59 protein-coding genes, 2 tRNA genes and 1 riboswitch are annotated in these 54679 nt (G+C 72.0%); of the genes, 37 read left to right on the top strand and 24 right to left on the bottom strand.

Annotated features, from left to right (window positions below; all coding sequences use genetic code 11):
- Nucleotides 1-11: 11 nt before the first annotated feature.
- Together SM452_RS24650 and SM452_RS24645 are read left to right on the top strand one after the other, a co-directional pair.
- Nucleotides 12-683, top strand: coding sequence for a PASTA domain-containing protein (locus SM452_RS24650; RefSeq protein WP_463840794.1), 672 nt, complete (start codon nucleotides 12-14; stop codon nucleotides 681-683).
- A gap of 97 nt (nucleotides 684-780) precedes the next feature.
- On the top strand, nucleotides 781-1707 hold the full coding sequence (locus SM452_RS24645; protein ID WP_463840793.1) for a PASTA domain-containing protein: 927 nt from the start codon (nucleotides 781-783) through the stop codon (nucleotides 1705-1707).
- A gap of 61 nt (nucleotides 1708-1768) precedes the next feature.
- Here the strand turns inward: SM452_RS24645 and SM452_RS24640 are convergent, their stop codons facing one another.
- Together SM452_RS24640 and SM452_RS24635 are read right to left on the bottom strand one after the other, a co-directional pair.
- A complete protein-coding gene (locus tag SM452_RS24640; RefSeq protein ID WP_262013020.1) occupies nucleotides 1769-2248 on the bottom strand; it encodes a hypothetical protein in 480 nt (159 codons plus the stop codon).
- Between the two features lie 98 nt (nucleotides 2249-2346).
- Entirely contained in the window at nucleotides 2347-2634 is a 288-nt protein-coding gene (locus SM452_RS24635) for a hypothetical protein (RefSeq protein WP_018785581.1), read from the bottom strand.
- A 673-nt stretch (nucleotides 2635-3307) separates the two neighbouring features.
- Here SM452_RS24635 and SM452_RS24630 point away from each other — a divergent pair.
- From SM452_RS24630 to SM452_RS24620, 3 genes are all read left to right on the top strand, one after another.
- The gene (locus SM452_RS24630; RefSeq protein ID WP_262012858.1) at nucleotides 3308-4189 is read left to right on the top strand and encodes a helix-turn-helix domain-containing protein; all 882 of its coding nucleotides are present in this window, start codon (nucleotides 3308-3310) and stop codon (nucleotides 4187-4189) included.
- On the top strand, nucleotides 4159-4380 hold the full coding sequence (locus SM452_RS24625) for a DUF397 domain-containing protein (RefSeq protein ID WP_013283299.1): 222 nt from the start codon (nucleotides 4159-4161) through the stop codon (nucleotides 4378-4380). Before SM452_RS24630 ends, SM452_RS24625 begins: the two co-directional genes overlap by 31 nt.
- Before the next feature lie 149 nt (nucleotides 4381-4529).
- A complete protein-coding gene (locus SM452_RS24620) occupies nucleotides 4530-4928 on the top strand; it encodes a hypothetical protein (protein ID WP_262012857.1) in 399 nt (132 codons plus the stop codon).
- On the opposite strand, the gene SM452_RS24615 is transcribed toward SM452_RS24620, so the two are convergent.
- From SM452_RS24615 to SM452_RS24600, 4 genes are all read right to left on the bottom strand, one after another.
- Nucleotides 4896-5498 carry a hypothetical protein gene (locus tag SM452_RS24615; protein WP_463840792.1) on the bottom strand — a complete coding sequence of 201 codons (603 nt, stop codon included), beginning with the start codon at nucleotides 5496-5498 and terminating at the stop codon, nucleotides 4896-4898. The genes SM452_RS24620 and SM452_RS24615 overlap by 33 nt on opposite strands.
- A gap of 87 nt (nucleotides 5499-5585) precedes the next feature.
- Nucleotides 5586-6392, bottom strand: coding sequence for a WecB/TagA/CpsF family glycosyltransferase (locus tag SM452_RS24610; RefSeq protein WP_120574068.1), 807 nt, complete (start codon nucleotides 6390-6392; stop codon nucleotides 5586-5588).
- The gene (locus SM452_RS24605) at nucleotides 6389-7498 is read right to left on the bottom strand and encodes an NAD-dependent epimerase/dehydratase family protein (RefSeq protein ID WP_366618830.1); all 1110 of its coding nucleotides are present in this window, start codon (nucleotides 7496-7498) and stop codon (nucleotides 6389-6391) included. Before SM452_RS24605 ends, SM452_RS24610 begins: the two co-directional genes overlap by 4 nt.
- 70 nt (nucleotides 7499-7568) lie before the next feature.
- Nucleotides 7569-7654 (bottom strand) — tRNA-Leu (locus SM452_RS24600).
- A gap of 209 nt (nucleotides 7655-7863) precedes the next feature.
- Between SM452_RS24600 and SM452_RS24595 the strand changes: the two genes are divergently transcribed.
- Genes SM452_RS24595 through pknB form a run of 7 tightly spaced genes read left to right on the top strand, consistent with a single transcriptional unit; the run spans nucleotide 7864 to nucleotide 16817 of the window.
- Complete coding sequence (locus SM452_RS24595; protein WP_026267912.1) at nucleotides 7864-8652, top strand: FhaA domain-containing protein; 789 nt, start codon at nucleotides 7864-7866, stop codon at nucleotides 8650-8652.
- 6 nt (nucleotides 8653-8658) lie between these two features.
- The gene (locus tag SM452_RS24590) at nucleotides 8659-9144 is read left to right on the top strand and encodes an FHA domain-containing protein FhaB/FipA (protein WP_128138039.1); all 486 of its coding nucleotides are present in this window, start codon (nucleotides 8659-8661) and stop codon (nucleotides 9142-9144) included.
- On the top strand, nucleotides 9141-10577 hold the full coding sequence (locus SM452_RS24585) for a PP2C family protein-serine/threonine phosphatase (protein WP_463840791.1): 1437 nt from the start codon (nucleotides 9141-9143) through the stop codon (nucleotides 10575-10577). The genes SM452_RS24590 and SM452_RS24585 overlap by 4 nt, the downstream gene beginning before the upstream one ends.
- Before the next feature lie 28 nt (nucleotides 10578-10605).
- On the top strand, nucleotides 10606-12096 hold the full coding sequence (locus SM452_RS24580) for an FtsW/RodA/SpoVE family cell cycle protein (RefSeq protein ID WP_436798893.1): 1491 nt from the start codon (nucleotides 10606-10608) through the stop codon (nucleotides 12094-12096).
- Nucleotides 12093-13601: a peptidoglycan D,D-transpeptidase FtsI family protein gene (locus SM452_RS24575; protein WP_262012852.1), complete on the top strand. Its 1509-nt coding sequence runs from the start codon at nucleotides 12093-12095 to the stop codon at nucleotides 13599-13601. Before SM452_RS24580 ends, SM452_RS24575 begins: the two co-directional genes overlap by 4 nt.
- Nucleotide 13602: 1 nt before the next feature.
- Nucleotides 13603-14985, top strand: coding sequence for a serine/threonine-protein kinase (locus SM452_RS24570; RefSeq protein WP_262012851.1), 1383 nt, complete (start codon nucleotides 13603-13605; stop codon nucleotides 14983-14985).
- Nucleotides 14982-16817: a Stk1 family PASTA domain-containing Ser/Thr kinase gene (gene pknB, locus SM452_RS24565; protein ID WP_463840790.1), complete on the top strand. Its 1836-nt coding sequence runs from the start codon at nucleotides 14982-14984 to the stop codon at nucleotides 16815-16817. Before SM452_RS24570 ends, pknB begins: the two co-directional genes overlap by 4 nt.
- A gap of 201 nt (nucleotides 16818-17018) precedes the next feature.
- On the opposite strand, the gene SM452_RS24560 is transcribed toward pknB, so the two are convergent.
- The 4 genes from SM452_RS24560 to SM452_RS24545 are packed head-to-tail and all read right to left on the bottom strand — an operon-like array spanning nucleotide 17019 to nucleotide 20271.
- Nucleotides 17019-17669, bottom strand: coding sequence for an aminodeoxychorismate/anthranilate synthase component II (locus SM452_RS24560; protein WP_114919202.1), 651 nt, complete (start codon nucleotides 17667-17669; stop codon nucleotides 17019-17021).
- 5 nt (nucleotides 17670-17674) lie between these two features.
- The gene (locus tag SM452_RS24555; protein ID WP_013473364.1) at nucleotides 17675-17947 is read right to left on the bottom strand and encodes a hypothetical protein; all 273 of its coding nucleotides are present in this window, start codon (nucleotides 17945-17947) and stop codon (nucleotides 17675-17677) included.
- Between the two features lie 3 nt (nucleotides 17948-17950).
- Nucleotides 17951-19468: a class E sortase gene (locus SM452_RS24550; protein WP_463840789.1), complete on the bottom strand. Its 1518-nt coding sequence runs from the start codon at nucleotides 19466-19468 to the stop codon at nucleotides 17951-17953.
- Nucleotides 19465-20271 carry a DUF881 domain-containing protein gene (locus tag SM452_RS24545; protein WP_013283315.1) on the bottom strand — a complete coding sequence of 269 codons (807 nt, stop codon included), beginning with the start codon at nucleotides 20269-20271 and terminating at the stop codon, nucleotides 19465-19467. The genes SM452_RS24550 and SM452_RS24545 overlap by 4 nt, the downstream gene beginning before the upstream one ends.
- Before the next feature lie 230 nt (nucleotides 20272-20501).
- On the opposite strand from SM452_RS24545, the gene SM452_RS24540 reads away from it, so the two are divergent.
- The gene (locus tag SM452_RS24540; RefSeq protein ID WP_135242661.1) at nucleotides 20502-20765 is read left to right on the top strand and encodes a cell division protein CrgA; all 264 of its coding nucleotides are present in this window, start codon (nucleotides 20502-20504) and stop codon (nucleotides 20763-20765) included.
- Nucleotides 20766-20944: 179 nt separating this feature from the next.
- The gene (locus tag SM452_RS24535) at nucleotides 20945-23143 is read left to right on the top strand and encodes a (Fe-S)-binding protein (protein WP_355513592.1); all 2199 of its coding nucleotides are present in this window, start codon (nucleotides 20945-20947) and stop codon (nucleotides 23141-23143) included.
- Between the two features lie 66 nt (nucleotides 23144-23209).
- Here the strand turns inward: SM452_RS24535 and SM452_RS24530 are convergent, their stop codons facing one another.
- A complete protein-coding gene (locus SM452_RS24530; RefSeq protein ID WP_463840788.1) occupies nucleotides 23210-23887 on the bottom strand; it encodes a GOLPH3/VPS74 family protein in 678 nt (225 codons plus the stop codon).
- An 82-nt stretch (nucleotides 23888-23969) separates the two neighbouring features.
- Here SM452_RS24530 and SM452_RS24525 point away from each other — a divergent pair, with 82 nt between their 5' ends.
- From SM452_RS24525 to SM452_RS24515, 3 genes are all read left to right on the top strand, one after another.
- Nucleotides 23970-25277 (top strand): hemolysin family protein, encoded by a 1308-nt coding sequence (locus SM452_RS24525; RefSeq protein ID WP_396881743.1) that lies wholly within the window; start codon nucleotides 23970-23972, stop codon nucleotides 25275-25277.
- Complete coding sequence (locus tag SM452_RS24520; RefSeq protein WP_013283320.1) at nucleotides 25270-26274, top strand: hemolysin family protein; 1005 nt, start codon at nucleotides 25270-25272, stop codon at nucleotides 26272-26274. The genes SM452_RS24525 and SM452_RS24520 overlap by 8 nt, the downstream gene beginning before the upstream one ends.
- A 170-nt stretch (nucleotides 26275-26444) precedes the next feature.
- Nucleotides 26445-27455, top strand: coding sequence for a C40 family peptidase (locus SM452_RS24515; protein WP_135242665.1), 1011 nt, complete (start codon nucleotides 26445-26447; stop codon nucleotides 27453-27455).
- A 70-nt stretch (nucleotides 27456-27525) separates the two neighbouring features.
- On the opposite strand, the gene SM452_RS24510 is transcribed toward SM452_RS24515, so the two are convergent.
- Nucleotides 27526-29559 (bottom strand): N-acetylmuramoyl-L-alanine amidase, encoded by a 2034-nt coding sequence (locus tag SM452_RS24510; RefSeq protein ID WP_463840787.1) that lies wholly within the window; start codon nucleotides 29557-29559, stop codon nucleotides 27526-27528.
- A 238-nt stretch (nucleotides 29560-29797) separates the two neighbouring features.
- A riboswitch (cyclic di-AMP (ydaO/yuaA leader) is annotated at nucleotides 29798-29932 on the top strand.
- Between the two features lie 13 nt (nucleotides 29933-29945).
- Between SM452_RS24510 and SM452_RS24505 the strand changes: the two genes are divergently transcribed.
- Complete coding sequence (locus SM452_RS24505) at nucleotides 29946-30980, top strand: C40 family peptidase (RefSeq protein WP_262012844.1); 1035 nt, start codon at nucleotides 29946-29948, stop codon at nucleotides 30978-30980.
- A gap of 72 nt (nucleotides 30981-31052) precedes the next feature.
- On the opposite strand, the gene dcd is transcribed toward SM452_RS24505, so the two are convergent.
- Nucleotides 31053-31631: a dCTP deaminase gene (gene dcd / locus SM452_RS24500; protein ID WP_043327610.1), complete on the bottom strand. Its 579-nt coding sequence runs from the start codon at nucleotides 31629-31631 to the stop codon at nucleotides 31053-31055.
- Nucleotides 31632-31709: 78 nt separating this feature from the next.
- Between dcd and SM452_RS24495 the strand changes: the two genes are divergently transcribed.
- Nucleotides 31710-32255: a pyridoxamine 5'-phosphate oxidase family protein gene (locus tag SM452_RS24495; protein ID WP_355513577.1), complete on the top strand. Its 546-nt coding sequence runs from the start codon at nucleotides 31710-31712 to the stop codon at nucleotides 32253-32255.
- A gap of 68 nt (nucleotides 32256-32323) precedes the next feature.
- On the opposite strand, the gene SM452_RS24490 is transcribed toward SM452_RS24495, so the two are convergent.
- Nucleotides 32324-33316 (bottom strand): zinc metalloprotease, encoded by a 993-nt coding sequence (locus tag SM452_RS24490; RefSeq protein ID WP_355513574.1) that lies wholly within the window; start codon nucleotides 33314-33316, stop codon nucleotides 32324-32326.
- Nucleotides 33317-33583: 267 nt separating this feature from the next.
- Here SM452_RS24490 and SM452_RS24485 point away from each other — a divergent pair.
- The 3 genes from SM452_RS24485 (at nucleotide 33584) to SM452_RS24475 (ending at nucleotide 34782) form a co-directional block, all read left to right on the top strand.
- A tRNA-Gly gene (locus tag SM452_RS24485) sits at nucleotides 33584-33657 on the top strand.
- A 256-nt stretch (nucleotides 33658-33913) separates the two neighbouring features.
- On the top strand, nucleotides 33914-34513 hold the full coding sequence (locus SM452_RS24480; protein ID WP_315985917.1) for a CPCC family cysteine-rich protein: 600 nt from the start codon (nucleotides 33914-33916) through the stop codon (nucleotides 34511-34513).
- The gene (locus SM452_RS24475) at nucleotides 34510-34782 is read left to right on the top strand and encodes an e9imm peptide (RefSeq protein ID WP_262012835.1); all 273 of its coding nucleotides are present in this window, start codon (nucleotides 34510-34512) and stop codon (nucleotides 34780-34782) included. Before SM452_RS24480 ends, SM452_RS24475 begins: the two co-directional genes overlap by 4 nt.
- Before the next feature lie 184 nt (nucleotides 34783-34966).
- Here the strand turns inward: SM452_RS24475 and SM452_RS24470 are convergent, their stop codons facing one another.
- Nucleotides 34967-35599 carry a hypothetical protein gene (locus tag SM452_RS24470; RefSeq protein WP_355513571.1) on the bottom strand — a complete coding sequence of 211 codons (633 nt, stop codon included), beginning with the start codon at nucleotides 35597-35599 and terminating at the stop codon, nucleotides 34967-34969.
- Between the two features lie 113 nt (nucleotides 35600-35712).
- Between SM452_RS24470 and SM452_RS24465 the strand changes: the two genes are divergently transcribed.
- Entirely contained in the window at nucleotides 35713-36258 is a 546-nt protein-coding gene (locus SM452_RS24465; protein ID WP_355513568.1) for a hypothetical protein, read from the top strand.
- Between the two features lie 79 nt (nucleotides 36259-36337).
- Nucleotides 36338-36949: a dihydrofolate reductase family protein gene (locus tag SM452_RS24460; RefSeq protein WP_355513565.1), complete on the top strand. Its 612-nt coding sequence runs from the start codon at nucleotides 36338-36340 to the stop codon at nucleotides 36947-36949.
- On the opposite strand, the gene SM452_RS24455 is transcribed toward SM452_RS24460, so the two are convergent.
- Both SM452_RS24455 and SM452_RS24450 read right to left on the bottom strand, forming a co-directional pair.
- Entirely contained in the window at nucleotides 36928-37434 is a 507-nt protein-coding gene (locus SM452_RS24455; protein WP_262012831.1) for a GNAT family N-acetyltransferase, read from the bottom strand. The two genes, SM452_RS24460 and SM452_RS24455, sit on opposite strands and share 22 nt — an antisense overlap.
- A 9-nt stretch (nucleotides 37435-37443) precedes the next feature.
- A complete protein-coding gene (locus tag SM452_RS24450; protein ID WP_355513559.1) occupies nucleotides 37444-37839 on the bottom strand; it encodes a VOC family protein in 396 nt (131 codons plus the stop codon).
- Nucleotides 37840-37927: 88 nt separating this feature from the next.
- Between SM452_RS24450 and SM452_RS24445 the strand changes: the two genes are divergently transcribed.
- From SM452_RS24445 to SM452_RS24430, 4 genes are all read left to right on the top strand, one after another.
- Entirely contained in the window at nucleotides 37928-38821 is an 894-nt protein-coding gene (locus SM452_RS24445) for a LysR family transcriptional regulator (RefSeq protein WP_463840786.1), read from the top strand.
- Nucleotides 38822-38853: 32 nt separating this feature from the next.
- The gene (locus SM452_RS24440; RefSeq protein WP_463840785.1) at nucleotides 38854-39420 is read left to right on the top strand and encodes an NUDIX hydrolase; all 567 of its coding nucleotides are present in this window, start codon (nucleotides 38854-38856) and stop codon (nucleotides 39418-39420) included.
- Between the two features lie 76 nt (nucleotides 39421-39496).
- Nucleotides 39497-40549 carry a MerR family transcriptional regulator gene (locus SM452_RS24435; protein ID WP_463840820.1) on the top strand — a complete coding sequence of 351 codons (1053 nt, stop codon included), beginning with the start codon at nucleotides 39497-39499 and terminating at the stop codon, nucleotides 40547-40549.
- A 21-nt stretch (nucleotides 40550-40570) separates the two neighbouring features.
- Nucleotides 40571-41482 carry an LLM class flavin-dependent oxidoreductase gene (locus SM452_RS24430; RefSeq protein WP_463840784.1) on the top strand — a complete coding sequence of 304 codons (912 nt, stop codon included), beginning with the start codon at nucleotides 40571-40573 and terminating at the stop codon, nucleotides 41480-41482.
- Here SM452_RS24430 and SM452_RS24425 read toward each other — a convergent pair.
- Nucleotides 41479-41892: an ASCH domain-containing protein gene (locus SM452_RS24425; protein WP_151500991.1), complete on the bottom strand. Its 414-nt coding sequence runs from the start codon at nucleotides 41890-41892 to the stop codon at nucleotides 41479-41481. The genes SM452_RS24430 and SM452_RS24425 overlap by 4 nt on opposite strands.
- Nucleotides 41893-41945: 53 nt before the next feature.
- Nucleotides 41946-42494, bottom strand: a complete 549-nt coding sequence (locus SM452_RS24420) for a phosphoribosyltransferase (protein WP_463840783.1) — start codon at nucleotides 42492-42494, stop codon at nucleotides 41946-41948.
- Nucleotides 42495-42677: 183 nt separating this feature from the next.
- On the opposite strand from SM452_RS24420, the gene SM452_RS24415 reads away from it, so the two are divergent.
- The 4 genes from SM452_RS24415 to SM452_RS24400 all read left to right on the top strand — a co-directional run bounded on the left by SM452_RS24415 (nucleotide 42678) and on the right by SM452_RS24400 (nucleotide 46933).
- The gene (locus tag SM452_RS24415; RefSeq protein ID WP_262012823.1) at nucleotides 42678-43310 is read left to right on the top strand and encodes a septal ring lytic transglycosylase RlpA family protein; all 633 of its coding nucleotides are present in this window, start codon (nucleotides 42678-42680) and stop codon (nucleotides 43308-43310) included.
- 68 nt (nucleotides 43311-43378) lie between these two features.
- The gene (locus SM452_RS24410) at nucleotides 43379-44506 is read left to right on the top strand and encodes a PP2C family protein-serine/threonine phosphatase (RefSeq protein ID WP_355513541.1); all 1128 of its coding nucleotides are present in this window, start codon (nucleotides 43379-43381) and stop codon (nucleotides 44504-44506) included.
- 116 nt (nucleotides 44507-44622) lie between these two features.
- The gene (locus tag SM452_RS24405; RefSeq protein ID WP_355513538.1) at nucleotides 44623-46479 is read left to right on the top strand and encodes an acyl-CoA dehydrogenase; all 1857 of its coding nucleotides are present in this window, start codon (nucleotides 44623-44625) and stop codon (nucleotides 46477-46479) included.
- A 184-nt stretch (nucleotides 46480-46663) separates the two neighbouring features.
- Nucleotides 46664-46933: a DUF6458 family protein gene (locus SM452_RS24400; protein WP_013283345.1), complete on the top strand. Its 270-nt coding sequence runs from the start codon at nucleotides 46664-46666 to the stop codon at nucleotides 46931-46933.
- A gap of 9 nt (nucleotides 46934-46942) precedes the next feature.
- Here the strand turns inward: SM452_RS24400 and SM452_RS24395 are convergent, their stop codons facing one another.
- Nucleotides 46943-47809: an aldo/keto reductase family oxidoreductase gene (locus SM452_RS24395; RefSeq protein WP_355513535.1), complete on the bottom strand. Its 867-nt coding sequence runs from the start codon at nucleotides 47807-47809 to the stop codon at nucleotides 46943-46945.
- A 140-nt stretch (nucleotides 47810-47949) separates the two neighbouring features.
- Here SM452_RS24395 and SM452_RS24390 point away from each other — a divergent pair, with 140 nt between their 5' ends.
- A complete protein-coding gene (locus SM452_RS24390; RefSeq protein WP_262012819.1) occupies nucleotides 47950-48357 on the top strand; it encodes a winged helix-turn-helix transcriptional regulator in 408 nt (135 codons plus the stop codon).
- Nucleotides 48358-48366: 9 nt separating this feature from the next.
- Here the strand turns inward: SM452_RS24390 and SM452_RS24385 are convergent, their stop codons facing one another.
- Complete coding sequence (locus SM452_RS24385) at nucleotides 48367-48903, bottom strand: SixA phosphatase family protein (RefSeq protein ID WP_262012818.1); 537 nt, start codon at nucleotides 48901-48903, stop codon at nucleotides 48367-48369.
- Between the two features lie 117 nt (nucleotides 48904-49020).
- Between SM452_RS24385 and SM452_RS24380 the strand changes: the two genes are divergently transcribed.
- A complete protein-coding gene (locus SM452_RS24380; protein ID WP_318331784.1) occupies nucleotides 49021-49311 on the top strand; it encodes a DUF6458 family protein in 291 nt (96 codons plus the stop codon).
- A gap of 101 nt (nucleotides 49312-49412) precedes the next feature.
- Here the strand turns inward: SM452_RS24380 and trhA are convergent, their stop codons facing one another.
- Nucleotides 49413-50090 carry a PAQR family membrane homeostasis protein TrhA gene (trhA, locus tag SM452_RS24375; RefSeq protein ID WP_262012817.1) on the bottom strand — a complete coding sequence of 226 codons (678 nt, stop codon included), beginning with the start codon at nucleotides 50088-50090 and terminating at the stop codon, nucleotides 49413-49415.
- A gap of 75 nt (nucleotides 50091-50165) precedes the next feature.
- Here trhA and SM452_RS24370 point away from each other — a divergent pair, with 75 nt between their 5' ends.
- Genes SM452_RS24370 through SM452_RS24360 form a run of 3 tightly spaced genes read left to right on the top strand, consistent with a single transcriptional unit; the run spans nucleotide 50166 to nucleotide 52379 of the window.
- Entirely contained in the window at nucleotides 50166-50780 is a 615-nt protein-coding gene (locus SM452_RS24370) for a 5-oxoprolinase subunit B family protein (protein ID WP_463840782.1), read from the top strand.
- Nucleotides 50777-51646 carry a 5-oxoprolinase subunit C family protein gene (locus SM452_RS24365; RefSeq protein ID WP_463840781.1) on the top strand — a complete coding sequence of 290 codons (870 nt, stop codon included), beginning with the start codon at nucleotides 50777-50779 and terminating at the stop codon, nucleotides 51644-51646. Before SM452_RS24370 ends, SM452_RS24365 begins: the two co-directional genes overlap by 4 nt.
- Entirely contained in the window at nucleotides 51630-52379 is a 750-nt protein-coding gene (locus tag SM452_RS24360) for a LamB/YcsF family protein (RefSeq protein ID WP_071097253.1), read from the top strand. The genes SM452_RS24365 and SM452_RS24360 overlap by 17 nt, the downstream gene beginning before the upstream one ends.
- A 60-nt stretch (nucleotides 52380-52439) precedes the next feature.
- Here the strand turns inward: SM452_RS24360 and SM452_RS24355 are convergent, their stop codons facing one another.
- Nucleotides 52440-54278 (bottom strand): NHL domain-containing thioredoxin family protein, encoded by a 1839-nt coding sequence (locus tag SM452_RS24355; protein ID WP_355513522.1) that lies wholly within the window; start codon nucleotides 54276-54278, stop codon nucleotides 52440-52442.
- Between the two features lie 120 nt (nucleotides 54279-54398).
- A complete protein-coding gene (locus SM452_RS24350) occupies nucleotides 54399-54554 on the bottom strand; it encodes a hypothetical protein (RefSeq protein WP_355513519.1) in 156 nt (51 codons plus the stop codon).
- Between the last annotated feature and the right edge of the window lie 125 nt (nucleotides 54555-54679).

The following is a 54679-nucleotide window of genomic DNA, read 5'->3' as shown; positions in this document are numbered from 1 at the left end:
GGGCGGGGAGCATGACGGACGAGCGGCAACCGGCGGGCGACGACACCGGGCCGGGGCGGGGCAGGCTGCTCCTCGGTGGTGGTGTGGCAGTGGTCCTGCTGGCCGTGATCGGCGCCAGCGTCGGGTGGATCCTTGCCGGTGAGCCGGAGCGCTCGGCCGGGCCCGGCGACTCCGCTCCGCCCGCCGCCGCGTCCACATCGGCCTCCGCGACCACGGCACCGCCGACCACCGCCGCCCCACCATCCGGTACGCGCACCAGCGCCCCGGCCGGGCTCACCGTCCCCGAGGTGGTGGGCGTCGACTTCGAGCAGGCCCGCCGGGACCTGCGCGAGCGCCGCCTGGGCTGGCGGCTGGTCTTCGGTACGGGCAGCGGACGCACCGTGGAGCGCGCCTCACCGGGCCCCGGCACTCCGGTGAAGCGCGGCACCACTGTCACCGTGTGGGTCTCCGGGCCGGCGCCGGCCGTGAGCGTGCCGGACGTGGGCACGCTGTCCTGCTCCGACGCGGCAGACGACCTGGTGGAGGCGGGCCTCTATCCCCGGTACGCCACCGGCCGCCAGGGTCCGGTCACGGCACAGGTGCCGGTGGCCGGCAGTACCGCCCGGTGGAACGACCAGGTGACCCTCACCTGCGGCGACCGGGCGTCCACGCCGCCGACGGTCTCCCCGTCGCCGACTCTCTGACCGGCGCGGCGCGCTGATCCCGGCCGGTGTCGCCGTGGCCCGCTACGGTGGACGATCGAGGGCCGTGCGCCCCGTCCCGGTGGGGAAAGGACGTGCCATGAGCGACGACCGTCAGGAACCACCCGCCGGGGACGCGGACGCGACCCGGGCGCTGCCCCCCGAGCCGGACGCGGACGCCACGCGGGCGATGCCGAGGAACGCGGCCGGTGCGGACGCGGACGCGACCCGGGCGCTGCCCCGCAACGCGGCCGGTGCGGACGCGGACGCGACCCGGGCGCTGCCGAGGAACGCGGGCGAGGAAGACGTGGAGGCGACCCGCGCGATGCCGCGGAACGCGGGCGACGCCACCCGTCAGTTGCCCGGCGGCCCGGCAGGACAGGTAGGCCCGGAAGGGCCGGGCGGGCCGCGCCGTCCGCTCGACGCGACCGCCCCGCAGGAACCGGTGGGTGCCTGGTCCGGGCGTGCCGGCGTACCTCCACCGCGTCCGGCCGGCTACCCCGAGCCCGGCGGCGAGTACTACGGCGACGAGCAGGCCGGGCGCCGCTGGTGGATGCCGATCCTGCTGGGCATCCTGGCGCTGCTCCTGCTCGGGTTGATCGGGGTGGGGGTGTGGCTGGCGTTGCGTGCCGCCGACCGGAACTCCGATCCGGGCCCGCCGGTACCGAGCATCTCGGCGCAGACGAGCGCCGCCCCGACCTCGGCCGCCCCGACCAGTGCCGCGCCGAGCAGTTCACCGCCGAGTACGCCGCCGGCCACGACCGCCCCGGTCGAGGTGCCGATGCCGCCGCTGGTGGGGCTGCCGGAAGCCGCGGCCCGGGCGGCGCTCGACCGGCTCGACCTGGACTACCGGGTGCAGCGACGGGCGTCGGACCGCCCGGCCGGCACGGTGATCTCCACCGATCCCGAGGCCGGTTACCCGGTGGGCGAGGACGACCGGGTCACGATCGTGGTGGCGGTACCCGCGCCACCGACGAGCGGCCCGAGCACCCCGGGCTCCGCCCCGGCGACGACCACGACGCCCTGACGATCACCGAGACGCCTTGACGATCACCGCGAGGCTCTGGCCGGCCACCGCCACGCCTGACTCACCACTGGCGTCTGCGGGTGCCGACCAGACCCAGCCCGGCCAGTGAGATGGCGAGCCCGAGCAGCCCGGAGTAGAACAGCGACCGGCTGAGGTCGTCGGTGGCGCCGGTGGGCCGCTCGGCGAGCGCACCCTCCCCGCCCCCGGTACCCGAGGCCCGGTCGTCGTCCTCTCCCGGCGGGTCGGCGGCCTCGCCGTCCTCGTCGTCGATCGCATCGGAATCGGCGGCATCCGAGTGGGCCGTATCGGAATCGGCCGTATCGGTCGTGGCCGCGTCGGAGTCCGTCCGGCCGTCCTCGCCGGCCACCGTGATCTCCGGTGCCGGTACGGGCTCGGCGAGCTGCTGGGTGGCGGAGAAGGCGGGATGACGGACCGCGAGCGCGAGGGCGGTCGCGGTGACGAGGAAGAGGAAGAGCCCGAGGGCATAGCCGATACGGGACCGGTGGTGCCGGCGCGCGGCGGGCAAGTTGACCATGACCATCCCAGGTTCAGGGTCCATGGCGCGCGGGGTGGAACGTGCCGGGGTGGGCGTACCGATTCTATGGCGACGGCACGCCCTCCCGGCCGGGAATCGTCAGGTCAGCCGACCCGGACCGGGGTCCGGACCACCGGGCGGCGGGCCGTCCGCACGGTGTGCTGACGCGGAGCCGGCGCGGCCTGGAGCTGCCGCAACCCCTCCTGGAGTACGAAGATCGACCTCCGGTTGACCGCGTCCCCCGCCGCGTTCAACTCGTAGCCGTCGAGCCAGAGCCAACCGTCGTAGGTCGGCCAGTCGAGCACCCGGATCACCCGGAACATGATCGGTCGGAGGAACTGGACACTCGCCGCGCGAGTCACGTGCAGTACGTCACCGGAGCGGGGAAGCACATGGGCTCCTGGGAGGGTCGGCCGGCGGGGCCGGCGAGGCTGAACGGGGTCGGGTGCGGTCCGGTGACGGGGGGTCTGCCTCGTGGACCGGCGGTCGGTGGGTCGGTGCTGGTCGGGCCGTACCCACGGTGGCGGACCGCCACCCGACCATCACCCGGCTGCTCCCGGTTACCGCTCCCGCCGCCGCAGCCAAACTGGCGTGCAGCGACGGGGTCTTCATTCCGGGGCAGGTCGCACGGCGCGGGACGGCTCCCCTCCGGCCGTCCCACGGACCGTGGTGTCACCACGCCCGGAGATCAAGCGAAGACGGTGAGTAACCCGTGCCATACGGACAGACTGCATCAGGGGCGTGCGACATGCAAGTTGCACGTCGAGTTTTGCTGATAGGTGAGTCGGACACGCAAACGGCGATACTTGAAGCGTCAGGTATCGGAGCGGCACACTGGACGCCGGTTTCGCCCGTCGCGGCCGGTCGACGACCGGCACCACCCCTGCCGCGAACGACACCCGCCGCTCGCCGGTCGCGCCCGCGGTGGGAGCCGCACCGGGGCGCGACCGACCGGAGGTAGCCGGGTGACTGTGAAGCGTGGTCCCGCAATCCGATGGACGGCACCGTGAGCGCGAGGAGTGAGCCGGTCCTGCGAGCCCCGCAGTCGCGAGCCGAGGAGACTCCGTGACGGAAAGGCGCAGCCCCACCATCCGGCGGCGCCGGCTGGGTGCGGAACTCCGCCGGCAGCGGGAGGCGGCGGGCATCACCATCGAAGTCGTCGCCGAGCAGCTGGAGTGCTCCGCGTCGAAGATCTCCCGGATCGAGACCGGCCACACCACGGCGACCCCGCGCGACGTCCGCGACATGCTCCGCATCTACGGCGTCGTCGGCGCGGAGAGCGACGAGCTGGTGCAGATCGCCCGGGAGGCCCGGCAGAAGGGCTGGTGGCATCCGTACAGCACGGTGCTCGTCGGCGCGTACGTCGGCCTGGAGGCGGCGGCCAGCTCCATCCGGGCGTACGAGCAGCAGGTGGTGCCGGGCCTGCTGGAGACCGAGGAGTACGCGAGCGCGATGATCCGGGCGGCCCGGCCGGACTTCACCGACGAACAGGTCGACACGCGGGTGCGTGTCCGTCTGGGCCGTCAGTCGTTGTTGACGCAGGACGATCCGGTCGATCTGTGGGTGGTGCTCGATGAGGCGGTGCTGAGCCGGCCGGTTGGCGGCGACGCGGTGATGCGTGGTCAGCTCAAGCGGTTGGTGGAGGTGGCCGAACTGCCGAACGTGACAGTGCAGGTCCTGCCCTTCGAGGTGGGAGCGCACGCCGGCATGGACGGGACCTTCACGATCCTCAGCTTCCCCGAGCCGAGTGATCCCGATGTCGTGTACGCGGAGAACGCCACGGGTGGACTCTTCCTGGAGAAGAGTGACGAACTGCAGAAGTACAGCTTCATCTTCGATCACATTCGAGCAGCGGCCATGCGCCCGGAGGAGTCCGTCGCACACATCGCGAAACTGGCAGAGGAGCCACTGTGGAAATGGCGACCAAGGAGTTCCCCGTGGACCTGACGCAGGCGACGTGGTTCAAGAGCTCGAAGAGCGGGCCGAACTGCGACAACTGCGTCGAGGTCGCGTACGTGACCGGGGCGGTCGGAGTGCGGGACTCGAAGGACAAGACCGGCCCGGCCCTGGTCTTCGCTCCGGGTGACTGGCACGCCTTCGTCGCCCGCGCCCGGAACGGCGTGTTCGGCCGGAGCTGACCGGCACCGAGATGTGGTCCCGCCCGGCAGCGCCGCCGGGCGGGACCATTCGTGTCCGCGTACCCGCGCCGCGGCGGCCACCCGTCGCCAGTTCCGATCCGCCTCGTTGAACCGCACGGATCGGCAACCGAACAAGGCAGGCGAGACGGATGACGACGATCGGTTCAGAGAACCTCACCAGCGGCCCGGGCAAGCCCGAGCGGTTCGGTGGCAAGTACCGGGGTGCCCGCCGGGACACCGTCCTCACCGAGGTGGTCTCCGGTGACGGCGACGACGCCCGCGAGGGTGGCGTCCCCGAGCAGGCCGCGGCGCCGTTGTCGCTGCCGTCGCTGGACCCCAACCCGCTGACCGAGCCGTCCTTCCCGCCGAGCGGCTGGCCGGTCGAGCAGCAGGAGTCCCTGGTGGACCACCCGCTGCTGCGCGGCCTGCTGATGGAGCTGCCCCCGAAGGGCAGCGTGCCTCCGCCCGGCTGGCTGGACCGCTGGTTCGAGGCGACCCGCGCGATCCTGGAGCTGCTATACGTGCAGGGCGCGAGCCGGTCGCGCTGACACCGCCTCGGCGGCCGGCGTCGCCCGCTCGGCGAGCCGGTTGTGCCGCAGCGCGTGGCGTACTCCGATCGCGCACACGCCGAGCACCCCGACGGTGATCGCCGGGCCGGCGACGCCCGGCGCGGCGAACAGGTCGACCCCGGCCGCCGGCAGCACCGCCACCAGCGCCGCGATCGCCGTCGCCTGGAGCGGCAGCGCGATCAGCGGGTGCGCCGCCGCCGCGCGCAGCCCGTGCGGGGCGGGGGTGCCCGGCGCCGCCGCGAACGCGCCCGCACCGGACCGCAGCCGCCGGACCCGCCGTACCGTGCAGACCGCCACCACCGCTGCCGGTACGGCCGCGAGGCCGAGTGCGGCGGCGGCCCGGTCCACAGTGGTGTCGCCGGCGCTCTGCAGGCCCGCGGCGAGGACCGCCGCGGTGAGCGCGAGGCCGGTCAGCACCAGGGCGGACAACCATCCGGTACGCCGGCGCAGCGCCCGGGCGCGGTCGATCCCGGGCAGGGCCTCCGCGACCAGTCCGGCGGCGAGCCAGACGGCGGCGACGGGAAGCAGCAGGGCGAGACGGTCATCCATGCCCCCTAGCTTTGCCCGTTTCGGCGTCCGCCGAATCCGGGACGGCACCCCGGTTCGTCCCGTACCCCTGCCCGTAGGGGGTGGGGGTCAGACGTCGAACGTGGCGGGACGCCCGGTGGCCGGCGCGGGCGGCGTGGCCTTCCACAGGCCGGTCTTCTGGGCCGCGAGCCGGGCCAGGTAGGCCGGGTTGAGGATGACGTACCGGCGCCACAGGCGCTTGGGCTCCAGGCCGAGCCGCCAGAACCACTCCAGCCCGGCGCGCTGCATCCACGGTGGCGGGTTGCGTAGCAGGCCGGCGTGGTAGTCGAAGGCCGCGCCGACAGCCATCAGCGGCATGTCCAGCAGCGGGCGCATGGCGTACGCGAAGACCTCCTGGCGCGGGCAGCCCAGCCCGACCAGGACGAGGCGGGCGCCGCTGGCCCGGATCCGGTCGGCGATCTCGGCGTCCTCGCCCGGTGCGACGGCACGGAACTTGGACGGCTCGACTCCGGCGATCTTCAGCGCGGGGAACTTGCGCTCCAGCGCCGGGACCAGCCGGGACAGCGTCTCCTCGGTGGAGCCGTAGAGGTAGACGGGCAGCCCCTCCTCGGCGAACCGCGCGAGTACCCGCAGGGTCAGCTCCGGCCCGTAGACACGGTCGGTGAGCCCGGCGCCGTGCAGCAGGTTGAGCGCCCAGCGCACCGGCTGCCCGTCCGGGGTGACCACGTCGAACGAGTTGAGCCGGGCGTTGTGCGCCGGGTCGAGCACGCCGGTCATCACGCCGTGCACGGCGAGCGCGGTGAGCGCCAGCGGGCGGCGCTCGTGCGCGGCCGCCACCACGGCCTCGGTGGCCCGGGCGTAGTCGGTGGCGTCGACCCCGACGCCGAGCACGTTGCGCTTGGTCCCGGTGGTCATGCCTTCGGCACCCACTTGTCGGCGTTGGCCTCGTAGATCTCGCGCAGGATCATCGGCACGTCGTACGTGATCTTCCAGGAGGGGTAGTGCTCCTCGAAGCGGGCCATGCTGCTGACGTACCACTGGTGGTCGCCGGTGCGGGCCTGCTCGACGTAGTTGATCCGGGCCTCGCGGCCGGTGATCTCCTGGGCGACCCGGAACGCCTCGATGTGCGAGGTGTTGGAGTGCCGGCCGCCGCCGAGGTTGTAGACCTGGGCCGAGCGCGGCTCGCGGAAGAACGCCTCGAACGCGGTCAGCACGTCGTGCGAGTGGATCGCGTCCCGGACCATCTTCCCCTTGTAGCCGAAGAGGTTGTACGTCCGGCCCTCCATCACGCAGCGCATCAGGTACGCCAGGAAGCCGTGCAGTTCGGCGGCGGAGTGCGCCGGGCCGGTCAGCGTGCCGCCCCGGAAGCAGGCGGTCTTCATGTCGAAGTAGCGGCCGTACTCCTGGACCATCACGTCGGAGGCGACCTTCGAGGCGCCGAAGATCGAGTGCAGCGACTCGTCGATCGACATGTCCTCGGTGATGCCGTCGTACCAGCGGTGGTCCTCGGGCAGCTCGTAGCGGGTCTCCAGCTCGATCAGCGGGAGCGAGTTCGGCCGGTCGCCGTACACCTTGTTGGTGGAGCAGTGGATGAACGGCGCGTCGATCGCGTGCCGCCGGGTGTTCTCCAGCACGTTGAGCGTGCCGCCGGCGTTCACGTCGAAGTCGGTGAACGGCTCCTTGGCGGCCCAGTCGTGGCTCGGCTGGGCGGCGCTGTGGATCACCACGGCGATGTCCCTGCCGTACCGCTTGAAGACCTGCTCCAGCCCGTCGCGGTCGCGGATGTCGACGGCGTGGTGGGTGTACGCGGAGCCGAGGTCGGCGGCGAGCCGGTCGAGGCTCCAGGCGGTCGAGCCGTCCTCACCGAAGAAGTACCGCCGCATGTCGTTGTCGATGCCGACCACGTCGAGACCGAGTCCGGCGAAGTGCCGGGCCGCCTCGGAGCCGATCAGACCGCCGGAACCGGTCACCAACGCGACAGTCACACGCCACTCCTGGTCCGTGGGAGGCAGGGAAACCATCGGAGCATAGCGTGACGTCCGGAACGCCCGATACGAAGCAAGGGCCCCGCTGTGTGCGGAGCCCTTGTTCTGGTGGGGATGGGGGGAGTTGAACCCCCACGTCCTTTCGGACACACGGACCTGAACCGTGCGCGTCTGCCATTCCGCCACATCCCCGTGGCACGACCCGGAACACCATATCGCATCCCGCGCCCGCCATCTGCGGCGGGTGCCGGGACATATTACGCTGTCCACTGGCCACGCCACGAACGATCACCGCTCGTGGCGGGCGAAACTTTAGCACGCTCGCGGGCCTGGTCACGAACGGGCCGACGGCAGCCGGCCGAGCGGCGTGTGAGCTGCGGAGGCGGTGTCCGGATACCATCATTGCCTCGGGACCCGAGGAGGAGCCGGTGAGCGTGCTGCAACGCTTCGAGAAGCGTCTGGAAGGCCTGGTCGAGGGGGCCTTCGCCAAGGTCTTCAAAGGGGTGGTCCACCCCGTGGAGATCCTCAACGCCATGCAGCGGGAGGCCGAGGCGCACAAGGCGATCCTGGCCGGTGGGCGCACCCTTGTGCCCAACCGCTACGTGATCGATCTCTCGCCCTACGACCACAGTCGGCTGGCGCCGTACGCTGCCGCGCTGGCCCAGGAGCTGGCCCAGTCGCAGGCCGAGTTCATCGGCGAGCAGGCGTGGACGGTCTACGGCGACGTGATCGTCGAGGTCGAACGCGGTGAGGGCCTGGACACCGGCATGTTCCGGGTCACCGCCGAGGTCTACACCGGCGGCGACGTCGCCCCGGTCTCCGCGCCCGGCGGCTACGACGCCGGCCCGGCGTACCCGGCGTACGACCAGGGTGGCGGCTACGGCCCTCCGCCCGGTCACGGCGGTGGCCGCAACGTCCGCCTGGTCTCCGGCGACGGCCGCACCTACCCGCTCCAGATGGGCTCGACCGTGATCGGCCGCGGCGACCAGGCCAACCTGCGCCTGCCCGACGTCGGCATCTCCCGGCGCCACGCCCGGCTGGACTTCGACGGCGGCCAGGTGGTGCTGACCGACCTGGGCTCCACCAACGGCACGATGGTCAACGGCCAGCGGGTGTCGGCGGTCGCCCTCAACCCCGGCGACATGATCCAGCTCGGCACCACGACGCTGACCTTCCGCGTGGACGGCTGACCCGCGTTGCCGGAACTGGTCATCACCGTCGCCCGGTTCGGGTTCCTCATCCTGCTGTGGATCTTCGTGTTCACGGTGGTCGGCGTGATCCGCCGGGACCTCTTCGCCGGTGCCCGGTCGGGCAAGCTGGTGGCCGCGCCGCGGGGGATCGGCGCGTCGACCGGGCAGCCGGGGAAGCCGGCGAAGGCCAAGCGCGGCCGGGCCGCCCATCAGTTGGTGGTCACCGCCGGTCAGCTCGCCGGCACCCGGATCACGCTCGGAGAGGCCCAGATCACCATCGGCCGGGCGGAGGATTCGACCCTGGTGATCACCGACGACTACGCCTCGGCGCGACACGCCCGGCTGGTGCCCCGCGACGGGCAGTGGTACGTCGAGGACCTCGGATCGACTAACGGCACCTATCTCGATCGCGCTAAGGTCACCGGACCAACCCCCGTCCCCCTCGGCGTGCCGATCCGGATCGGCCGCACTTCCCTCGAATTACGGCCATGACTCTGACCCTGCGCTACGCGGCCCACAGCGACCGCGGTCTGATCCGAGACGGCAACCAGGATTCCGTCTACGCCGGACCGCGGCTGCTCGCCGTGGCCGACGGCATGGGCGGCATGGCCGCCGGTGACGTCGCCAGCAACATCGTCATCGGTGCCATGGCGCCGCTCGACGAGGACGTCCCCGGTGACGCCCTGGTCGACGCGCTCCGCTCCGCCGTGGGCACCGCCAACCAGCAGCTCCGCGACACCGTGGACGCCAACCCGCAGCTGGAGGGGATGGGCACGACGCTCACCGCGACCCTCTTCTCCGGCAGCAAGCTCGGCATGGTCCACATCGGTGACTCCCGGGCCTATCTCCTGCGCAACGGTGAGTTCGCGCAGATCACCAAGGACGACACGTACGTCCAGATGCTCGTCGACGAGGGCCGGATCAGCGCGGAGGAGGCGAGCAGCCACCCCCAGCGCTCGCTGCTCACCCGGGCGCTCGACGGCCGCGACATCGACCCGGAGTACAGCGTCCGCCAGGTGCTGCCCGGCGACCGCTACCTGATCTGCTCCGACGGGCTCTCCGGCGTGGTCAGCGCGGAGACCATCGCGGACACCATGCGGGAGTACCCCGACCCGCAGCGGTGCGTGGAACGCCTGGTGCAGCTCGCGCTGCGCGGCGGCGGCCCGGACAACATCACCGTGATCATCGCCGACGCCACCGACCAGGACATCGTCGAGGCGTCCCCGATCGTCGGCGGCGCCGCCGCCCGCGACCGGGGCATGGCGACCTCGGCCGACGACTCCACCCCGGCGGCCCGCGCCTCGGCGCTGTCCGCCCCCCGGCCGCCCGCGCCGGAGGAGCCGGCGGACAACCGCGACGACGAGCCGGAGCGGGGCCGTCGCCGGCCGCTGCGTACCGTCGCCATGGTGCTGGCACTCGCGGTGATCGTCGGCGGTGGCGCGTTCGGCGGGTGGACGTACACCCAGCGGCAGTTCTACGTCGGCGCCACCGACGACGGCCAGCTGGCCGTCTTCCGCGGGGTGCCCGGCCAGGTCGCCGGACTGGACCTGTCGAACGTGCACGAGCGCAGCGAGGCCCGGCTCGACGACCTCACCCTCGCCGCCCAGGAGCGGGTGAAGCAGGGCATCCAGGCCCGCAACGAGCCGGACGCGGAGCGCCGGCTGGCGGAGCTGACCAGCGACGACCCGGCGAACCCGAACCTCAAGCCGCTCTGCCCGCCCGACCCGTCGCCCGGTGTGACCAGCCCGAGCCCGGCAGCGGGCGGGCTGAACCCGCAGGCCAGCGGCAGTCCCGCACCGTCCGTTCCGCCGGCCGGCTCACCGAGCCCCGGCGCGCCGACGCCGCTGACGACCATCACGCCCGACGCCGTACCCTCCGACACCGTTCCGCCGGCCGACCCGGCGGGTTGCCGGTCGCCGGAGTGAGTGCCGGCTCGATCCCGAGGACGTATCCGTGACCGCAGCCGCCGTACCGGCCGCCTCGCCCGCTTCGACGGGCGAGCAGTCCGGCGTACGCCTGGCCCGGTCCCGGCGTAACGCCGAGCTGTCCCTGCTCCTGCTCGCCATGGTGCTCGTGGCGGCGTACGCGGCGATGGTCGAGGCGAAGGCGCTGGACACGATCACGCCCGACTTCTGGATCCCGGCCGCCGCGCTGGGGCTGGTCTTCCTCGGCCTGCACCTGGTGATCCGCTGGCTGGCGCCGTTCGCCGATCCGGCGCTGCTGCCCGCGGTGGCGCTGCTCAACGGCATCGGGGTCGGCTTCCTGCGCCGGTACGACCTGGCCAAGGCCACGCCCGCCGAGCGGGAGGACCTGGCGGTCTTCGCCGGTACCGGCGGCCGGCAGCTCGCCTGGACGCTCGCCGCGGTGGTGCTCGCCGCCGCTCTGCTGGCGATCCTGCGCGACCACCGTTCGCTGTCCCGGTACGCGTACACGCTGGGCCTGGCCGGCATCGTGCTGGTGATGATCCCGGCGGTGCTGCCCAGCCGGTTCTCCGAGATCAACGGCGCCAAGCTGTGGATCAAGTTCGGCGGGTTCTCCATCCAGCCCGGTGAGTTCGCCAAGCTGGCGCTGCTCACGTTCTTCGCCTACTACCTGGTGCGCAAGCGCGAGGTGCTCTCGCTCGCGAGCCGGCGGGTGCTCGGCATCGACTTCCCGCGCGGGCGCGACCTCGGCCCGGTGCTCGTGGTGTGGCTGGTCAGCCTCCTGGTCCTGATCTTCGAGAAGGACCTGGGCACGTCGCTGCTCTACTTCGGCATGTTCGTGGTGACGCTCTACATCGCCACCGAGCGGGTGAGCTGGCTGCTCATCGGTCTGATCCTGTTCTTCGGCGGCGCCTACCTGGCGTACGTGCTGGGCAGCACCGTGGGCGGCCCGTTCGCGAACTTCTACGACCGGGCGCAGATCTGGCTGGACCCGTTCGCCGAGCCGTACGACAGGGGCTACCAGCTGGTGCAGGGTCTGCTCACGCTCGGCACCGGCGGCCTGTTCGGGGCCGGGCCGGGCGGCGGCCAGCCGGCGCTGCTGCCCGAGGTGCAGACCGACTTCATCTTCGCCGGCATCGGTGAGGAGATCGGCCTGTTCGGTCTCTCCGCGCTGCTGGTGATCTACCTGCTGATCGTGGAGCGGGGCCTGCGTGCCGCGCTGGCGGTACGTGACTCGTTCGGCAAGCTGCTCGCCGGTGGTCTGGCGTTCACGCTGGGCCTGCAGGTCTTCGTCATCGTCGGCGGCATCAGCAAGCTCATCCCGCTGACCGGTCAGACCACCCCGTTCCTGTCCGCCGGTGGCTCCTCGCTGATGGCGAACTGGCTGCTGATCGCGCTGCTGCTGCGCGTCTCCGACGGCGCCCGCCGCCCGGTGACCGGCAGCGGTGGTCCGGCCGCCCGGCCCGCCGGTGGTCCGCCCGAGCAGTTGCACGGCGCCCCGACGGAGGTGATCCGGCCGTGAACGCCCCCCTGCGCCGCGTCGGCGTTGTCGTGATCGTCCTGTTCGGGCTGCTGTTCGCGAACCTGAACTGGATCCAGGCCTACAAGGCCGACGAGTACCGCAACAGCGACTACAACGGCCGGGTCCAGGTCGCCGAGTACGACCGCAAGCGCGGCAACATCGAGGTCGGCGGCACCGCGTACGCGGTCAGCAAGGAGACCGGTGGTGAGCTGAAGTACCAGCGCACCTACCCGGGCGGGGCGATGTACGCGCACGTGCTCGGCTGGAAGCCGGTCAACGGCAGCGCGAGCGGCATCGAGCGGGTGGAGAACGACTTCCTGGCCGGCACCAGCGACGCGCTCATCGCCAGCCGGATCAAGGACATGTTCACCGGTGACGAGACCGGTGGCGGCAACGTGTTGCTGACGCTCTCCAAGGGGGCCCAGCAGACGGCGTTCAAGCAGCTGAACGACAACCAGGTCGGCGCGACGAAGGGCGCGGCCATCGCGATCGACCCGCGTACCGGCGCGGTGCAGGCGCTGGTGTCCATGCCGAGCTTCGACCCGAACCCGCTGGCCAGCCACGACAGCACCGAGGCGGACCGGGCGTACAACACGCTGGAGAAGGACAAGGACCGGCCGCTGGCGAACCGGGCGCTGTCCGAGACGCTGCCGCCGGGCTCCACCTTCAAGATCATCATGGCGGCGGCGGCACTGGAGAACGGCGTCGGGCAGCAGACCCGCATCCCGGCCGGTTCCAGCTACACCGCGCCCGGTGCGGGCCAGCCGATCCGCAACGCCGCGCCGTCGATCTGCCCCGAGTCGCAGGTCACGCTGCGGGAGGCGGTGACCGAGTCCTGCAACACCGGCTTCGCCCAGCTCGGCGTACGCCTCGGCGCGGACAAGGTCAAGGAGAAGGCGAAGCAGTTCGGCTTCGAGCAGGAGGACCTCACCGTCGGGCAGCTGGGCGAGGGCGGCCTGCCGGTGGCGGCCAGCCGCACCGGTGACATGCAGAACCCGGACGGCAGCACCGACCAGGCCGCGCTGGCGCAGTCGTCGATCGGCCAGAACAACGTGCGGATGACCCCGTTGCAGGGCGCGATGATCGCCGCCGCGGTGGCCAACAAGGACGGCAAGCAGATGCGTCCCTACCTGGTCAAGCAGCTGCTCGGGCCGGACCGCACCACCGTCTACGACGCCGCCCAGCCGCGCGAGCTGCGCCGCCCGATCAGCGGCCAGGTCGCCGCCGACCTGCGCGACATGATGCAGAACGTGGTCAAGGAGGGCACCGGCCGCCGGGCCGCCATCGACGGCTTCGTGGTCGGCGGCAAGACCGGTACCGCCCAGTCCGGCCCGAACACCCCGGACCACGGCTGGTTCATCGGCTTCGCGCTGGACAAGGACGGCACGCCGCTCTCCGCGGTCTGCGTCGAGCTGGAGCAGGCGGGCAGCGGCGGCAGCGCCGAGGCGGCCCGTATCGCCGGCCGGATCATGGCGGCGGCGATCGCCGACTCCGGGAGGCGCTGACGTGCTCGGTCCGGGAGTCAAGCTCGGCAACCGCTACCGCCTCGACGAGCGGATCGCCAGCGGTGGCATGGGCGACGTGTGGCGCGGCACAGACCAGGTGCTGGGCCGTACCGTCGCGGTGAAGAGCCTGCTCCCGGCGCTGCTGGACGAACCGGGCTTCGCCGAGCGGTTCCGCGGCGAGGCCCGGACCATGGCCACCATCAACCACCCCGGCGTGGTCGACGTCTACGACTTCGGCAGCGATCAGCACATCGCGTTCCTGGTGATGGAGTACGTCGAGGGCGACGCGCTCTCCGCCACGCTCAGTCGCGTCGGCCGGCTCACCCCGGCCCGCACGATGGCGCTGCTGGCGCAGGCCGCCGACGCGTTGCACGCGGCGCACGAGAAGGGCATCGTGCACCGCGACGTGAAGCCCGGCAACCTGCTGGTCCGGCCGAACGGCACGCTCGTGCTCACCGACTTCGGCATCGCCCGCTCGGACCTGGTCGGCCAGCTCACCGCCGCCGGCTCGGTGCTCGGCACCGCCTCGTACATCTCGCCGGAGCAGGCCACCGGCGCTGTCGCCACGCCCGCCTCGGACGTCTACGCGCTGGGCGTGGTCGCGTACCAGTGCCTGGCCGGCCGCCGCCCGTTCGAAGGGGACAACCCCCTCGAAATCGCCATGAAGCACGTGCGGGACGCCCCGCGGGCGCTTCCGCCGGACATCCCGCCGCAGGTCCGGGCGATCGTGGAGCGGGCCATGGCGAAGGACCCGGCCGCCCGCTGGCCGAGCGCCGCCGCGCTGGCGAGCATCGCCCGGCAGGCCAAGCTCGCGCTCTCCCAGGCGGCCCGAGTCGGGCACCCGATCTCCGGCGTACCCGCCTCGCCCGCCGCGCCGGTCGCGCGGGCGCAGGTGCCGACCGCCGTTCCGCGCCCGCAGCCGCCGGCCGCCGTCCCGCACCCACAGCCCCGGCCGCCCGTGTCCCCGGCGCGCCCGCCGGTCATGCCGCGCCCGGCAGTGGTCGCCCACCCCGCCCCGCAGCCCCGTCCGCCGGTGGCGCCGCGCGGCGCGGCCCCCGTCCCGCAGCCGCGCCCCATGCCTCAGCACAACCCCCTGGGGTACGCGCGACCGCCCGCCGCCGCCCCGCCCCGGCGCTCCCGGTCCGGGCTCTGGACGACGGCGATCGTGGTGGCCGTGCTGGTCATCCTCTGCTCGGGCGTGATTTCGTTCCTGTACCGGAAATACGGTGATACCGCAGCCGCGCCGGCGAGTGTGAGCGTGACCACCGGCGCGGTGCGGGCGTACGGAGGCGACTATCCGGTCCGCACGTCGTACCGTCGTGAGGTACGCCTCCTGTCGGCCGGCGGCGGTACGACGACGAGCGAAGGACGAGAGACGCGATGACAGCGCAGGCCCGCCTGCTCGGTGGCAGGTATCAGGTCGGCGAGCTGCTGGGCTACGGCGGCATGGCCGAGGTGCACCGCGGCCGTGACCTCCGGCTCGGGCGGGATGTCGCGATCAAGATGCTCCGTACCGATCTGGCCCGGGATGCCACGTTCCAGATGCGGTTCCGCCGTGAGGCGCAGAACGCTGCCTCGCTCAACCACCCGGCGATCGTCGCCGTCTACGACACCGGCGAGGAGACCGCCCCCACGGGCGAGACCCTGCCGTTCATCGTGATGGAGTTCGTCAACGGCCGGACCCTCAAGGAGGTTCTCGGCGTCGAGGGGCGGCTCCAGCCGCGCCGGGCGCTGGAGATCTGCGCCGACATGTGCGCCGCGCTGGAGTTCAGCCACCGGCACGGGATCATCCACCGGGACATCAAGCCCGGAAACGTGATGCTCACCCAGACCGGCCAGGTCAAGGTGATGGACTTCGGCATCGCCCGGGCGCTGGCCAGCGGCGCCACCACGATGACGCAGACCAGCGCGGTCATCGGCACCGCGCAATACCTCTCCCCGGAGCAGGCGCGCGGTGAGGCGGTCGACGCCCGCTCCGACGTCTACGCGGCCGGCTGCGTGCTGTTCGAGCTGCTCTGCGGCCACCCGCCGTTCGTCGGGGACAGCCCGGTCAGCGTCGCGTACCAGCACGTACGGGAGCAGCCGCCGACGCCGAGCACGATCAACCCGGACGTCAACCCCGCCGTCGACGCCATCGTGCTCAAGGCGCTGTCGAAGAACCCGCTCAACCGCTACCAGAGCGCCGGCGAGATGCGGGCGGACCTGCTCCGCGCCGCCGCCGGCCGGCCGGTGCTCGCCACCCCGGTGATGCCGGCCGACGAGACCATGCCGATGGGTGCCGCCGCTGGTGGCGGGTACCACCAGGCGCAGCAGACCCAGATGATGGGCCCGCAGACCCGCCAGCAGCCGGTGGCGCGGGTCGGTGACCCGGGCAAGCGCAAGACCTCGTCCTGGGTCATCGCCGCGTTCGCCGCGCTCGGCGTGCTCGCGGTGATCGCACTCGGTACGGCGCTCTGGCTCAACCAGGTCGGCAACGAGAAGGTGTCGGTGCCGCAGGTGGTGGGCCGTACGCAGGCCGAGGCGCAGGCGGCGCTCACCCAGGCCGGGCTGCGGTTCGCCACTGGTGACCCGGTGCAGAACACCACCTGCCAGAAGGGCTCGGTGGTCGACCAGAGCCCGTCGTTCGGCCAGCGGGTGGAGAAGGACACCGAGGTCACCGTCAACGTCTGCACCGGCCCGGGCCAGGTGACCATCCCCACCAACCTGAGGGGCGGCACGTTCGACGCCGCGAAGGACCGTCTGACCGAACTCGGGCTGATCCCGGTGCGCGAGAACGTCAACAGCAGCCTGCCGGAGGGTCAGGTCGTCGACGTCTCGCCGAACGAGGGCAGCGCGGTCGCCGAGGGCAGCAAGGTGACGCTCAAGGTCTCCCGGGGCAACGTCAGCGAGGTGCCGAACGTCCGCGGTTACACCGAGGACCAGGCGAAGCAGCGGCTCAAGGAGGCCGGCTACGTGGCCCGGGTCCAGGAGGGCGACGAGGTCGACCCGGCCGAGGCGGGCAAGGTGAGCAGCCAGTCGCCGGCCGCGGGGACCAGCCTGGCCAAGGGCGAGCGGGTGACCATCCGGGTCGACGTGCCGCGTGAGGAGGAGCCGACCAGCCCGACGCCGAGCGGCTCCCCGAGCACGTCCCCGAGCACGCCGGGCAACGGCGGCGGCAACGGCGGCGGCAGCGGCTTCCCGTTCCCGCCGGTGGCCCCGACCCGCACGGACCGCTGACCACCTGACCGACCGACGCGGCGGCGTCCCCGATCCCGGGGCCGCCGCCGCGCCCGCATCTCCGCCCTCCGCTTCTCCCGCTTCTCCCGTCGATCATGAAGTTAGCGGCACCGGGCGTCCGATTTGTCCCCGCCAACTTCATGATCGACCGAGAGGGAGGCGGGCGGGACCGCGCGGGGGTGGGGGCGGGAAGCGCGGGGGTCAGGCTGGGGAGAAGGCTGCCCGGCGGCGGGCGTCGACCTCGGCGGCCAGCTCCGGGGCGCGCTCCAGCGCCGCCGGGAAGCCGCAGGCGGCGAGCCAGTTCGCCAGCATCAGGTGACCGCCCTCGGTCAGCACCGACTCCGGGTGGAACTGCACGCCCTCGATCGGCAGCGTGCGGTGCCGCATCGCCATCACCACGCCGGAAGCGGTCCGGCCGGTGACCTCCAGCTCGTCGGGGAGCGTCTCGGGCAGTACGGCCAGCGAGTGGTACCGGGTGGCGGTGAACGGGTCGGGCAGCCCGGCGAGCACGCCCACGCCGTCGTGGCGTACCTCCGAGGTCTTGCCGTGCAGCAGTTCCGGTGCGCGGGCGACCGTCGCGCCGAACGCCTCACCGATCGCCTGGTGACCGAGGCAGACGCCGAAGATCGGGAGCTTGCCGGCGTACTCGCGGATCACGTCCAGGCAGATGCCGGCCCGGTCCGGGCTGCCCGGACCGGGCGACAGCAGGACGCCGGCGGCACCGGCGCGGCCCACCTCGGCGACGTCGATCTCGTCGTTGCGCCGCACCTCGCAGTCGGCGCCGAGCTGGCCCAGGTACTGCACGAGGTTGAAGACGAACGAGTCGTAGTTGTCGATCACCAGTACGCGCATCGCTGTCACCTGTTCGGGGTGGAGGGTGGGGCGTTGTTCGTCTCGGTGCTGTACGGCAGCTCCTCCTCGCCGGGCAGCCCGGTGGGTTCGGTGATCCCACCGTCACCCGGTACGCCGGAGTCCTGCGTGACCTGCACGTCGTCGAAGGGCAGCAGCGGCTCGGCCCACGGGAAGACCACGAACCAGAGCAACGCGACGGTGGCGGTGGCCAGCACCAGCGAGCCGAACAGCTTGCCGGGCAGCCCGAACGGCAGTTTGCGCCAGATCCACGAGTACACGGCTCACGCCTCCAACTCGGCCGGGCGGCCCGCCGACTTGGCCTGCGTGTGGTCCAGCCGCGCGTGGATGACCAACCGCTGGTAGTTGTCGAACTTCGGGTTGCAGGTGGTGAGCGTCAGCAGCTTCTCGGTGGCCTTCTGGCCCGCCTTGCCGGGCACCGGCGCGACCACCTCCACCTGCGACGGCTTGACGATTCGCTGCTCGTAGACCCGGTAGACGAGCCAGTCGGTCCTGGTCTCGACCACTATCGCATCGCCGGTCTTCAACTCGTCCAGCCGCCAGAACGTGGAGCGGATGCGGTGACCGGCGACGGAGAAGTTGCCCACCTCGCCGGGCATGGCGCTGTCCGGGTAGTGGCCCGGGGCGTACCGGATGTCCTCCGGGCTGACCCCCTCGACCACCACCCAGTGCTTCTCGAACTTGGGGATGTATAGGCCGGCGACCGGCTTCCCCTTGGCCGGTGGCTTCGGCTTCACAGTGGGCCCGGTGGTCGGGCCGACGGTCGGGTCCGCGGTCGCGCCCCACTCCTGGGCGAGCTGGCTGTTCAGGTCGTTCTGGCGGGCCTCGACGATGACTGCCTTGCCCCAGATCTCGTACCCGGCGAACAGGAGCACCACCAGCCCGAAGGTGATCAGCAGTTCGCCGGTGCCCCGCACGACGGTGCGTAGCCGGGAGCCGACGGTCGGGCGGGTCAGCTCGGAGTAGACGCTGCGGTATCCGTCGCCGGTCTGCTCGGGCCGCAGTTGCACCACCCGCTCGCCGCGCCGGGGGCGGGGCGGTTCGGCGGGCGGTTCGGCACCATCGCCGCCGCCGTCCCCGTTCTCGGGGGGCGGGGGCACCGCGCCCATCAGCCCGGTGGCGTCCAGGTGGGGGTCCGCGGGTGGGCGGGTGACGGCGGGCAGCACCGCCGTGGCTCCAGGGTCGGCCGGAGGGTTCCGGTCCGCGCCGGTCGGCCCACCGAGAGGGGGTACGCCGGGCGGCCGTCCCTCACCCCCCGCCGGTCGGCGACCGTCCTGCGGCGGGCGTCCGCCGGCCTCCCACGGGTGGGTGCCGTTCTGTGGTGGCTGTCCACCGCGGCCACCACGCTCGGGCGGGATCGCCCCACCTGTGGAATGGCGGACGGCGTACTGCTGCGTAGGGCCGTGATGTCCGGCGCCCTGGTGTGCCGGGCCGGCCGGGTGGGGCGTACCCCTGGGGGGAAGCTCGCCGGCCTGCGGGCGGAACCGGGGGTCGGCCTCGGGGCGGGAGGCGCTCGCCGGTTGATGCGCCTGACTGCCCGGCCACGGCGGCGGCGGGGCGGTCCGTGGCGGGGCGAAAGGCGGTGGGCCGGTCCGTGGCGGGGCGGGCCGGGTGTCCCGGCCGCGTCGGGCCGGGGCGGTGTGGGCCGGGCCGGCGTCGGGCCAGGGCAGGTCGAGCGGCTGTGGCGACGCCGGGGCCGGACGCTCGACGCGGGGAAGGAACGCGGTGGGCTCCTCCCGGCGGTCGTGGCCGGCGCGTTCCCGGGGGTCGCCGCCGGTCACCGGGGCACCGTCGCCGACTGCAATGCGGTGGAGTCCTCGAACGCGGGCACGGTGACGGTGGAGACGCGCTCGACGTACCCGAGTTGGTAGTGGTCGGCCACTTCCTTGAACACCCGCACTCCCTCAGAGGCGGCGAGCGCCCGCTGGAGTTCCGCGGGATCGCCGATTGCCACGATCTTGAAAGGAGGGGAGTACACCCGGCCGTGCAGCAGCAGGGTGTTACCGACGCAGCGTACCGCGCTGGTGCTCAGCACGCGGACGTTCATGATTGACATGGCCTCCGCGCCGCCGGCCCAGAGCGCGTTGACGACCGCCTGGACGTCGCCCTGGTGCACCACCAGGTCGTCGTTGCTGGCGCCCTTCGGCAGCGGCTGGTCGGGCCGGCGGTCGGCGTCGTTCAGCTCGACGGTCACGCCGCTGCCGGTGAGCGCGGTGAACCCGGCGCCCTGCCGGCTCGCGGCGGCCCGGTCCCGCTCGGTCTTGATCGGCCCGTCGGCGCCGGCGAGTGCTTCGGTCTGCTCCTCCACCTCGGCGCGGAGCCGGGCGGCCTTCGCCTCGCTGGCGGCGACCTCCTCGCGGCGGTCCTCGATCAGCTGGGTGAGCTGGGGCCGGCGGTCCTCACGCAGGGAGGTGCCGCCTGCGGTGGTGGCGGTGGTGGTGAACAGCAGACCGGCCGCGGCGGCGATCAGGGGCACGCCGACGGACCAGCCGGGGCGGCGCTGGCGTGCGCGCCGGGGCAGCAGGGCGGCTGCCGCGCGGCGGAGGACCTTCTGCCAGGAGGCGGCGCCGGACGTGTACTCCACCGGGCGTTCCCTTTCCCGTCGTCTCGTTCCGGCCCGCGCCGGTGCGAGCCGACCTGCTCGACCCGGAAAGTCCGCTCTTTCCGGTTACTGAGTGCACCGGCCTGGCCCCATTCGTGGCCTGGACGGTCCGTCGGGACTACGCTAGCTGTCGAACATTATTGGCCATGGACCGTCGCCCTCGCGCCCGGTTGTCAGGCCGGACGAGGTCGTACCCCCCTCTGGAGAGCGTCGTGCCCAAGTCTCAGGTCCGCAAGAAGAAGGTGTACACCCCGCCGACGGATGTCCGTCCGACGGCGACGGCGTCGACGCGCAAGCCTAGCCCCATCTGGCTGCCGGCTACCGCGGTCGCGCTGATCGTGGTGGGCATCGGCTGGCTGGTGCTCTACTACCTCTCCGAGCAGGCGTACCCGGTCGCCAGCTGGGGTTACTGGAACCTCGCCGTGGGCTTCGGCGCGATGGTCTCGTCGCTGATCCTGCTCTCCCGCTGGCGCTGATCCGGCGCTGCCCCACCCCGGCGTAGGTCACGCCACGCCGCCCCTGCACGGCGCTTCGACGCCGCTCCACCTATGGTGTGCGCAGGGCGGCGTGGCCTGGTGCGAGAAGACTCACGTTACTGCTGGGTAACCTTGCGCGTAGGCTGCACGGACAAGCAGCAGACCGGGAGGCCAACTCGATGGGCAGCGTCCAGATCGTCACCACGATCCTCGCGGCCGCCATCACCGCTGTTGCGGTGTGGCTTGCGGTGCGCGCGGTCATGAAGATGACCGCGGTCATCCGGCTCGGCCAGCCCGCGCCGGAGCGGTTCGGCGACAAGGGCGCGCGTACGAAGAAGATGCTGGTGGAGACCGCCGGTCACACCCGCATGCTCAAGTGGAGCGTGGTCGGCGCCGCCCACTGGTTCGTGATGGTCGGCTTCATCGTGCTGTCGCTGCTGGTGCTGGAGGCCTACTTCGAGGTGGTCTCCACCGGCGGCGGGCTGCCGATCATCGGGCACTGGACGATCTTCGGCCTGGTCACCGAGTGGATCGGCATCCTCGGCCTGGCCGGCATCCTGGTGCTGATGGCGATCCGGCTGCGCAACCGGCCGGGACGCGCGGAGAACCGCTCCCGGTTCACCGGCTCGACCATGTGGCAGGGCTACTTCGTCGAGTGGGTCGTCCTGCTGGTCCTGATCTTCGGGTTCGTGATCCGCGGCTTCAAGGTCGCCACCGACCACTTCGAGTACCCGGTCTGGGCCGCCCCGCTCAGCCACGCGGTCGGCTCGGTCCTCCCGAACTGGGAGGCGGGCGTCAGCGTCGCCGCGCTCATCAAGATCGCCATCTCGATGACCTGGCTCATCGTGATCTCGCTGAACGTCACCATGGGCGTGGCCTGGCACCGTTTCCTGGCCTTCCCGAACATCTTCTTCAAGCGCGACCCGGAGAAGCCGGCCGGTTCCGGCCTGGGCCCGCTGCGTCCGATGACCAGTGAGGGCAAGCCGCTGGACTTCGAGGAGGCCGACCCGGAGAAGGACCAGTTCGGTGTCGCCCAGGTCGAGCAGTTCACCTGGAAGGGCCTGCTGGACTTCAGCACCTGCACCGAGTGCGGTCGCTGCCAGTCGCAGTGCCCCGCCTGGAACACCGGCAAGCCGCTGTCGCCGAAGCTGCTGGTGCTGAGCCTGCGCGACCACGCGTACGCCAAGGCGCCGTACCTGCTGGCCGGTGGCGGCAAGGACCTGACCGGCGAGGAGAAGGCCACGCAGGAGCAGTTGGCCGGCGTGGACGTGCTCGCGATGGCCGAGGCGGACCGGCCGCTGGTCGGCACCGCCGAGGAGGGTGGTGTCATCGACCCGGACGTGCTCTGGTCCTGCACCACCTGCGGCGCCTGCGTCGAGCAGTGCCCGGTCGACATCGAGCACGTGGACCACATCGTCGACATGCGCCGCTACCAGGTGCTGATCGAGTCGAGCTTCCCGTCCGAGGCCGGCGTCATGCTCCGCAACCTGGAGAACAAGGGCAACCCGTGGGGCGCCCCGCAGAACACCCGCGAGGACTGGACCAAGGGCCTCGGCTTCGAGGTGCCGCGCGTCGGCGAGGTCGACGACTTCGAGTACCTGTTCTGGGTCGGCTGCGCCGGCGCGTTCGAGGACCGGGCCAAGAAGACCACCCGCGCGGTCGCCACGCTGCTGAACGAGGCGGGCGTCAAGTTCGCCATCCTCGGCGAGGGCGAGACCTGCTCCGGCGACCCGGCTCGCCGCATCGGCAACGAGTTCGTCTTCCAGATGCTGGCCCAGCAGAACGTCGAGACGCTGAACGAGGCGTTCGAGGGTCGGGAGAAGAGCAAGCGCAAGATCGTCGCTACCTGCCCGCACTGCTTCAACACCCTGGGCAACGAGTACGGCCAGCTCGGCGGCGAGTTCGAGGTCGTGCACCACACCCAGCTGCTGGCCCACCTGGTCAGCGCCGGCAAGCTCACCCCGGTGCAGCCGGTCGACGGCGGCGTGACCTACCACGACCCGTGCTACCTGGGCCGCCACAACCGGATCTTCGCCGCGCCGCGTGAGGTGCTCGGCGAGTCGACCCAGGGCGAGCTGACCGAGATGCCGCGCAACAGCGAGCGCTCCTTCTGCTGCGGCGCCGGCGGCGCCCGGATGTGGATGGAGGAGAAGATCGGCAAGCGGATCAACGTGGACCGGGTCGAGGAGGCCATGTCCACCGGGGCGAAGACCATCGCGGTCGGCTGCCCGTTCTGCTCGACGATGCTGAACGACGGCGTGAACGGCAAGGGCGCGGGCGAGCAGGTCGAGGTCGTCGACGTGGCGAGTGTGCTGCTGCGCTCGGTCAAGCCGGAGGCCCCGGCCGGTGAGCCGGAGGCCGCGCCGGCCGCGAGCTGAGGCGTACCCCGGCAGGAGCCGGACCACGACGGCGGCGGCACCCGTGCGGTGCCGCCGCCGTCGCGTTCAGCTGGTCGTGGTGGTCATGATGGCGGCGCTCGTCCCGGCCGTCATCGCGACCATCAGCGCGGCCTGCATCTCCTCGATCGCCTTCTTGGTGGCGGCCGACGCCCAGTCGCCGGCCGCGATCTCGTCGATGCGCGCCTTGACCCGCTCCTTCGGCATCTCGCGGAAGATCTTGCGGTCCAGGCCGACCGCGCGGGTCAGCGTGAGCAGCGCGGCGGTCCGGGCGTCGACCGGGCCGTCGGTGGTGAGCGCCGTCGCCATCCGCTCCCGGGCCGCGGTCTCCACCGCCGGCTCCGCGCCGGTCGGCGAAGGATAGCGGGTACGCGGGAAGACCAGCAGCACCCGGTCGGACTCCCGGCGCAGCACCCCGGCGTCGACGAGCCCGCCGAGCACCCGGTCCGGCAGGCCCTTGGCGAGCTTGCCGATCCAGTTCTTGGGCTTGCGGGGGCGGCCGGATCCCACAGTCGCCAGCGCCTCGTCCAGCAGCGGCACATCGGTCGGGGCGGGATCGGTCACCACGAGCCGCTCGTCCGCCACCTCCACCCGGCCGGCCAGGGCCAGTTCCAGCAGCACCGCCCCGGCGAGGCCGTAGCCGAGGTGCGGACTGCCGAGGCGGTTGACGCCGTCGTCGTCGTACGCGAGCAGGACCAGTTCGTCGGTGAGCAGCAGACCGTCCATGCGCACCACGCTACGGGGGGTCCACCATCGGCGTCCGCGTGCCACAATCACGCGCATCGACGGCCTTCTGCTTCTGACGCTGTTGCCACTGGTCGGTTTCGTGCTGCTGACCGCCGGCAACGCCTTCTTCGTCGCGGCCGAGTTCGCCCTGGTCACCGTCGACCGGGCGGAGATCGACAGGCGGGCCGACGAGGGCGACGGCCGGGCCGCCACGGTACGCCGCGCGCTGCGCGAACTGTCCTTCCAGCTCTCCGGGGCGCAACTCGGCATCACGCTCACCGCGTTGCTCACCGGCTACCTGGCCGAGCCCGCCCTGGCCCGGATCTTCGCGCCGCTGCTGCGCCCGCTCGGCGGCGCGGAACGCTTCTCCGGCCTGCTCGCGCTGGCTCTCGCCACGCTCATCTCGATGCTGTTCGGCGAGCTGGTGCCGAAGAACCTCGCGCTGGCCCGCCCGATGCCGGCGGCGCTCGCCACGGCAGCGCCGATGCGGGCCTTCTCCCGCACCTTCGGCTGGCTGATCCGGCTGCTGAACGAGTCAGCGAACCGGCTGGTGCGCCGTCTCGGTGTGGAGCCGCAGGAGGAACTGGCGAGCGCCCGTTCCCCGGAGGAACTGGGCCTGCTCGCCGCGATCTCGGCCCGGGCCGGCGCGCTGCCGCCGGACACCGCGATGCTGCTGCGCCGCACCATCCGTTTCGGCGACAAGCGGGCCGCCGAGGCGATGACGCCCCGGGTCGACGTCACCGCGTTGCGTGCCACCACGACCGTGGCCGAGCTGCTGGAGGCGTCCCGGCGGACCGGCCGTACCCGGTTCCCGGTCTACGAGGAGACGCTCGACCTGGTCACCGGCGTCGCCGGGGTGCCGGACGCGCTGGGCGTGCCGCTGGCCCGCCGCGCGGCCACCACTGTCGCCGCCGTGGCCCGGGAACCGGTGTACGTCCCGGAGAGCCTGAACCTGAACGGGGTGCTGGCCGCGCTCAAGGCCGCCGGGGCCGACCTGGCGATCGTGGTGGACGAGTACGGCGGCACCGACGGCGTGGTGACCGTGGAGGATCTGGTCGAGGAACTGGTGGGCGAGATCGCCGACGAGTTCGACCCGGACGCGGTGGACGGCTTCGGGCCGGTGGAGCTGACAGTGCCCGGCGGCGAGCGCACCGTCCTGACCGACGGTGTGCTGCGCGCCGACGAGCTGGTGGAGCAGACCGGGTTCCGGCTGCCCGACGGGCCGTACGAGACGCTCGGCGGGTTCCTCATGGCGCGGCTCGGCCACATCCCGGTGCCGGGCGAGACGGTCGACGAGGCCGGGTACGAGTTCACCGTGGTGGAGGTCGACCGGCACCGGATCGAGCAGGTGCGGGTGGTACGCCCCGAGGAGCCAGACGACGGTGCCTGAACTACTCGTCGCGGTCGGGTTGCTGCTCGGTAACGCGTTCTTCGTGGGCAGCGAGTTCGCGCTGATCGCCTCCCGCCGTACGGTCATCGAACCGCTGGCGGCGACGTCGAAGCGGGCGCGGCTGGCGCTGGCGGCGATGAACCAGATCCCGCTGATGATCGCCGGGGCGCAGCTCGGCATCACCGTCTGCTCGCTGGGCCTCGGCGCGATCGCCGAGCCGGCGCTGGCGCACCTGCTGGAGCCGGCGTTCGCCGCGCTGGGGCTGCCCGCCTCGGCGGTGCACCCGGTGTCGTTCGTCATCGCGCTCGCGGTGGTGGTGTTCCTGCACACCGTGGTCGGCGAGATGGTGCCGAAGAACATCACGCTGGCCGGGCCGGAGCCGTCGGCGCTCTGGCTCGGCCCGGCCATGCTGGCGTTCTGCCTGGCCACCAAGCCACTGCTGCTGGCTATGAAGTGGGCGTCCCGGCAGGTGTTGCGGTGGTGGCGGGTGGAGGCGACAGACGCGGTGAAGACCGTGTTCACCGCCGAGGAACTGGCCGGGCTGGTCTCCCAGGCGCGTACCGAGGGGTTGCTGGACGCCGAGGAGCACGCCCGGATCACCGGCGCGCTGGCCCTGCACAGCCGTACCGCGGCGGACGCGCTGCAGCCCTGGTCCACTGTCACCACGGTGGCCGAGGACGTCTCACCGGCGTCGCTGGAGGTGCTGGCGACCCGTACCGGCCGGTCCCGCTTCCCGGTGGTGCAGCGGGCCACCCGCCGGGTGCTCGGTTTCGTGCACGTCAAGGACGTGCTCGGGTACGCCGGGGCGAGCCGCCGGGCACCGGTGCCGGCCGAGATCTACCGACCGCTGGCGGTGGTGCCGCCGGACCGTACGCTCGCCGATCTGCTGCTCGCGATGCGCCGCGAACGCCGCCACATGGTGCTGGTCAGCGACGGACGCCGGCCGATGGGTGTGGTGACACTCGACGACGTATTGACAGCCATCGTCGGGAGATGAATTGAATACCCTTGGTGTGCAACCGATTGCGGATACGTGATTGAACAAACGGTCGCCTTGATTCCATCGGACGCCTTCCCTAATGTGGGGCACCGACCGCTGTGGGTCGTCTGCCTCGACCTTCCCTCTCGCGAGGCGCCCGGCGGTCGGTTGCAAAGGAGTCCGTGCCGGTGGCAACCACGCCCCCTCAACGTCACGCCCCGAGCGCTCCACCCGGCCGGCGGGCCGGGTTCCGACGGGTGGTACACGGTCTGGTCACCCTGGTCGCGGCCGCCGCGGTCGGCGCCGGAATGCTGACCGCCCCGGCGCACGCGGCGCCGTCGGTGGACGAGATCGACGCGCAGATCGACAAGCAGTGGCAGCAGCTCGAACCCACCATCGAGCAGTTCAACAAGGTCCGCTCGCAGCTTCGCGCCAACCAGAAGAAGTCCAAGGCGCTGAAGGACAAGATGGTGCCGCTGGAGCTGGCCTCCACGCTCGCCATGAACAAGGTCGGCGACATCGCGGCCCGGTACTACATCCAGGGCCCGTCGCAGGAGCTGGGCGCGCTGCTGGTGAACTCCAAGCCGGGCGCGCTGGCCGAGCAGCTGGTCATGCTGGACCGGATCGCCGAGGACCAGCGCCGCCAGATCGCCGGTGTGCTCAAGGTGCGCGACGAGTACAACAAGCAGAAGGAGAAGCTCGACGCGCTGATCGCGCTGGAGACCAAGCAGCAGAACGATCTCGCGGCGAAGAAGAAGCAGATCGACTCGGAGATCAAGCGGCTGACCGCCATGCTGCCGGTGACCTCGATCCGCCCGGCGGGCTGCCCCAAGATCGACGGTGTGGTGAGCAGCGCCGCGCGGACCGCCATCAAGACGGCGTGCGCCCAGGTCGGCGACCCGTACGTGTGGGGCGCCACCGGCCCGAACTCGTTCGACTGCTCCGGCCTCACTCAGTACGCGTACAAGGCGGCCGGCATCTCGCTGACCCACTTCACCGGCGCGCAGTGGAACGAGGGCCGCAAGGTCTCCCGTTCCGAGGCGAGACCGGGTGACCTGGTGTTCTTCGGCTCCGACCTGCACCACGTCGGGCTCTATCTCGGCAACGGAGTGATGGTGCACGCGCCACGTACCGGTAAACCGGTCCAGGTGTCGAGCATCAGCACCCAGCCGCTCGCCGGCTTCGTCCGGGTCGCCTGACCCGAACCCCTGGCAGCGGAAAGGCCCCCGGTCCACGCGGACCGGGGGCCTTCCCGTGTGCGGTGCCGGGTCAGCGCGGCGTGCCGACCGGGGACGGCAGGACCAGCACGTCGTCCAGGTTCACGAACATGATCCGGTGACCGAACTGGACCTGCACGTAGCGGTTCTTGCCGCGGACCACGGTCCGGTCACCCGGGGCCGAACCGTCGAACGAGACCGCCCGGTAGTACTCGCCGGGCAGCACCCCGCCCACCGCGTACCGCTGGCCGGCGGCGAACGTGTACTGGAGCGGCGAGATGGTCTGGTACGGGATGGTGTCCGGGTAGGCGGCCTGCTCCGGGTAGGCCCGCCCGTACACCGGGATGGTGGCCTTGCCGGGCCGCGGGGTCACCACGAAGCCGGTGGCCCACTTGGCGGTCGGCGCGGAGGCCGGGTTGAGGAACCACGCCTTCTGGCCGAGGTACCAGATCGCCGTCCAGTCACCCTGGCGGCCGGCGAGCGCGTACGTCTGGCCGGCGGAGGCGCGGGCGCCGTGGTCGGAGATGTACATGGTGTCCGGCGTACCGTCCGGGCGCAGCCCGAGGTCGTTGACGAGCGGGGCGTCCGGGCTCGGCGCGGTCCGCAGGATCACCGCGGAGGAACCCCGCGACGGGCACGGCTCGGCCGGCGGCCGGGGCGTCGGGACACCGGGCGGCTGCTGGTTGCAGCCGGTGAACGCCGGCCGGTTGGTGGCGAAGTCCGGGTCGATGGTGACCAGGCCGGTACGGGGCGTGCCGGTGCTGCGGAACGGCGCCTTCATCAGGTCGAAGTAGTGCGACCAGTCCCAGTACGGTCCCGGGTCCCAGTGCATGCCGCCCACGTTGGCGGCGGTGATGCCGGGCACGTTGTCGTGACCGATGATGTGCTGCCGGTCCATCGGGATGCCGAGCTTCAGCGCGAGGTGCCGCACCAGCTTGGCGGAGGTGCGGTACATCGCCTCGGTGTACCAGGTGCCCTGACCGGCGAAGCCCTCGTGCTCCAGGCCGATGGACTTGGCGTTGACGTACCAGTTGCCGGCGTGCCAGCCGACGTCCTTGGTCTTGATGTGCTGGGCGATGTAGCCGTCCACCGAGCGCAGCGTGTAGTGCCAGCCCAGGTAGTCGGCCCGCTTCACCAGGTCGACGCTCGGGCCGAAGTAGCCCTCGGTGTCGTGGATGACGATGTACTCGATCTTCTGCTGCTTCGGCCGGTCGCCCAGGTCGTGGTTGCCGTAGTCGCCCGGGTCGTTGCTGAGCTGCTCGTACGGCGCGGGGATCCACTCGCAGGCCAGCCGCACCGGGCACTCCAGCCCGTCCGGCCGCTCGGCGTTGCGCAGGCCGAGGCGGGCCAGCCGGGACCGGTCCGGCGTCGCGGCGGTGGCGGCGAGCGTGACCCGCTGGCCGTCGTCGGTGGTCCGGCTGGCGCCCTGGCCGAGCTGGTCGTAGACCTCGTCGGCGAAGGCCGCCGCGGCGTCCGAGGTGTCCGCGCCGGAGTACCGGGCCACCGCGGCGTACCAGGCCGCCGGGTCGGTGCCGGCGCCGACCGGCCCGCCCAGAGCCTTCTGGTACGACGCCAGCAGCGCCGCGCCACCGCGGATGTTCGCGGCCGGGTCGGTGCGCAGCGTGCCCGCGTCGAGCCCGGTGAGCGCGGCGGCGGCGTCGAGCGTCTGGAGCGAGGCGGGCGGCAGCGGGGTCTCCCGCTCCGGCGCGGCGGCGGTGGCCGGGTCGAGCTTCAGCGGCCGGGAGTCGTCGCCGCGCGGGTCCTCGTCCTCGTCGACGTGGGCGCTGCCCGGCATGGCGAGGATGTGCGCGGCGTCGGTCAGGTGCATCGGGCCGTAGCCGCCGCTGGTGCTCGGCTGCCCGGGGTGGGTGTCCCAGCGGGACTCCAGATAGGAGACGCCGAGCAGCACGTTCTGCGGCACGCCGTACTCGGCCGCCGCGGCGGCGTATTGTTGTTGCCTGTCGCTCGCGGGCGCGGACGTGTCCGGCGCGGCGGTCACCGGGCCGGTCGTCGCCAGCGCGGTGGCTGTCGCCACTGCGGCGGCGAGCAGTATCCGTCTGCCCGACGGCGGGGCGGAGAGGTGCATCGAACCTCCTGGACAGGGATGGGGGTCACTGCGTCTCCACCCTCACTCCGCACACCCACGGGGGTCAATACCTTTCCAGTGAGTAATCAGCCTTGAAAGAAAATTTCACCTCCGACCTGGGTGCGGCCCGTCATCGCGTACGGAGTGTCACAGCGCTGGAAGTTGCGGATCGATAACGGTGGTCCCTACTCTGGTGAATCGTCGGCCGCACGTCTCACCGTCCAACCCGGTCGGTGACGGTCCGACACCGCCGAGTCGCCTCCGGGCGAGCCGGGGAACCAGGTACCTGGGGTGAATCCGCAGCGATGCGGTAGGGCGGCTCCCTTCCCGCCCGAATCCGTCAGCTAACCCGGTAGGCGGTACGGAAGAAGGAGTACGGACGCCCGGTGGCACTCCATGCCCCGCGGCCGTCGTCGAGCCGGTCGGTCGACCGGTCCACGGCTGTGCCGCGTACCCGCTGGTCCCGCTTCACCACAGCCCTCGCCGCCCTCGTCGGCACCGCAGTCGTCCTGACCGGCGGCGCCACGGCGGCACACGCCGAACCCTCGGTCGCCGAGATCGAGGCCCAGATCGACCGCGACTGGAACAAGCTCGAACCGGTCATCGAACAGGTGAACGCCGTACGCGAGCAGCTCGCCGCGCGGCGCAAGCAGGCCGACGTGCTCGGCCGGCAGATCGCACCCCTCCAGGCCCGGGTGGACGCCGCACTCGGTCAGGTCGGCGGGCTCGCCGCCGACGCCTACAAGGGCGACAACCTCTCCACAGTGAACGCGCTGCTGGGCAGCCGCTCACCCGGTGACCTGGTCACCGGCCTGGAACTGCTCGACCGCTTCGCGCACCGCCAGCACGAGCAGGTGCGCTCCGTGGCCGCGCTGCGCGACGAGCTGGCGGCGAAGAAGAAGCCGCTGGACGAGATGATCGCCGGGCTGGCGCGTACCGAGGCCCAGCTCGCGGCGAAGAAGAAGCAGATCGACGCCGAGATCGCCAAGTTGGAGAAGCTGCGGCTCAAGGTGTACGGCAAGGGCGGCGGCGGCCCGCTGCGCCCGGCGCCGTGCCCGGCCGGCTACCCCGGCGGCCCGGCCGGTGCGGCGGTCAAGTTCGCCTGCGCCCAGATCGGCAAGATCTACGTCTGGGGCGCGGCCGGGCCGGACCACTTCGACTGCTCGGGCCTCACCATGGCGGCTTGGGCCAAGGGCGGCGTCTCGCTGCCGCACAGCGCACGCCAGCAGCACGGCGTGACGAAGCGGATCAGCCGGGCCGAGCTGCGCGCCGGTGACCTCGTCTTCTACTACGGCGACCTGCACCACGTGGCGATGTACGTGGGCGACGGCTGGGTGGTACACGCCTCCCAGTCCGGCAAGCCGATCACCATGAAGCGGGTCGACGACGGCGACATCAACAGCTACGGCCGTCCCGGCTGAGGTGTAAGGAAGGGCCCCCCTCTTAACGCCTCCGGTAGAGGAGGGGGCCCCTATTAACAACTGCGGGCGTCGTCAGCGCGTCGGCCAGGTGCGCCAGCTCTGCCAGGACCGGCTCGGCGTCGGACCGCGCTGCCCCTGGTAACGCGAGCCGTAGACGGCCGAGCCGTACGGGTGCTCGGCCGGCGAGGAGAGCCGGAAGATGCAGAGCTGCCCGATCTTCATGCCCGGCCAGAGCGTGATCGGCAGGTTCGCCACGTTCGACAGCTCCAGCGTGACGTGGCCGGAGAAGCCGGGGTCGATGAAACCTGCTGTCGAGTGCGTCAGCAGCCCCAGCCGCCCCAGGCTCGACTTGCCCTCCAGCCGGCCGGCGAGCTGGTCACCCAGCGAGATCACCTCAAGCGTGGAGGCGAGCACGAACTCGCCCGGGTGCAGCACGAACGGCTGCCCCTCCGGCACCTCCACCATCGACGTCAGGTCGTCCTGCTGCACCGACGGGTCGATGTGTGTGTAGAGGTGGTTGTTGAAGACCCGGAACAGCCGGTCCAGGCGTACGTCGATGCTCGACGGCTGCACCAGCGTGGGCTCGAAGGGCTCCAGCGCGAGCGTGCCGGCCTTGATCTCGGAGATCAGGTCGCGGTCGGAGAGCAGCATCGGAACACCATAGCGACCGGTACGGGTGACCTGCGTGTCGCACTACATCTTCGTACACGTGTTCGATAGAGTGTCCACATGGCTTCCTGGTCCGAATTCGCCGCCGACGAGCCCCGCCTCGCCGACGAGATCCGCCTCCTGATGCAGCAGTACGGGCCGGGCTTCGGCTACCTCGCCACGGTCCGCGCCGACGGTGGCCCCCGGGTCCATCCCGTGTCCCCGGTGATCACCGACGACGGCCTGTGGTGCTTCGTCATCGACTCGCCGAAGCGCCGCGACCTCGAACGCGACGGCCGCTACGCGCTGCACTCGTTCCCGCCGGAGGAGAGCGATGACGAGGCGTACATCGCCGGGCGCGCACGACCGGTGACCGACCCGGCCACTGTGACGCGGCTGGCCCGGATCGCCCGCGCGTCGCCGCAGGGCGACTGGCGGCTGTTCGAGTTCACCGTCGAGGCGGCGATGCTGACCCGGCGTGACCCGGTGGCCCAGCCCGGCGCCGCCCCGCCGCAGGTGCGGGTCTGGCTCGACCCGCGCGGAGCCGAACCGGCCCGGCGGGAGCCGGTGGCCGCGGAGGCCCGGCGCGGCCGGCACGGCTTCGACACCCGCCGTCCGGCCGCCTGACCCGGCCCACGACGAACGGTGCCGGCCCGTCCGAGGACAGGGCCGGCACCGGTACGCGGTACGACAGGTCAGGCTGCGCGGTAGGCGTTCCACGCGGTGAGCATGCGGCTCGCCTGGCCGGCGGTGAACTGGTACATGCAGGAGTCGTACGTGTAGTCCATGAAGTTGGTGATCGGGTCCTTGCCGGCGGTCGAGCAGGTGTCGCGGCCGGTCGGGCACTGGTACGCCGGGGACGCCTCGGCCGGGGTGTCGGAGACGCTGTCGCCCGAGCCGGAGCAGCCGCCCTGGAAGGTGTGGTAGAGGTTCAGCCAGTGGCCGACCTCGTGGGTGCCGGTGTCACCCTGGTTGTAGTTGGTCGCGGTGCCGCCGGGCAGCGACTCGTTCAGGACCACCACGCCGTCCATCTTGTCCAGCGTCCGCTTCGGGAACGTCGCCCAGCCCAGCAGGCTGTCGCTCAGCTCGCCGAGGTAGATGTTCAGCGTGTTCTTGCCGCCCTCGCGCAGCGAGGTCTTCATCGAGCGCTCGGCGGAGGAGCCCTGCACGATCGGGTACCACGACGGGTTCGTCACCCGGTTGATCTTCGTGAGCTGGAACCCGAACGCGGTGGCGGCGCCGCCGGTCGAGCCCGCGTACGCCTGGTTCAGCACGGTGATCTGCTGGTTGATCATCGAGTCGGTGATGTTGCCGCCGGCCCGGGTGCTGTTCTCCTGGATGACGTGCACGACGACCGGGATCGTCACGGTGGCCAGCGGAGCGACGGCGCCGGTCCGGAAGCCGGCCCGCTCGCGCTGCGCGGCGGCGAGGTCGGCCTCGCGGTCACGGACCTGCTTGGCGGTCAGGTGGTTGGGGTCCAGCTTGGCGTTGCCGCCCTTCGCGACGCGAGCGTTCGCGTGCTCGTCGGCGTGGGCGTCGGCCGGCTCGGCGCAGACGCCGGCCGGGGCGGCCGAGAAGGCCGAGGCAGCGGGGACGACGCCGACGGCGGCGGTGCTGAGCAGCAGCGCGAGGGTCGACGTCGCGACACCGGCGGTACGCCGGGTCAGCAGGTTGGGACGGAGTCCCATGGGCCCACCTCTTTCTGACGGCGTGGCAGGGGGTGTGTCACGCCGGTTCGGAAACGTGGGGCAGACGTTACATCCCATCGACGCATTTGAGAACGCCCATACGTTTCCGACGTGCAACTTCGCGCCAGCCGGCTCCGGTGGGTGCTTGATCCACTCCAGTTCGGGGAGGTGGCGGGGTCGACCGCCCGCCGATGCCGCCACCTCGCCGAGGTGGCGCGTGCACCTGACTGCACGGGGGTGGGGGGCTTCAGGTAGAGTGGTGCCGCTGCGGGTGTAGTTCAATGGCAGAACATCAGCTTCCCAAGCTGACAGTGCGGGTTCGATTCCCGTCACCCGCTCCAACGTGAGGCCCCAGCTCAGGACAGGTTTCCTGGTTGGGGCCTCAGTCGTTGCTACCGCTTCTTGTGCTGGCCGTGCCCGCTACGTGCCCGATCACGGCCCTTCTTGATCTGCTCGCTGAGCCCGCTCGCGAGTAGCTGAGGCTGGCGAAGCGGCTAGCAGAATCAGGACGTGAAGGCGTCCGGGAACGATGTCGGCGAGCTGGAGGACCTGGGCGACGGTGGCGGCCGCTCCCTCTGCGAGCTGAGTCCGTCAGCGATGTGCTCGTCGCGCTCCTTGGCAGTGTGCAGTGAAAGCCGGACGCTGCGGCCCGCTCCCCAGACGGGCGGGTCGGCGGTAGACGGGATGGCGGCGGGTTGTCTCCGGTTTGACAGGATTCAAGGCGTGGCTGATCGAGCGTCGAGATTCGTGCGTCGTGGGCCGGAGGGTGGGCCGTATGCGTGTCCGTGCTGCCAGTGCCTCACGCTCGACGAGCGTGGCATGCATGGGATCTGTCTGGTGTGTTTCTGGCAGGATGACGGGACAGATGACCTCAGCGCCGACGAGTTGAGCGGGCCGAACGGGCTGACCCTGACCGAGGCGCGGGAGAACTTCGAGCGATTCGGTGCCTGTGCCGAGCTGCGATCGGACTGGCCTGAGCAGTTCGAAGAATTGCGGAGCCGGCTCGCTGATGGGATGCCGGTGGATGCAGCCATTGCTCTGATGCGCGAGCGTGGCCTGGGCTGGCTGGAGTCGAAGAAACTTCTGTGGCACCTGGTGGTGCCGGATGTTCGCGCGGTAAGGCTGCTGATTGAGAGAAGCGCTACTTGGGCTGATCGTCGTTCGAGAGCTGGCCGGCATGGGCGGCAAGGGGCGTGACCGCAGGTGTGGGAGCTGATGAACGGTCGCGCACACTGATGACTCGGGATGAGGCCATCGCCCTCGTCGAGCGGATCATGAGTGTTGACTACGCGGATGACGATGAGTTGGGCGGATGGCTGGACCAACTTGAGCGGGGCCTCGTCTGTCCAGGCGGCTATGTCTCCAACCTGATCTACTGGAGCGACCCCGAGTTGACGGCTGCTGAGGTGGTCGACCGCGCCTTGGCCTACCAGCCGATCCAGATGCGGTCCACGCCATGGGCGTAGCCGTCGCGGGGGCGCGAAGTCAGGCCAGGGCCTTCCGTACGTCACTCAGGCCACGGGCGCCCGGCGCGCCACCGCGAGAGCGGTTTGTCGTACCGCTCGGAATCGGGCAGGCTGAACCGGCTGATGTCCTCGAGCAGCTCGGCCGACGCGTCGTACTCGCGCAGGACGGCCGGCGCGTGCCTTATCACCCACAGTTGCAGCGCGGGGGCCCACGCGTCGATGCCGTGCGAACTCGACCACGGGAGCGCGTCGCCCCCAGGTCGTACATCCACGCATCCATGGCCTCGACCAGCTGTCGCCTGGCCGGCTCGTCGGCCAGCGCCTCCGCCCAGTCGGCCAACCACGGCGTGAGCCGGGTGGTGGCCTCGGCGAGGAAGGACAGGGCCGCATGTGCGGGCACGTTCGCGTCGGGCTCGACCAGGACGTGTACCCACCAGACGTTCAGGAACCTCCGCAGGGCGGCCTGCTGCTCCCTCGGCCACTCTTGCCAGGGAGAGACGGCGAAGAAGCGGGCCAGACTGTCCAGCCCTTCCGTCGCCACTATTCGGCCGTCCACGAGGCGCTCAGTCACCTGGGGCAGGATCCGGCGTAGCAGCGGGCCGGGATAGCGCCAGTCCGCAGCCCAGTACGTGCGACGGAGCAGGTCTTCGTCGAGCGGCACGTCCGGCGTCTTCAGCAGTGCCAGTTCCTCCGCGCTGCCCCAGTGGCACTCGCAGTTGGACTCCTGCTCGTGGGCCGTCATGCCCTGGAACGCGACGGCCACACCCGTCAGCGCCTCGTCCAGGAGGCCGCTTGTCTCAGTCCGATCGGGGATCATGGCGAATCCGCCTTCGAGGACTCCGGAGGCGTACGCCTGCCGAAGAGATTGATCTTACGGTGGAGACGGACGGGGCGTGCACTCGATTACGATCATCTGCCGGAGGTCGCCGAATGACACCGAGCGCTTCGCCGACGACGGACCGGCTCGCCGTCCTGCTCGACTGGGACGGGTCGGCGGGAATCGAGGTCGACTGGCCGGCCCTCACCGAGGCCGCCGGCCACCCCTTTCCCGAGGACTACCGACGCTTCGTCGAGCGCTTCCCACACGGCAACCTCGGCTTCCTGGAAGTGCTTCATCCTTCCGACTGGGGCGTACCGGACTTCCTCCTGTACGCGCGGAACTGGCATCACGCGATGAACGAGAGGGCGGAGTGCACGGGAGGGTTCCCGTACCACTTCGGCACCTCACCGGGAGACCTCCGGGTGTGGGGAGCCGTGAACCTCGACTATCTGCTCTGCTGGCACCTGAACGACGGCCCTCCCGAGCAGTGGCCGACGGTGGTCTGCGATACCGCCCTGATCGATCCGCCCGAGCCCTACGCCGGCACTGCCACCGCATTGCTTGCCGAGATCGCGGAACTGAGGAACCCGGTGCCGGTGATCGGGTACGTCACGGAGATCGACGGGGTGCCCTTCAGGTTCGTCCGGCACGAGTAGATCGGCTCGGTGGCGGCGATGAGTTGCGGGTCGTTGACGGGTCTGACGGGGGACGAGCGGAAACCGGAGGAGCGGACCCATGGGCAAGTTGATCGTGACCGAGTTCCTGACCCTCGACGGCGTGGCGCAGGCGCCCGGCGAACCGGACGAGGACCGCGAGGGCGGCTTCAGCCACGGCGGCTGGCAGATGCCGCTGCTCGACGACAAGTCCGGCGCGGTGATGTTCCAGCAGGCCAGCAGCATGGACGCGCTGCTGCTGGGCCGCAAGACGTACGACATCTTCGCCGGCTACTGGCCGAAGGCGCCAGCGGACATCCCCTTCACCGGCCTGCTGAACGGCGTACCGAAGTACGTGGCCAGCCGTACGCTCGCCGACCCGCTGGCCTGGGAGAACTCGTCGCTGGTTAAGGGTGACCTCGCCGAGCGCGTCACCGAGATGAAGGCCCGCCACGACGAGGTGCACGTGATCGGCAGCCTGGACCTGGTGCAGTCGCTGCTGCGCCTCGGCCTTGTCGACCGGCTCAACCTGTGGGTGTACCCGGTCGTGCTCGGTACCGGCAAGCGCCTGTTCGGCGAGGGGACGGTGCCGAGCGCGCTGCGGCTCACCGAGTCAGTCACCCACGCCCACGGCACGCTGCAACTGACGTACGAGCCGGCCGGCGCGCCCGCCTACGGGGACGCGGCCGCGTAGGGCGCGCGGAGGTCGAGCACGTGCCGCAGGCCGGGCTCCCCGTCCAGCTCCACCCGATGATCCGGCACGAAACCGGCGCGACGGAGCACCGCCAGCGAGGCCGGGTTCGCCAGCGCCGCCGAGGCGACCAGCCGCCGCAGCCCGTACTCGGTGCGGGCCAGTTCGCAGACGCGCCGTACGCCTTCACTCGCGAGCCCGCGCCCGGCGGCGCGCTCGGCCACCCGGTAGCCCAGCTCGGCGCTGCCGTCTGCGACGTCGACCAGGTTGAACCGCCCGAGCACGGCGCCGTGGTCGCCGACCAGCACGTGGAAGTGGCAGGTGCCGCGTTCCTGCTCGTCCAGCAGGGCCGCGTGCCGGGCGGCGTAGCCGGTGAAGAAGTCGTCGCCCCGGTCGGGGACGTACCGGGCGAAGTAGGCCCGGTTCTCCCGCTCGAACCGCAGTACGGCGGGTGCGTGGTGGGCGGCGAGACGTTCCAGCTCCGGCATCGGCCCAGGTTAGGCGTCGGCCGGGTAGCAGCGCAGTTCGATTGTGTTGCCGTCCGGGTCGCTGACGTAGATCGAGGTGCCGGTGCCGCGCGCGCCGAAGCGCGGGACCGGGCCGGTCAGCACGGTGAAGACGCTGGAGTCGACCACCCGCTGCCAGTCGACCGGCTCCACCACGAGGCAGAAGTGGTCCACGTTGGACCCGGTCGGGTCGCCCTCGATCAGGTCGATGATGGTGCCGGCGTCGACGCGTACGGAGGGGAACGGCACCTCGCCGGCCCGCCACCTGTCGACCCGGACCGGGGCCAGGCCGAGCGTGCCGCAGTAGAAGTCGAGGGAACGCTCGACGTCGCTCACCGAGAGGACGAGGTGGTCGAAACCGGTCACCGTCACGAGATGGTTGTGCATGCCGTCAACCCTGGTCCGGCGCGCCCTCCGGACCAAGCCCGATCCGGACTACGATCGTTTACCCGCAGGCAACGACGGAGGTGCTCCGGTGCTGGAGCGGTACGAGGTCGAGACGTTCCTGACCCTGGCCGAGGAACTGCACTTCGGGCGGACCGCCGAGCGCCTGCGGGTGAGCACCGGCCGGGTCAGCCACGTGGTGCGCAAGTTGGAACGCCGCATCGGCGCGCCGCTGTTCGAGCGGACCAGCCGGGTCGTCCGGCTCACCCCGATCGGCGCCCGCCTGGCCGAGGAGATGCGCCCGCTGGTGGCCGGCATCGAGGCGGCGGTGCAGCGGGCCGTCGATGCCGGGCGCGGGCTCACCGGCGAGCTGCGGGTGGCGTACGTGGGTGAGTCGACAGCGCCGGTGCTGCTGCGCGCGGTCGCCCTGTTCACCGAGCGCCACCCGGACTGCGAGGTGCACGTGCACGAGGCGCCGCTGGCCAGCACCCGGTCGAGTCTGCTGGACGGCACGATCGACGTGCTGATCGCCTCGTACCCCTTCGACGGCATGGCGAACGGCCCGGTGCTGCTGCGCGAGCGCCGGGTGCTCGCGGTGGCCGCGGGCCATCCGCTCGCCGCCGAGGAGTCGGTGTCGCTGGAGGTGCTCGGCGACCATCCGGTGGTGCAGTACCCGGCGGTCACCTCGGCCGCGTTCAAGCAGGACCGCACGCCGGACCGCACCCCGTCCGGCCGCCCGGTGCCGAAGGGCCCGGTGGGCGGCAGTTTCTCCGAGATGCTGGCGCTCGTCGCGCTAGGGCGCGGGGTGCTGCCGGTGGGTGAGCAGGCCCGGCAGTTCTACGCCCGCCCGGACGTGGCATACGTGCCGATCCACGACGCGCCGCCGATCTGTCGCGGTCCGGTGTGGCCGGCCGGGAACACCACCACCCGGGTACGCGAGTTCGTCCGCGCGGCTGCCGACGCCAACCCGCTGCCGCCGGACTGACCCCGTCGTACCCGGCTGGCAGCATCGGCGGGATGCGGGACGAGATCCGGGCACTGGTCGAGGAACTGACACCTGGGGACGAGCTGGAGGCGCGGCACCGGGAGGCGGCCTTGACCTGGCTGGCCGGCACGGAGGACATCTTCCGCCGGGCCAAGCCGCGTACGCCGTCGCCGCATCTGGTCGCGTACTTCCTGCTCCGCGACCCGGCCGACGGCGCGGTGCTGCTGGTCGACCACCGCCTTGCCGGCATGTGGCTGCCCAGCGGCGGTCACGTCGAGCCCGGCGAGCACCCGGCCGACACGGTGCGCCGCGAGCTGCGGGAGGAACTGGGCGTGGCGGCGGTCTTCGCGCCGTCGTTCGGCGAGCGCCCGGCGTTCCTCACCGTCACCGAGACGGTCGGCCCGCCGGAGCAGCGGCACACCGACGTCAGCCTCTGGTACGTGCTCTCCGCCCACCGCGGCCAGCGGTTCACGCCCGATCCGGTGGAGTTCGCCGGCATCCGCTGGTGGACGACGGCCGAGGTGACCGGGGCGCCGGCCGGCACGATCGAGCCGCATCTGGGCCGGATGCTCGCCAAACTGGCGGCAACGACGCCTTGACCCGTCCCCTGCGGCAAGGCCCAGCGTGACCGGTGCCGGTCGCGGTGACCGGCACGAGGAGCGCGAGGGAGGCACGGTGCGGCTGCTGACCATCGGCGCGTTCGCCCGGGCGACCGGCCTGAGCGCCAAGGCGTTGCGCATCTACGACGACTGCGGGCTGCTGCCCCCTGCCGCTGTGGATCCGCACTCGGGCTACCGCTACTACGCGCCGGAGCAGGCGGACCGGGCGCGGCTGATCGCCGGGCTGCGCCGGGCCGGGATGCCGCTGGCCGAGATCCGTACCGTCTGCGGCCTTCCGCCCGCTGCCGCCGCCGAGGCGCTCGACGCCTGGTGGCGGCGGGTCAGCGCGGACACCGCGGCGCGCGGCCGGGCCGTCGCGCTCCTCGTCGACACGCTCAGCGAGAGGGGCACCACCATGTCCGAGACCACCTTCCGGTACGCGACGCGCTGCGAGACCGGCACGGTCCGCGACTCCAACGAGGACACCGCGTACGCGAGCGCGACGCTGCTCGCGGTCGCCGACGGCGTACGCGGTCCCGCCGGGTCCACCGCCAGTGCGGCGGCGGTGGACGCGCTGCGGCCGTTGGAGCAGGCGGACGCGCCGCAGGCCGACATGCTTGCCGCGCTTGCCGACGCGGTGACCCGGGCCGACCGGGCGGTACGCGCGCACGCCACCGACGCCGACCAGCCCGCCACCACGCTCACCGCGCTCGTACGGCGCGGCACCCGGCTCGCGCTGGTGCACGTCGGGGACAGCCGGGCGTACCTGCTGCGCGGCGGTGAGCTGTCCCGGCTCACCCAGGACCACACGTACGTGCAGACGCTCGTCGACCAGGGCCGGCTCACGCCCGCCGAGGCGGGGGCGCATCCGCAGCGGGCGCTGCTGGCCCGGGCGCTCGGCGCGGGCGCGGAGGTGGAGGCGGACCTGGCGCTGCGGACCGCGCTGCCCGGCGACCGCTACCTGCTCTGCTCCGACGGTCTCTCCGCCGTCGTGGACCCGGGAGCGCTGCACGCGGCGCTGGCCGAGGCGGACGACCCGGAGACGGCCGTCGAGCGCCTGGTCGAGCTGGCGTACGCGGCCGGCGCGCCGGACAACGTCGCCTGCGTGGTCGCCGACCTGGCGGCGTGATCCCCCGCGACCCGGGCCGGGATGTCCGGCCCGGGTCGTACCCTGGCGATCATGCGAATCGGCATCGTGATCCTGCCCGACCAGCGTTGGTCGGAAGCGCGTCGGCGGTGGGCCCAGGTGGACGAGTGGGGCTTCGACCACGCCTGGACCTACGACCACCTGGGCTGGCGTGACCTGGTCGACGGGCCGTGGTTCGACTCGTGGACGACGCTCACCGCGGCGGCCGGCGTGACGTCCGGGGTGAAGCTGGGGACGCTCGTGGCGTCGCCGAACTTCCGGCACCCGGCGGCGTTCGCCAGGCAGGTGACGGCGCTCGACGACGTGTCGGACGGCCGGGTGCTGCTCGGCCTCGGCGCGGGCGGCATCGGCTTCGACTCGGCGGTGCTCGGCGGCGAGACGCTGCCGCCCCGGCAGCGCGTGGACCGGTTCGCCGAGTTCACCGAGCTGCTCGACGCGATCCTGCGGGAGGACGGCACGACCTGGCGCGGGGAGTGGTTCACCGCCGTGGACGCGCGCAACAACCCGGGGTGCGTCCAGCAGCCTCGGGTGCCGTTCGTGATGGCCGCGAACGGTCCCCGCTCGATGCGGCTGGTCGCCCGGTTCGGGCAGGGCTGGGTCACCACCGGGCTCGGCGGCGAGGACGTCGAGGCGTGGTGGGGCACTGTGGCGGAGCTGTCCGACCGGATGACGCGGACGCTGGAGCAGGCCGGCCGTGACCCGGCGACGCTCGACCGCTACCTGTCGCTCGACTCGGCTCCGGTGTTCTCGCTGACCAGCGCCGACTTCCTCGCCGAGCAGGTGGCGCGGGCGGCCCGGCTGGGCTTCACCGACGTGGTGACGCACTGGCCGAGGGCCAGCAGCTGGTACGCCGGTGACGAGGCGGTGCTGGTGGAGGCGGCGGCGCTGCTGCCGGAGCTGCGCCGGGCCGGCTAGGTGCCGACGCTGCCCTCGGTGGAGACCAGCCGGAACCGGAGGCAGACGATCCGGGTGTCGTCGGTGACCGGGGTGCCCTGCCGGGCCCAGTAGGCGCCGTGGCCCTCGCGCCACTCCTCGATCGACCGGTCGCCCTCACCCTCGGCGCGGGCGAAGTCCCACGGCACGTCGGCGAAGCGCACCACCTCGACGCCGGTGACCTCCACGACGCCGACGAGCGCGTCGTTGTCGTCGACCAGGACCAGTCGCTCGCCGACGTACTCCAGTTCCTCGTTCTCGTCGTCGTACTCCTGGACCAGCCCGGCGGTGGCGGTCTTCACGCCGGAGAGCACGAGGGTGTTGAGCCGGGTGCGCAGCTCGCCTGGTGTGCCGAGGGCGAGTGCGCGCAATCCACCGATGCGGGGCCACATGCTGCCGACGCTACGGCACCGTACCGCCGTAGCTCATCCGGTTTCGCGGCGTCTCACGGCAGCTGGTCGCCGGTGAGCAGGGCGCGCAGCCCCAGCCGCGCGGCGACCTCGGGCGGGCAGGTCGCGACCAGCGCGGCGGCGCCGATCAGGTCGGCGCCTGCGTCCCGGACGACCCGGCTCAGCGCGTCGAGCTGCGCGCCGGTGTCGACCCAGTCGTCGACCAGCAGCACCCGGTCGCCGGGGCTCAGGCGCCGGCCGTCCACGCCGACCCGCAGCCGCCGTCCCCGGTAGTCGGGGGGTGTCTGCGCCCAGCGCGTCGGCCCGACCCGGCGCCGCGCGCCACCGTCCTTGTACGCGGGCAGGAAACCGGCGCCGGCGGCGACCGCGACGAGCGGGCCGAGCAGCAGCCCGGTCACCTCGGGGGCGATCACGACGGTCGGGCGGTCCTCGGGGAACAGCCCGGCCACCGCCGGCCCGACCTGGGCCAGCACCTCGGGGTCACGCCACCAGCCGGAGATGTCGCTGACCAGGTGGGTGCTGCCCGGGCCGGGGTCGATCCACCCGAACAGCTCGACCAGGCGACGACTCAGCACGCTTTCCATCCTGGCGGATCTACGGTTGCCATCCTGGCGGATCGGTGGGCCGTTCGGCCGATCGACGCTGGCGTGATCGGCTACACGTACCAGGGTAAATGCGGGCATAGCACCATGATCACGTTGACTTCGGAAGTGCTTCTCTCGTTACGGTCCGGGCCGGTTTGTTCAGCTGACGAAAGGACCGGGCCGGTGGCTGCTAGGCACCTTCGTACCCGCAAGTTCTCCTCGCCCGCCGCCATCGCCGCGACCGCGGCGGTCGGTGTGGCGCTCGCGGTCGGCGGTACCGTCGGCGCCGTGCGGCTCACCTCCGCCGAGCCGCCCGCCGAGCCGGCCGTGGTCGAGACGCTGCCCAGCACGCCCGCCGCCACGTCGGCCGCCCCCTCGCCGAGCGCGTCCGCCTCGCCGAGCGCGAGCCTCAGCCCGTCGCCGAAGGCCACCCCGAGCCCGAAGGCGAGCCGCACCCAGGCGGCCTCCCGGAGCAAGGCCCGGACCGCCTCCCCGTCGCCGACGGCGAAGAAGACGAGCAGCCCGAAGGTCGTGGACAGCGGCTCCTGCGGCGCCTCCTTCTACGCCGAGGGCCAGATGACGGCGAACGGCGAGTCGTTCAACCCGGACGCGCTCACCGCCGCGCACAAGACGCTGCCGTTCAACACGAAGGTGCGGGTCACCAACCCGGCCAACGGCAAGTCGGTGGTGGTGCGGATCAACGACCGCGGCCCGTTCATCGACGGCCGGTGCCTGGACCTGTCCCGCGCCGCGTTCGCGACCATCGCCGCCACGAGCCTCGGCCACGTGAACGTCCGGTACGAGGTGCTCGGCTGACCGGCCACTCGGGCAGAACTTCCACGACCGACGGGCCAGGTTCATTCTCCCGTTCACGTCCATCAGGCATGCTGTCCGATGTACGCACGCAACCCTTCCAGCCGGGCCGAGGCCCGCTGAGTCCCGGATCCCGCGCCGGCCTCGGCGCGGCCCTCGCGCTGCTCGCGATCGTGGTCGCGGTGGAACTGGCCGACGGCCGTCCGGCGCACTACCTCGCGTTGATGGTCGGCGCGCCGTTCCTCGCGGCGGCCCTGGCGTCCTGGCGGGTGGTGCTCGCGGTGGGCGGCCTCGCCACCGCCATCGGCATCGGCTTCGCCGTCGCGGAGCGGGGCAGCCCGCTGGTGACAGTCGTCAATGTGACAGCGGTCGGGTTGGCCACCGCGATCGCGGCGGCGACGGCGGCGGTACGCCAGCGCCAGGCGGACCGGATCGCGGAACTGTCCCGGCTCGCCTCGGTCGCTCAGCAGGCGGTACTGCGACCGCTCGGCCCGCAGGTCGGCACGCTGGCGGTGGCCGCCCGGTACATCTCGTCCACCGCGACGGCCGAGATCGGCGGCGACCTGTACGAGGTGATGGACACCCCGTACGGCGTCCGCATGATCATCGGTGACGTACGGGGCAAGGGGCTGGACGCGGTCCGCCTGGCCAGCATCGTGCTCGGTTCCTACCGGCACGTCGCGTACGAGCGGGCCGACCTGCGCGCGGTGGTGACCGACCTGGACCGTGCGGTGGCCCGCAACGTGGGCGACGAGGACTTCGTCACGGCGGCTCTGGTCGAGGAGCGCGGCGGCACGCTCACCATCGTCAACTGCGGGCACCCGCCACCGCTGTTGCTGCGCCGGGGCGCGGTGATCCCGCTGGAGCCGCCCGCGCCCGCGCCGCCGCTCGGCTTCATGCCCGTGGTCCGTCCCCGGGTGGAGCGGCTGGAACCGGGCGACCGGCTGCTGCTTTTCACCGACGGGCTGGGCGAGGCGCGCCGGGACGGTGAGTTCTTCCCCACCGCCGACCGGGCCTGGCGGCTGCTCGGCCACGGCACCGTCGCGGACGGGCTGGCCTCGCTGGAGACCGCCCTGGTCGAGTGGGTGCACGGCCGGCTCGACGACGACATCGCGCTGGTCCTGATGGAGTACGTCGGCCCGCGCAGCACCACCGCCACCCCGGTTCCGAGCTGGGAGGTCGGCGCCGCCGACGGATGAACGGGAAGTGTGTAATCGCTGTCACTTCCGAGATCGGCTTGTCGTTGCCTACCGGCGAGTAATACAGTCTGGAGTTACTGATCGGTAACACCTGTCCGGAAGCGGGGCCAGCGAGCATGACCCACTACAAGAGCAACGTGCGGGACCTCGAGTTCAACCTGTTCGAGGTATTCGGGGCGGACCGGACGCTCGGCCAGGCGCCGTTCACGGACCTGGACGTCGACACCGCCCGCAGCTTCCTCGGCGAGGTCGACCGCCTCGCCCGCGAGGACCTGGCTGCCAGCTACTCGGACAGCGACCGCAACCCGCCGGTCTTCGACCCGGCGACGTTCACCGCGCCGCTGCCGGAGTCGTTCAAGAAGTCGTACAAGGCGTTCATGGACTCCGAGTTCTGGCGCCTGGACCTGCCGGAGTCCCTGGGCGGCACCAACGCCCCGCGTGCCCTCTGGTGGTCGCTCGCCGAGCTGGTGCTCGGCGCCAACGCCCCGATCTGGATGTACGCCTCCGGCCCGTCCTTCGCCCACGTGCTGCACGTCGAGGGCACCGAGGAGCAGAAGAAGTGGGCCCGGCTGTTCATCGACAAGCAGTGGGGCTCGACCATGGTCCTCACCGAGCCGGACGCCGGCTCCGACGTGGGCGCCGGCCGTACCCGCGCGATCCAGCAGCCGGACGGCTCGTGGCACATCGAGGGCGTGAAGCGCTTCATCACCTCCGGTGAGCACGACCTGAGCGACAACATCGTCCACTACGTGCTGGCCCGCCCGGTCGGCGTCGAGGGTGTCGGCGGCCCGGGCACCAAGGGCCTGTCGCTGTTCGTCGTGCCGAAGTACCACTTCGACCCCGAGACCGGCGAGCTGGGCGAGCGCAACGGCGTCTACGCCACCAACGTCGAGCACAAGATGGGCCTGAAGGTCTCGAACACCTGCGAGGTCACCTTCGGCGAGCACGGCGTACCGGCCAAGGGCTGGCTGCTGGGCGAGAAGCACGACGGCATCCGCCAGATGTTCATGATCATCGAGTACGCCCGGATGCTGGTCGGCACCAAGGCGATCGCCACGCTCTCCACCGGCTACCTCAACGCCCTGGAGTACGCCAAGAACCGGGTGCAGGGCGCCGACCTCACCCAGATGGCCGACAAGACCGCCCCGCGGGTGACCATCACCAACCACCCGGACGTGCGCCGCTCGCTGCTGCTGCAGAAGTCGTACGCCGAGGGCCTGCGCGCGCTCGTCTGCTACACCGCGACCTGGCAGGACAAGGTCACGATCGCCGAGGCGGCCGGTGACGAGAAGGCCACCAAGCTGGCGAAGCGGGTGAACGACCTGCTCCTGCCGTTGGTCAAGGGCGTCGGTTCGGAGCGGGCGTACGAGCTGCTCGGTCACGAGGCGCTCCAGACCTACGGCGGTTCCGGCTTCCTCCAGGACTACCCGCTGGAGCAGTACGTCCGGGACGCCAAGATCGACACCCTGTACGAGGGCACCACCGCGATCCAGAGCCTCGACCTGATCTTCCGGAAGATCGTCCGGGACAACGGCAAGGCCCTGATGGCGGTCGCCGCCGAGATCCAGGAGCACATCGCCTCCGAGGCCGGCAACGGCCAGCTCAAGGAGGAGCGTCAGGCGCTCGGCAAGGCGCTCGCCGAGATCCAGAACATCCTCGGCGTGATGACCGGCTGGCTGGGCGAGGCCCAGGGCGGCGACACCCGCGCGCTCTACAAGGTCGGCCTGAGCAGCCGCCGGTTCCTGCTGGCGATCGGCGACCTGGTGGTCGGCTGGCTGCTGCAGAAGCAGGCGGACGTGGCGCTGAAGGCGCTGGCCGGCGAGGTCTCCGAGGCCGACAAGTCCTTCTACACCGGCAAGGTCGCCGCGGCCCGGTTCTTCGCCCGCGAGGTGCTGCCCCGCATCGGCGCCGACCGGCGGATCATCGAGGGCACCGACCTGGAGATCATGGACCTCCCGGAGGAGGTCTTCTGAGCCCTTCCGGGGGCTTTCACCCCTGAAACGTCACTCTCCCCCTCATGACGACGGCCGGCGGGCCCCAGCCCGCCGGCCGTCGTCGTGCGCGCGGCCCGGGTGGATAGGCGGCCCGGTGGCGGGTAACCGTCGCGGACCACGACCGAGTACGCCCAAGGCCATCGCACGGGGGAGTGCAGCGCACATGGGCATTGGTAGCGCCATCTTTCTCATCGCGCTCGGCGCGATCATGACCTTCGCCATCCGGGCCAACGTCTGGTGGATCGACCTGCGCGCGGTCGGCTGGGTGTTCATCCTGGCCGGGCTGGGTGTCCTGCTGACCACGCTGTGGTTCTGGCAGGACCGCCGCAAGCGGGCCCGCACGCTCATCGTGGAGGAGAACCGGCTCTCGCATCCGACAGCGATGATGCCGCCGCCGCCCGACCCGCCGCCGCCGACGGCACCGCCGTCCTGACGCCGCGTCTCAGCTGCCGATCCGGTCCAACTCGGCGAGGTCGTCGCCGGAGAGGGCCAGCCCGGCGCCGGCGACGTTCTCGCGCAGGTGTGCGACGGACTTGGTGCCGGGGATCAGCAGGATGTTCGGCGAGCGCCGCAGCAGCCAGGCCAGGGCGACGCCCATCGGCGTCGCCCCCAGACGTCCGGCGACCGCCGACAACGCCGAGGACTGCAGCGGGGTGAACCCGCCGAGCGGGAAGAACGGCACGTAGGCGACGCCCTGCCGGGCCAGCTCGTCGATCAGGTCGTCGTCGCCGCGGTGGGCCAGGTTGTACTGGTTCTGCACGCAGACGATCGGCGCGATCGCCTGCGCCTCGGCCACCTGTTCCGGCGTCACGTTGCTCAGGCCGAGGTGGCGGATCAGGCCCTCCTGCCGGAGCGCGGCGAGCGTCTCCAGCGCCTCGGCGAGCGACCCGGGCTGCGGGCCCGTGGCGTCGCCGAGCCGCAGGTTGACCACGCCGAGCGCGTCAACGCCGAGCGTCTCCAGGTTCTCCCGCACCTGCCGCCGCAGGCTCTCCGGGTCCCGGGCCGTGGGCCAGCGGCCCTGCTCGTCCCGGTCCGCGCCGACCTTCGTGACGATGTGCAGCGACTCCGGGTACGGGTGCAGCGCCTCCCGGATCAGCCGGTTGGTGACGTACGGCCCGTACGCCGCGCTGGTGTCGACGTGGGTGATGCCGAGCGTGATCGCCTCGCGCAGCACCGCCAGGGCGCCGTCGTGGTCGGCTGGTGGTCCCATGACCCACTTACCGGCGAGCTGCATCGCGCCGTAGCCGAACCGCGTGACGGTCAGGTCTCCCAGCGTCCAGGTGCCGCCGGGAAGGGTGGTGCGGGCCATGCGTGTACCTCTTGGCTCTCGTCGTCCGTCACGGGCACGGCCGGATCGGCGGTGCCCGGCCTCCACTATCGGGGTGTAACTTTCCGGGGGGAAGTAGGCACCTCAAAGTGCGTAGCTCACCGGCGTGACAGGAGCAGAGCATGAGCAAGGCCGAGTACGACGCGTTCCTGGCCCAGTGCCCCAGCCGGCAACTGCTCGACCGGATCACCGACAAGTGGGTCACGTTGGTGCTGGCCGCGTTGCGCAGCGACGGCTCGCACCGGTTCGGAGCGGACTGCGCCGGAGAGCCGCGGCCGAGGCGATACTCCGAGCTGTTCCGCACGCTGCCCGGGGTCAGCCAGAAGATGCTCACCCAGACGCTGCGCGCCCTGGAGCGCGACGGAATGATCACCCGCACTGTGGAGCCGACAGTGCCGGTGACTGTCACCTACGAGCTGACCGACCTCGGGTTCTCCCTGCACGAGATGATCCGGGGCCTGAAGACCTGGGCCGAGACGCACATGGACGACGTGCTCACCAACCGGGCGGCCTACGACAGCCGGGTCTGAGCCGTCCGCTCAGGCGCGTGCGGTGTGGCGGCCGGTGATCGGCGCGTTCCCCGGCGCGAGGTCGGCCCAGCGGGTCGTCGGCCTGTGCACCACCAGGTCGGTGGTCCGTAGCCCGTCCGGGTCCGCCCGCTGCGGATCGAGCAGCGCCGACAGTAGGGAGATCCCCGGGTTGTGCGCGACGAGCAGCACCGTCCCGGCGGCCGGCTCGACCGTCCACAGCAGCTCCAGCAGCTGATCCGGAAGCGCGTCGTACGCGGTCACCTCGTATCGCACCGCGGGAGCCGAGCCCGCCGGGCCGCCCTCCGGCGGCGAGCCGGTCATGCCCATCGCCACGTCGTGCCAGGTCTGCCGGGTGCGCCGCGCGGGCGAGCAGAGCACCACGTCGGGAAGCAGCCCCTGTCGGGCCAGCCAGGCGCCGGCCGCCGCGGCGTCGGCGTGACCCCGCGCGGTGAGCGACCGCTCCGCGTCCGGGCCGTTCGCGGACTGCTCGGCCTTGGCGTGCCGCAGCAGCACCAGCGTCCGCTGCCCGTTCCTGCCGTCCGTCATACCGCCCAGCTTGCCTGATTGACGATCAAAGCGCCTGGGTATGTCGATGTGTGCCGCTACCTCATCCATGGCCGCGGCGGGCAGGAAACGCCAGCAGGACGCCAAGGAGGCGACGTCATGGGCATCGGTGCCAGCATCTTCCTCATCGCGCTCGGCGCGATCTTCGCGTTCGCCGTCGACGCCGATCTCGGATGGCTGAACCTCAACGTGGTGGGCTGGGTGCTCATGCTCGCCGGCGTCGCCGGCCTGCTCACCACGCTCTACTTCTGGAACAGCCGCCGCCGTGTGGTGGCCGCTCCGGTACGCGAGCAGGTCGTCGCCGAGCCGGTGGTGCCGGTGCGCGACGACCGCGTCGTGCGCGAGGAGTACCGCGAGGTGCGCCGTCCGGGCTCGGGCTACCCGGCCTGACCCCCGAGAACCCGAGGGCCCCGCAACGGTGCGGGGCCCTCGCGCATGTCCGGGGTCCGGCAGGTCCGGAGTACGGCAGGCCGGGGTATGTCGGGCCCGGCTCAGGCGAACAACGCGAAGTAGATCGCGATGTGGTGGCAGATCGCCGCGACGAGCGTGCAGGCGTGGAAGAACTCGTGGTGGCCGAAGACGGTGGGCCACGGGTTCGGCCGGCGCAGCGCGTAGAACACCGCGCCGACGCTGTAGATCGCGCCGCCCACGCTCAGCAGCACCAGCGCGGTCACGCCACCGGAGTGCAGGATCTGCGGCAGCATGGCCACCGCTACCCAGCCGAGCGCCAGGTAGAGCGGGGCGGAGACCCAGCGCGGCGCGTGCGGCCAGATCAGCTTGACCGCCACGCCCGCGATCGCGCCGCCCCAGACCAGGCTCAGCATGATCGTGGCCTGCCGGGTGTCCAGCAGCAGCGCGCAGAACGGTGTGTAGGTGCCGGCGATGAACACGAAGATCATCGAGTGGTCCATCCGGCGCATGATCTGGTAGCCGCGTTCGGACCAGACCCGCCGGTGGTAGAGCGCGCTGGTGCCGAACAGCCCGCACACGGTGAAGCTGTAGATCAGGCAGCTCACCAGCGGCGCCCAGCCGGGACGACCGGCGGCGATCGAACACAGCACGATGCCGCAGACGAGAGCGGCGAAGAACGCGTAAGCGTGCAGCCAGCCGCGCATGCGCGGCTTCCCGATGTCGGCCGGCCGGAGCCGGAGCGGTGCGGAGGTCGTCACCTCAATAGGTTACGACGGCGTAGGTTACTTGCAAGTAGTGTGGACCGTCACCTCACCCGGCGGGAGGATGACCGGATGCTGATCCGGCCGGTCGGTGCGTACGCTCTGCTCCTCGACTGCGACGACGCGGAGCAGGCACAGGCGTGGCGGGCCGAACTGTGGCGCCGGCGCGAGGCGGGCGAGCTGACCGCTACCGAGATCGTCCCCGGCGCCGCCACCGTGCTGCTCGACGGCGTACCGGACCCGCAGGCGGCAGCCGCGCGGATCGCCGGCTGGCAGCCCCGGACCGCCGCCTCCGGCGCGGCCACCACCGAGGTCCGGGTGCCAGTCGTGTACGACGGCGAGGACCTGCCGCGCGTCGCGGACCACTGGCACGTGGACGTGCCCGCAGTCGTGGACCGGCTGCGGCGTACCGAGTTCCGGGTGGCGTTCTGCGGGTTCGCACCGGGGTTCGCGTACCTGACCGGGCTGCCGCCCGAGCTGGCGGTGCCCCGGCTCGCCACGCCGCGTACCCGGGTGCCGGCCGGCTCGGTCGCGCTCGCCGGCCCGTACGCGGGCATCTACCCCGCCGCGTCACCCGGCGGCTGGCTGCTCGTCGGCCGCACCGACCTGCCGCTGTTCGACGTGCACGCCGACCCGCCCGCCCGTCTCGCTCCCGGCACCCGCGTCCGGCTGGTCGACGCGCCGTGATCGAGGTACTGCGCGCCGGGGCGCTCACCACCGTTCAGGACCAAGGGCGGCCCGGGTGGGCGCACCTCGGCGTACCCCGCTCCGGCGCGCTCGACCCGGCCGCCCTGCGCCTGGCCAACCGGCTCGTCGGCAACGACGAGGACGCCGCCGGACTGGAGATCACCCTGACCGGCTGCGCGATGCGCGTCACCCGGGCCGTGGCTGTCGCCCTCACCGGCGCCCCGGCCGACGTGGTCGTCGAGTGGCCGGCCGGGACCGCACCGCGCCGTCCGGGGGACGTGGGACGGCCGCTCGCGCTGCCCGCCGGGGCGGCGCTGCACGTCGGACCGGCCCGCGCCGGGGTACGGACCTGGCTGGCGGTCAGCGGCGGGATCGCCGTCGAGCCGGTGCTCGGCAGCCGCGCCACCGACACGCTCTCCGGCCTCGGACCGCCGCCGCTGCGCGACGGGGACCGGCTGCCCCTCGGCACCCCGGCCGGCCCACCCGCACCCGTCGACGTCCCCGTCACCGGGCCGGTCCCGGACGAGCTACGGCTGAGCGTGCGCCCCGGCCCCCGGCAGGACTGGTTCACCCCCGAGGCGCTCGATCTGCTGTGCCGCGCCGCGTACACGGTGAGCCCGGACAGCAACCGGGTCGGCGCGCGGCTGGCCGGCGCGGCGCTGACCCGCGCGGTCGCCGGCGAACTGCCCAGCGAGGGTCTGGTGCTCGGCGCGGTGCAGGTGCCGCCGGACGGCCGGCCGCTGGTCTTCCTGGCCGACCACCCCACGACCGGCGGGTACCCGGTCATCGGGGTGGTGGACGACGTGACAGCGCTCGCCCAGGCCCGGCCAGGCACTACGGTGACGTTCCATGGACCTCAACGCTGACCTCGGCGAGGGATTCGGAAGCTGGCGGCTCGGCGACGACCACGCACTGCTCGACCTGATCAGCTCCGCGAACGTCGCCTGCGGCTTCCACGCCGGTGACGCGGCCACCATGCACCGGGTCTGCGCCGGCGCCGCCGAACGCGGCGTCGCGGTGGGCGCGCAGGTCGGCTACCGGGACCTCGCCGGCTTCGGCCGGCGGCACATCGCGTACGACTTCGCCGAACTGCGCGACGAGACCATCTACCAGCTCGGGGCGCTCGACGCGTTCTGCCGCCTGTACCGCACCCGGGTCCGCTACCTCAAACCGCACGGCGCGCTCTACCACGCGGCGGCCCGCGACGAGGGCCAGGCCGCCGCGCTGGTCGCCGCGATCAGCGGGTACGACCACGAGCTGCCGGTGCTCTGCCAGCCCGGCACCGTGCTGGCCCAGCTCGCCGCGGGTGCCGGGCTGCGGGTGGTGGCCGAGGGCTTCGCCGACCGCAACTACCTCCCCAACGGCACGCTCGTGCCGCGCAGCTCACCGGACGCGCTGGTGACCGACCCGGAGCAGGTCGCCGTCCGCGCGGTACGGATGGCCGTCGAGCGCACGCTGGTCGCCGTCGACGGGACGGTGATCCCCGCCCCGGTCGAGTCGATCTGCCTGCACGGGGACACGCCGGGTGCGGTGCGGTGCGCGGAGCTGGTACGGGCCGCGCTCATCGACGCGGGGGTCACGCTCACTCCGTTCGCGTGAAAGGAAGGGCCCCTTATTAAGGCCTCCGGTAGAGGAAGGGGCCCTTCTTAACGTGCACCGTCAGGCGTCCATGCCGCGCAGGACCAGCGGCACGCGGGTCGCGCCACCGGTGACCACCCGGACCGGTACCCCCCAGTCCTGCCGCGTCAGGTGGCAGGCCGCGTGCTCCACGTCGGCGTCGCAGGTCGCCGCCTGGGCGGTCACCTGGAGCACCCCCTGCGCCACGTCGCCGCTGACCACCAGCCTGCGGGACAGGTCGGTGGTCGTGCCCGCGCCCTCGACCAGCAGCTCCGGCGGGGACGCCGAGACCACCAGCCGGGTCGACGGCCCGTACGTCTCGTCGAGCTTCTGCCCCGGCGCCGGCGTGAAGATCACGTCGAGCGTCAGCTCCCCGGCCGCCACGTCCGTGGGCTTGCGCTCCAGCCGGTGCCGAGGGCCGTCCACCGTGTTCGCGCCGGCCGAGGTCAGCGCGCCCGGCGCCAGCCGGGTCAGCCGGTGCGCGGCCGACTCGACCACCAGCACGTCGCCCTCACCGGTGAGCACCAGGTCGCTCGGCTCGGCCAGCCCGTCCGCCACGGTGCCCACCTGGCCGGTCTCCGGGTCGAAGCGGCGCACCGCCCCGTTGTACGTGTCGGCGATCAGCACCGAACCGTCGGGCAGCGCGCACACGCCCAGCGGGTGCTGGAGCAACGCCTGGTCGGCCGGGCCGTCGACGTGCCCGAAGTCGAACAGGCCCTGACCGACGGCGGTGTGCATCTCTCCGCCGGAGACCCACCGGATCGCGCTGGTCTCGCTGTCGGCCACCCAGAGGCGGGCGCCGTCGGCCGAGACCGACAACCCGGACGGCTGGGCCATCCACACGTCCGGCAGCGGGCCGTCGCGCAGCGCCTCGACTGTGGTCCCGGCGTACATGCCGGCGGTCCGCTTCATCGGGTCGAACCACCAGAGCTGGTGGATGCCGGCCATCGCCACGATCACCCGATCGTCGTACCAGGCCACGTCCCACGGGGACGACAGGTCGACGGCGCGGGCGTCGTGCGCATGGTCGTCGACTGTCGAGCGCCACTGCCGCCCGGTGCCGGCCACCGTGACCACCTCGCCGGAGGACAGCCGTACGCCGCGCAGCAGGTGGTTGACGGTGTCCGCGACCACCACGTCGTAGCCGGCCACCTCGGCCACGTGCGGCGGTAGCAGGCAGAGCCCCTGCGGCTCGGCGAACGTGGCGGCGGAGGCCGGGCCGTCCGTACGACCCCGGGAACCGGCGCCGATGCGGCGGACCACCGTCTCGCCGTCGGCGGCCAGCTCGACCAGTAAGTGCCGGGCCGAGTCGCTGACCAGCAGGTTCCCGCCGTCGAGCGGCAGCGCCTTGCCGGGGAACCGCAGCACCGTGTCCGGCTCGGCCGGCGGCACGTACGGGCCCTCGCCCCGGTGCAGCGTGCCCTTCGCCTCGTGGGTGGCGATCAACTCGTCGATCAGCCGGGCCAGCCCTTCGGCGTGCCCCTCGCCGGCCATGGTGGCGACCACGTAGCCCTCGGGGTCGACCACGGCGAGCGTCGGCCAGGCCTTGGCCGCGTACTGCTGCCACATGTCCATCTCGGCGTCGTCGAGCACCGGGTGGTGCACGCCGTACCGCTCGACGGCCGCGGCCAGCGCCGCCGGATCCTTCTCGTGCTCGAACTTCGGCGAGTGCACGCCGATCACGACCAGGACGTCGCCGTACTTGTCTTCGAGCGGGCGCAACTCGTCGAGCACGTGCAGGCAGTTGATGCAGCAGAACGTCCAGAAATCTAGGATGACGCAACGACCTCGGAGGTGCCGCAATGTCAGGTTTCGTCCGCCTGTGTTGAGCCAAGCGCGACCGCGAAGCTCGGGAGCTCGTACCCGTGGTGCAGAGGTCATGCGGCCAAGCCTGCCACGCCGCTAACGACGCCGTCAGAGGCCCTAGCAACGCCAAACGGCCCCAGCTCCAGCTGGACTAGTTACCGGGCCGAACAGGCGCGGGATGGGGTCCTACGGGGGTCACGCGCAGCAGCGGCTCGTCGGGACGGGCCGGCAGCCGTTCTTGCGCTCGGGGCGGGGATCGCCGAGCTGGTCGGCGATCCACCCGCACAGTTCGTCGATGAGGTCGGCGGGCCGGCGGGGCTGCGTTGGGTCGTCTCCTTCGTGAGCGCTCATAGGGCCTGAGATTACGCCGAGGGCTCAGAGCGTGTTTGAGATCGGGTTGATCAGGTCCGGGTGAAGGTGCGGCGGGCTTGGCGGCGTGCGGGTTGGCCGCGGGTGATGCGGCGGGTCATGCCGGC

The sequence above is a fragment of the Micromonospora sp. SYSU B005 genome (genome assembly GCF_055362685.1).
This window is presented reverse-complemented; position numbering and strand designations above follow the sequence as displayed.

Coding starts and splice junctions, on each gene's coding strand:
- SM452_RS24440 (WP_463840785.1), top strand. CDS start 38,854: ATGCGGGACGAGATCCGGGCACTGGTCGAGGAACTGACACCTGGGGAC.
- SM452_RS24625 (WP_013283299.1), top strand. CDS start 4,159: ATGGCGACCAAGGAGTTCCCCGTGGACCTGACGCAGGCGACGTGGTTC.
- SM452_RS24615 (WP_463840792.1), bottom strand. CDS start 5,498: ATGGATGACCGTCTCGCCCTGCTGCTTCCCGTCGCCGCCGTCTGGCTC.
- SM452_RS24355 (WP_355513522.1), bottom strand. CDS start 54,278: ATGACCTCTGCACCACGGGTACGAGCTCCCGAGCTTCGCGGTCGCGCT.
- pknB (WP_463840790.1), top strand. CDS start 14,982: ATGACAGCGCAGGCCCGCCTGCTCGGTGGCAGGTATCAGGTCGGCGAG.
- SM452_RS24455 (WP_262012831.1), bottom strand. CDS start 37,434: ATGCCGGAGCTGGAACGTCTCGCCGCCCACCACGCACCCGCCGTACTG.
- SM452_RS24535 (WP_355513592.1), top strand. CDS start 20,945: ATGGGCAGCGTCCAGATCGTCACCACGATCCTCGCGGCCGCCATCACC.
- SM452_RS24370 (WP_463840782.1), top strand. CDS start 50,166: ATGCTGATCCGGCCGGTCGGTGCGTACGCTCTGCTCCTCGACTGCGAC.
- SM452_RS24560 (WP_114919202.1), bottom strand. CDS start 17,669: ATGCGCGTACTGGTGATCGACAACTACGACTCGTTCGTCTTCAACCTC.
- SM452_RS24410 (WP_355513541.1), top strand. CDS start 43,379: ATGCTGTCCGATGTACGCACGCAACCCTTCCAGCCGGGCCGAGGCCCG.
- SM452_RS24450 (WP_355513559.1), bottom strand. CDS start 37,839: ATGCACAACCATCTCGTGACGGTGACCGGTTTCGACCACCTCGTCCTC.
- SM452_RS24645 (WP_463840793.1), top strand. CDS start 781: ATGAGCGACGACCGTCAGGAACCACCCGCCGGGGACGCGGACGCGACC.
- SM452_RS24495 (WP_355513577.1), top strand. CDS start 31,710: ATGGCTTCCTGGTCCGAATTCGCCGCCGACGAGCCCCGCCTCGCCGAC.
- SM452_RS24430 (WP_463840784.1), top strand. CDS start 40,571: ATGTCCGGCCCGGGTCGTACCCTGGCGATCATGCGAATCGGCATCGTG.
- SM452_RS24360 (WP_071097253.1), top strand. CDS start 51,630: ATGGACCTCAACGCTGACCTCGGCGAGGGATTCGGAAGCTGGCGGCTC.
- SM452_RS24490 (WP_355513574.1), bottom strand. CDS start 33,316: ATGGGACTCCGTCCCAACCTGCTGACCCGGCGTACCGCCGGTGTCGCG.
- SM452_RS24465 (WP_355513568.1), top strand. CDS start 35,713: ATGACACCGAGCGCTTCGCCGACGACGGACCGGCTCGCCGTCCTGCTC.
- SM452_RS24395 (WP_355513535.1), bottom strand. CDS start 47,809: ATGGCCCGCACCACCCTTCCCGGCGGCACCTGGACGCTGGGAGACCTG.
- SM452_RS24510 (WP_463840787.1), bottom strand. CDS start 29,559: ATGCACCTCTCCGCCCCGCCGTCGGGCAGACGGATACTGCTCGCCGCC.
- SM452_RS24350 (WP_355513519.1), bottom strand. CDS start 54,554: ATGAGCGCTCACGAAGGAGACGACCCAACGCAGCCCCGCCGGCCCGCC.
- SM452_RS24460 (WP_355513565.1), top strand. CDS start 36,338: ATGGGCAAGTTGATCGTGACCGAGTTCCTGACCCTCGACGGCGTGGCG.
- SM452_RS24610 (WP_120574068.1), bottom strand. CDS start 6,392: ATGACCACCGGGACCAAGCGCAACGTGCTCGGCGTCGGGGTCGACGCC.
- SM452_RS24650 (WP_463840794.1), top strand. CDS start 12: ATGACGGACGAGCGGCAACCGGCGGGCGACGACACCGGGCCGGGGCGG.
- SM452_RS24605 (WP_366618830.1), bottom strand. CDS start 7,498: ATGGTTTCCCTGCCTCCCACGGACCAGGAGTGGCGTGTGACTGTCGCG.
- SM452_RS24640 (WP_262013020.1), bottom strand. CDS start 2,248: ATGGTCATGGTCAACTTGCCCGCCGCGCGCCGGCACCACCGGTCCCGT.
- SM452_RS24385 (WP_262012818.1), bottom strand. CDS start 48,903: ATGACGGACGGCAGGAACGGGCAGCGGACGCTGGTGCTGCTGCGGCAC.
- SM452_RS24390 (WP_262012819.1), top strand. CDS start 47,950: ATGAGCAAGGCCGAGTACGACGCGTTCCTGGCCCAGTGCCCCAGCCGG.
- SM452_RS24380 (WP_318331784.1), top strand. CDS start 49,021: ATGGGCATCGGTGCCAGCATCTTCCTCATCGCGCTCGGCGCGATCTTC.
- dcd (WP_043327610.1), bottom strand. CDS start 31,631: ATGCTGCTCTCCGACCGCGACCTGATCTCCGAGATCAAGGCCGGCACG.
- SM452_RS24585 (WP_463840791.1), top strand. CDS start 9,141: ATGACTCTGACCCTGCGCTACGCGGCCCACAGCGACCGCGGTCTGATC.
- SM452_RS24530 (WP_463840788.1), bottom strand. CDS start 23,887: ATGGACGGTCTGCTGCTCACCGACGAACTGGTCCTGCTCGCGTACGAC.
- SM452_RS24400 (WP_013283345.1), top strand. CDS start 46,664: ATGGGCATTGGTAGCGCCATCTTTCTCATCGCGCTCGGCGCGATCATG.
- SM452_RS24425 (WP_151500991.1), bottom strand. CDS start 41,892: ATGTGGCCCCGCATCGGTGGATTGCGCGCACTCGCCCTCGGCACACCA.
- SM452_RS24405 (WP_355513538.1), top strand. CDS start 44,623: ATGACCCACTACAAGAGCAACGTGCGGGACCTCGAGTTCAACCTGTTC.
- SM452_RS24480 (WP_315985917.1), top strand. CDS start 33,914: ATGTGCTCGTCGCGCTCCTTGGCAGTGTGCAGTGAAAGCCGGACGCTG.
- SM452_RS24620 (WP_262012857.1), top strand. CDS start 4,530: ATGACGACGATCGGTTCAGAGAACCTCACCAGCGGCCCGGGCAAGCCC.
- SM452_RS24470 (WP_355513571.1), bottom strand. CDS start 35,599: ATGATCCCCGATCGGACTGAGACAAGCGGCCTCCTGGACGAGGCGCTG.
- SM452_RS24420 (WP_463840783.1), bottom strand. CDS start 42,494: ATGGAAAGCGTGCTGAGTCGTCGCCTGGTCGAGCTGTTCGGGTGGATC.